The sequence below is a fragment of the Terrimonas alba genome, from assembly GCF_042434975.1.
Lineage (GTDB): Bacteria > Bacteroidota > Bacteroidia > Chitinophagales > Chitinophagaceae > Terrimonas_B > Terrimonas_B alba.
The window spans coordinates 1125366-1183036 of the sequence record NZ_JBHMQM010000001.1; the positions used below are offsets into that span (position 1 = coordinate 1125366).

44 protein-coding genes and 1 tRNA gene (1 of these 45 only partly in view) are annotated in these 57671 nt (G+C 41.2%); 9 read left to right on the plus strand and 36 right to left on the minus strand.

Going from position 1 to position 57671, the window contains the following annotated elements; genetic code table 11:
- The 16 genes from ACFEL9_RS04400 to ACFEL9_RS04475 all read right to left on the minus strand — a co-directional run.
- On the minus strand, positions 1-1204 hold the 5' portion of the coding sequence (locus ACFEL9_RS04400) for a cellulase family glycosylhydrolase (RefSeq protein WP_385886469.1). Its footprint begins 260 nt before the window's first position; 1204 of the gene's 1464 nt are visible here — the first part of the coding sequence; its start codon is at positions 1202-1204; the stop codon falls past the left edge of the window.
- 106 nt (positions 1205-1310) lie between these two features.
- Positions 1311-2819 (minus strand): glycan-binding surface protein, encoded by a 1509-nt coding sequence (locus tag ACFEL9_RS04405; RefSeq protein WP_385886471.1) that lies wholly within the window; start codon positions 2817-2819, stop codon positions 1311-1313.
- Positions 2820-2843: 24 nt separating this feature from the next.
- Positions 2844-4418, minus strand: a complete 1575-nt coding sequence (locus ACFEL9_RS04410; protein ID WP_385886472.1) for a RagB/SusD family nutrient uptake outer membrane protein — start codon at positions 4416-4418, stop codon at positions 2844-2846.
- Between the two features lie 86 nt (positions 4419-4504).
- Entirely contained in the window at positions 4505-7672 is a 3168-nt protein-coding gene (locus ACFEL9_RS04415; RefSeq protein ID WP_385886474.1) for a SusC/RagA family TonB-linked outer membrane protein, read from the minus strand.
- A gap of 683 nt (positions 7673-8355) precedes the next feature.
- The gene (locus tag ACFEL9_RS04420; RefSeq protein WP_385886475.1) at positions 8356-10134 is read right to left on the minus strand and encodes a glycoside hydrolase family 2 protein; all 1779 of its coding nucleotides are present in this window, start codon (positions 10132-10134) and stop codon (positions 8356-8358) included.
- 201 nt (positions 10135-10335) lie between these two features.
- Entirely contained in the window at positions 10336-12519 is a 2184-nt protein-coding gene (locus ACFEL9_RS04425; protein WP_385886476.1) for a glycoside hydrolase family 3 C-terminal domain-containing protein, read from the minus strand.
- A 107-nt stretch (positions 12520-12626) separates the two neighbouring features.
- On the minus strand, positions 12627-14684 hold the full coding sequence (locus ACFEL9_RS04430; RefSeq protein ID WP_385886478.1) for a beta-galactosidase: 2058 nt from the start codon (positions 14682-14684) through the stop codon (positions 12627-12629).
- 73 nt (positions 14685-14757) lie between these two features.
- On the minus strand, positions 14758-16398 hold the full coding sequence (locus ACFEL9_RS04435; RefSeq protein ID WP_385886480.1) for an alpha-L-fucosidase: 1641 nt from the start codon (positions 16396-16398) through the stop codon (positions 14758-14760).
- A 226-nt stretch (positions 16399-16624) separates the two neighbouring features.
- A complete protein-coding gene (locus ACFEL9_RS04440; RefSeq protein ID WP_385886481.1) occupies positions 16625-17857 on the minus strand; it encodes a glycoside hydrolase family 5 protein in 1233 nt (410 codons plus the stop codon).
- Positions 17858-17909: 52 nt separating this feature from the next.
- Complete coding sequence (locus ACFEL9_RS04445; RefSeq protein ID WP_385886483.1) at positions 17910-18191, minus strand: hypothetical protein; 282 nt, start codon at positions 18189-18191, stop codon at positions 17910-17912.
- A 117-nt stretch (positions 18192-18308) separates the two neighbouring features.
- Positions 18309-19133 carry a hypothetical protein gene (locus ACFEL9_RS04450; RefSeq protein WP_385886485.1) on the minus strand — a complete coding sequence of 275 codons (825 nt, stop codon included), beginning with the start codon at positions 19131-19133 and terminating at the stop codon, positions 18309-18311.
- Positions 19134-19161: 28 nt separating this feature from the next.
- On the minus strand, positions 19162-20757 hold the full coding sequence (locus ACFEL9_RS04455) for a RagB/SusD family nutrient uptake outer membrane protein (RefSeq protein WP_385886487.1): 1596 nt from the start codon (positions 20755-20757) through the stop codon (positions 19162-19164).
- Between the two features lie 17 nt (positions 20758-20774).
- A complete protein-coding gene (locus ACFEL9_RS04460) occupies positions 20775-23897 on the minus strand; it encodes a SusC/RagA family TonB-linked outer membrane protein (protein WP_385886489.1) in 3123 nt (1040 codons plus the stop codon).
- A gap of 20 nt (positions 23898-23917) precedes the next feature.
- Positions 23918-26773 (minus strand): TIM-barrel domain-containing protein, encoded by a 2856-nt coding sequence (locus ACFEL9_RS04465; RefSeq protein WP_385886490.1) that lies wholly within the window; start codon positions 26771-26773, stop codon positions 23918-23920.
- 360 nt (positions 26774-27133) lie between these two features.
- Positions 27134-31243 (minus strand): hybrid sensor histidine kinase/response regulator transcription factor, encoded by a 4110-nt coding sequence (locus ACFEL9_RS04470; RefSeq protein ID WP_385886491.1) that lies wholly within the window; start codon positions 31241-31243, stop codon positions 27134-27136.
- A gap of 298 nt (positions 31244-31541) precedes the next feature.
- Entirely contained in the window at positions 31542-31976 is a 435-nt protein-coding gene (locus ACFEL9_RS04475) for a cupin domain-containing protein (RefSeq protein ID WP_385886493.1), read from the minus strand.
- Between the two features lie 684 nt (positions 31977-32660).
- Between ACFEL9_RS04475 and ACFEL9_RS04480 the strand changes: the two genes are divergently transcribed.
- On the plus strand, positions 32661-33332 hold the full coding sequence (locus ACFEL9_RS04480; protein ID WP_385886495.1) for a helix-turn-helix domain-containing protein: 672 nt from the start codon (positions 32661-32663) through the stop codon (positions 33330-33332).
- 143 nt (positions 33333-33475) lie between these two features.
- Here the strand turns inward: ACFEL9_RS04480 and ACFEL9_RS04485 are convergent, their stop codons facing one another.
- From ACFEL9_RS04485 to ACFEL9_RS04530, 10 genes are all read right to left on the minus strand, one after another.
- Positions 33476-35131, minus strand: coding sequence for an alpha-L-fucosidase (locus tag ACFEL9_RS04485; protein ID WP_385886496.1), 1656 nt, complete (start codon positions 35129-35131; stop codon positions 33476-33478).
- A 52-nt stretch (positions 35132-35183) separates the two neighbouring features.
- Positions 35184-35519, minus strand: coding sequence for an L-rhamnose mutarotase (locus ACFEL9_RS04490; protein WP_385886498.1), 336 nt, complete (start codon positions 35517-35519; stop codon positions 35184-35186).
- Positions 35520-35560: 41 nt separating this feature from the next.
- Entirely contained in the window at positions 35561-36577 is a 1017-nt protein-coding gene (locus ACFEL9_RS04495) for a zinc-binding alcohol dehydrogenase family protein (protein ID WP_385886499.1), read from the minus strand.
- A 33-nt stretch (positions 36578-36610) separates the two neighbouring features.
- Positions 36611-37672, minus strand: coding sequence for an aldo/keto reductase (locus ACFEL9_RS04500; protein ID WP_385886501.1), 1062 nt, complete (start codon positions 37670-37672; stop codon positions 36611-36613).
- Positions 37673-38337: 665 nt separating this feature from the next.
- Positions 38338-38411: transfer RNA gene (locus ACFEL9_RS04505), tRNA-Ala, on the minus strand.
- Positions 38412-38536: 125 nt separating this feature from the next.
- Positions 38537-38971: a hypothetical protein gene (locus ACFEL9_RS04510; protein WP_385886502.1), complete on the minus strand. Its 435-nt coding sequence runs from the start codon at positions 38969-38971 to the stop codon at positions 38537-38539.
- Positions 38964-39305: a phage holin family protein gene (locus ACFEL9_RS04515; protein WP_385886504.1), complete on the minus strand. Its 342-nt coding sequence runs from the start codon at positions 39303-39305 to the stop codon at positions 38964-38966. The genes ACFEL9_RS04510 and ACFEL9_RS04515 overlap by 8 nt, the downstream gene beginning before the upstream one ends.
- Positions 39306-39369: 64 nt before the next feature.
- Positions 39370-39618: a YtxH domain-containing protein gene (locus ACFEL9_RS04520; protein WP_385886506.1), complete on the minus strand. Its 249-nt coding sequence runs from the start codon at positions 39616-39618 to the stop codon at positions 39370-39372.
- A 183-nt stretch (positions 39619-39801) separates the two neighbouring features.
- Positions 39802-41127, minus strand: coding sequence for a citrate (Si)-synthase, eukaryotic (locus tag ACFEL9_RS04525; RefSeq protein WP_385886508.1), 1326 nt, complete (start codon positions 41125-41127; stop codon positions 39802-39804).
- A gap of 161 nt (positions 41128-41288) precedes the next feature.
- Positions 41289-42386, minus strand: a complete 1098-nt coding sequence (locus ACFEL9_RS04530; RefSeq protein WP_385886510.1) for an LptF/LptG family permease — start codon at positions 42384-42386, stop codon at positions 41289-41291.
- Positions 42387-42716: 330 nt separating this feature from the next.
- Between ACFEL9_RS04530 and ACFEL9_RS04535 the strand changes: the two genes are divergently transcribed.
- Complete coding sequence (locus tag ACFEL9_RS04535; RefSeq protein WP_385886512.1) at positions 42717-43550, plus strand: CvfB family protein; 834 nt, start codon at positions 42717-42719, stop codon at positions 43548-43550.
- A gap of 11 nt (positions 43551-43561) precedes the next feature.
- Here ACFEL9_RS04535 and ACFEL9_RS04540 read toward each other — a convergent pair whose 3' ends face one another.
- The 3 genes from ACFEL9_RS04540 to ACFEL9_RS04550 are packed head-to-tail and all read right to left on the minus strand — an operon-like array spanning position 43562 to position 45215.
- Positions 43562-43882, minus strand: a complete 321-nt coding sequence (locus tag ACFEL9_RS04540) for a hypothetical protein (RefSeq protein ID WP_385886514.1) — start codon at positions 43880-43882, stop codon at positions 43562-43564.
- 36 nt (positions 43883-43918) lie between these two features.
- Complete coding sequence (locus ACFEL9_RS04545) at positions 43919-44362, minus strand: hypothetical protein (RefSeq protein ID WP_385886515.1); 444 nt, start codon at positions 44360-44362, stop codon at positions 43919-43921.
- 34 nt (positions 44363-44396) lie between these two features.
- Positions 44397-45215: a caspase family protein gene (locus ACFEL9_RS04550; RefSeq protein ID WP_385886517.1), complete on the minus strand. Its 819-nt coding sequence runs from the start codon at positions 45213-45215 to the stop codon at positions 44397-44399.
- A gap of 505 nt (positions 45216-45720) precedes the next feature.
- Between ACFEL9_RS04550 and ACFEL9_RS04555 the strand changes: the two genes are divergently transcribed.
- The 4 genes from ACFEL9_RS04555 to ACFEL9_RS04570 are packed head-to-tail and all read left to right on the plus strand — an operon-like array spanning position 45721 to position 48110.
- Entirely contained in the window at positions 45721-46056 is a 336-nt protein-coding gene (locus tag ACFEL9_RS04555; RefSeq protein WP_385886519.1) for a hypothetical protein, read from the plus strand.
- Between the two features lie 2 nt (positions 46057-46058).
- Complete coding sequence (locus ACFEL9_RS04560; protein ID WP_385886521.1) at positions 46059-46694, plus strand: hypothetical protein; 636 nt, start codon at positions 46059-46061, stop codon at positions 46692-46694.
- Positions 46676-47455 (plus strand): sensor histidine kinase, encoded by a 780-nt coding sequence (locus ACFEL9_RS04565; protein WP_385886523.1) that lies wholly within the window; start codon positions 46676-46678, stop codon positions 47453-47455. Before ACFEL9_RS04560 ends, ACFEL9_RS04565 begins: the two co-directional genes overlap by 19 nt.
- Entirely contained in the window at positions 47448-48110 is a 663-nt protein-coding gene (locus ACFEL9_RS04570; protein ID WP_385886524.1) for a response regulator, read from the plus strand. Before ACFEL9_RS04565 ends, ACFEL9_RS04570 begins: the two co-directional genes overlap by 8 nt.
- On the opposite strand, the gene tgt is transcribed toward ACFEL9_RS04570, so the two are convergent.
- The gene (gene tgt / locus ACFEL9_RS04575) at positions 48105-49244 is read right to left on the minus strand and encodes a tRNA guanosine(34) transglycosylase Tgt (RefSeq protein ID WP_385886526.1); all 1140 of its coding nucleotides are present in this window, start codon (positions 49242-49244) and stop codon (positions 48105-48107) included. The two genes, ACFEL9_RS04570 and tgt, sit on opposite strands and share 6 nt — an antisense overlap.
- A 74-nt stretch (positions 49245-49318) precedes the next feature.
- Here tgt and ACFEL9_RS04580 point away from each other — a divergent pair, with 74 nt between their 5' ends.
- From ACFEL9_RS04580 to ACFEL9_RS04590, 3 genes are read left to right on the plus strand one after another with little or no spacing between them, the layout of a single operon-like run.
- The gene (locus ACFEL9_RS04580; RefSeq protein WP_385886528.1) at positions 49319-50506 is read left to right on the plus strand and encodes a glycosyltransferase; all 1188 of its coding nucleotides are present in this window, start codon (positions 49319-49321) and stop codon (positions 50504-50506) included.
- Between the two features lie 25 nt (positions 50507-50531).
- Entirely contained in the window at positions 50532-51167 is a 636-nt protein-coding gene (gene rsmG / locus ACFEL9_RS04585; RefSeq protein WP_385886530.1) for a 16S rRNA (guanine(527)-N(7))-methyltransferase RsmG, read from the plus strand.
- A 60-nt stretch (positions 51168-51227) separates the two neighbouring features.
- Positions 51228-51869: a response regulator gene (locus tag ACFEL9_RS04590; RefSeq protein ID WP_385886531.1), complete on the plus strand. Its 642-nt coding sequence runs from the start codon at positions 51228-51230 to the stop codon at positions 51867-51869.
- A gap of 188 nt (positions 51870-52057) precedes the next feature.
- Here ACFEL9_RS04590 and ACFEL9_RS04595 read toward each other — a convergent pair whose 3' ends face one another.
- The 6 genes from ACFEL9_RS04595 to ACFEL9_RS04620 form a co-directional block, all read right to left on the minus strand.
- Positions 52058-53890 (minus strand): M1 family metallopeptidase, encoded by a 1833-nt coding sequence (locus tag ACFEL9_RS04595; protein ID WP_385886533.1) that lies wholly within the window; start codon positions 53888-53890, stop codon positions 52058-52060.
- Positions 53891-54020: 130 nt separating this feature from the next.
- Entirely contained in the window at positions 54021-54464 is a 444-nt protein-coding gene (locus ACFEL9_RS04600; RefSeq protein WP_385886535.1) for a PepSY-like domain-containing protein, read from the minus strand.
- An 83-nt stretch (positions 54465-54547) separates the two neighbouring features.
- Positions 54548-55216, minus strand: a complete 669-nt coding sequence (rsmI, locus tag ACFEL9_RS04605) for a 16S rRNA (cytidine(1402)-2'-O)-methyltransferase (protein WP_385886537.1) — start codon at positions 55214-55216, stop codon at positions 54548-54550.
- A gap of 67 nt (positions 55217-55283) precedes the next feature.
- The gene (gene purS / locus ACFEL9_RS04610) at positions 55284-55529 is read right to left on the minus strand and encodes a phosphoribosylformylglycinamidine synthase subunit PurS (RefSeq protein ID WP_385886538.1); all 246 of its coding nucleotides are present in this window, start codon (positions 55527-55529) and stop codon (positions 55284-55286) included.
- Positions 55526-56290, minus strand: coding sequence for a CDP-diacylglycerol--serine O-phosphatidyltransferase (gene pssA / locus ACFEL9_RS04615; RefSeq protein ID WP_385886540.1), 765 nt, complete (start codon positions 56288-56290; stop codon positions 55526-55528). Before pssA ends, purS begins: the two co-directional genes overlap by 4 nt.
- A gap of 16 nt (positions 56291-56306) precedes the next feature.
- Positions 56307-57596 carry an aminopeptidase P family protein gene (locus ACFEL9_RS04620; RefSeq protein WP_385886542.1) on the minus strand — a complete coding sequence of 430 codons (1290 nt, stop codon included), beginning with the start codon at positions 57594-57596 and terminating at the stop codon, positions 56307-56309.
- Positions 57597-57671: the final 75 nt, after the last annotated feature.

Sequence of the window (57671 nt, forward strand, 5' to 3'; positions counted from 1 at the left end):
TAATCTTATTGAAGTCAGCAATATGGGCGTCCTCTTCTCCGTAAGTTGGGTTACGATCTGGTTCAATGGTTGAATGATTCCCGCTGCCCCAGTAGTACACCATTTTACCCCAGCTCACATCTTCACTTAGGAAACAAAATTGTGACGGTGTATAGTTATGCACTTCAACCATCAGGCGGTTGGCCGCCGGGTCATTAGGAAGTGTGGTCATCAAATCAGTTGTCAATGTTGCCGATGTACTTGGTCCCTGGAGAATAAGAACCCGGTGGCTGTTTCTTCCACCTGTAGAACGAACAGCATTAATGAAGACCTGGTGATATTGTTTTAAAATTTCCGTCTCCTCAGCATTATCAGCAGCCGGTTCGTTAGCGCTGGCAAACATGAGATGCTCATCAAAATCACGCAGGGTTGTAGCGATTTGCTCCCACAATGCTTTTTGTTTAGCACTGACAGAATCTTGCTTGAGTTTCGTGATGTTATTTTCCAGCCAGCCACCGTCCCAGTGAATGTTGAGCATAACGTACATATCATTGTTTACACAGTATCCAACAATTTCTTTAACTCTATTGAGCCAGGCGGGATCTATCTTTGCTGTTTTTTCGTCGCTTAAATGTTGCCAGTTCCATGCGCATGGAAGGCGAATAGCAGTAAATCCCTGTTGTTTTACAAACTTTATGTAGTCCTCCGTAATGGCAGGATTACCCCACCCCGTTTCGCCACCCGAAGCTTCCAGGGTATTACCAATGTTCCATCCCAATTTAAATTTGGCTGCTAATTGCACAGCAGTGCTCATTCCTATTGAATCAGGGGCTTTGGGAGATGTGTTGTAAGATGGATAGATGGTAGCGGGTTGCGAAACCTTAACTCTTCTTGCCTGTCCGTTTTCAGCGTTTACTGACAAGAATACAGAACGGGTGCTACCGGTTTCATTAGACGTCGCAGTTAGTTGAATGGTGCTGCTCCCGCTATTGCCTGATGATTTGCTTAACTGCAGCCATGAAGCAAGGTTGCTGATGTTCCATTGTGCATTACTGTTGATCGCCAGGTCTGCTGTTCCTCCTTCTGCAGGAAGATCAATTGAGGTCGGAGAAGCAGAAAGTTGGGGAGTAACCGTATCCTTTTTTTTACAGTTCGTAAAAAAAAGTACAATCAGCAATCCCATCATTGTAAATTTTCCGGCCATTGTCATTTTTTTTGTGTTCATAGATGCAGATTAGTTTTTTTTAAATTGACCCGGAGGGATGGTGCAACTTTTCATTGCCCATCCCCAGGCATCTGTTTGCTTGTATGAGAAACTTTCAATTCGACTGCTATTTTATTTTTACTACTCTGAAATTATCAAAGCCACCATAAAAGCCGGTAGTAGTAGTTGATGTGCCGTAATTTTTAAACATTACATTGCAGCCAGTGTTACCGGTGCCTAATAAATTTGAGAGTGAAGTAACGGGAGTACCCCTTCCTTCACCAAGTGTAGCATCGGTTGACAGGAACCTGGATAGCGGGATGGTTACCGTTCTCCAACCATTGGTAGAATATGCCGTTGTAGTTGTTGGAGAAATTTGCCAAGGCTCGTACAGTGCTGTATAAGAACTCGTGAAACCAGTTTGAATACGAATTGAACCGCCGTTCCATGAACTGGGAATATTTACTTCAAATTTCAAAGCCCAATTGCCGACGGGGTCAGTTAAATTAGCAGCAGGCATCCATAATGCTCCCCCTATGGGTATTTGGCTTCCACTTGCACCAGCAGCCAAAGGGCCATCTTTTATGGAGATGAACATGCCTGTATTACCGGTCATTTCAGGGCAATCTGTTATCCATCCTCCATTACTCACTACAGAAAGTCTGGATCCACCCCACCATTGCCATCCAAAGGCATTTCCCCATTCCATATTTGCTAATATACCGGTAGTGGCATTACCAGCCCACTTGACGTTATATGCATTATAAACATCATAAACAGTGGTAACAGCACCAAAGGCTGTTGTGATGGATGCTGGTCCTGATTGAGATATAGAAGGTAATTTAAAGGCAACAAAACTTCCATCTGAAGAAGTTACAAAAGAAGTAATATTAGCACCTGAAAAAGTGAATGATTGAATACTTTTCAGATAAGTACCATACACATAAACAGAATCGTCGGTATTGGCATTTTCGTTGGAAATAGCAGTAATGGTAGGAATTGCCTCTATTTTAAAAATAGCTGTACCGCTCTTGGTAGTTACTACTACATTTCCGCTTGTAGGCGCAGGGTTTGGCATTTTAAAACGAAGAGAAGTTCCGTAAAGATCTGATTTAAATGATGTTATGTCATCTCCGCCATAAGAAAAACTTTGAACTAATACCAGATCTGTTCCATAAATAAAAACTGAATCTCCCGGGTCAGCAAATACATTGGAAATGGCGCTAATAGTTGGCGCACCAGGTCCTAATTTAAAGGCAAATGTGGTGGAGCCGCCCGTTGTTGTATACTCAATCGTATAAAGCTTAGTAGTATCTATGGTTGAAAACAGTATAGTAGGTATTTGCACTACTGCGCTGTTCCCGGCAAACAAAGTGCCGTTAAAGGAAGCTCTTACACCATTAAATTTTATTTCAATTGCGTTTTTCAAATTCTGGCCTGAAATAACTACCCACTGCCCGTTGGCTTCAAGGCTGTTAAGAATGGTATCATTCGGAGAAGCCTCATAACTCCTTACTTCGGTAATGACAGGAGGAGCATCATCACTAATATTTTTTTTACAGGCCGATAATAATGCCGCTATCATGATTATGAAAAGCGACAAAACATTCAAGCGGTGTTTTAATATTTTATTCATAAATGTATATTATAACGTTATGGATTAATAATAGGGAACAGGCGGCTCAGCCAGGTTAGGATCGGCAGCCAGTTCGGATGCAGGTAATTGAAGTGTAAACGATGAGACAGTCGCTGGTAATACCGCTGTACCAATAGGCGGATCAGGAGTAGCTACTCCATTTTCATACTTAAATGTTACCCGTTGTTGGTTGTTAAGAATATTCACCGCTTTGGTGGGGTTCCAGTAAGAAAGCCGCACTAAATCCAGCCAGTATTGTCCTTCAAAAGCGAATTCAATTCTTCTTTCTTTAATAATGTCGTCCATGTTTATTGATGAAACGGGGTCAACGCCAGCCCTTGTTCTTACTTTATTAAAATATTTCAGGGCCTCAGCATCGGATGTGCTTGCATTATTGCCCAGGATCGCTTCAGCATAAATCAAATAAACATCTGCAAGCCGAAGCAGCGCATCATGTTCAACAGACGCAGTAAAGGTCATAGAAGGTGAATTATTATCCTTTTCATTCCCGATGATATGTTTCTTCATCACCTGGCCGGTAGCTTTGTATCCACCTCCTGCAGCATTCAATTCAGGATAAAAATCTCCGTTGAGCATAATCGTAGCTTTTCTTCTTACGCTATCCTTTTCCTCATAGTTCAGGTACAAATCGTAAGTGACATCCAATGAAGTCCATGCGCCATTTTTTTGCGGGTTAATATCACTTGACGGAGAATACGTGAGCAACAGATTGCCTTCTTCCCAACCAATGCTTGGACCCGTGGCCCACTGAAGCGCAAACAATGATTCCTGGTTGTCGTTGAATTGAGATTGGAACAGGTTATAATAATTAGGCAACAAATTCAAACCACTCTCATTACAAACATTTCCAGCAAAATATTTTGCGCTGTCTAAATACGTCTGATTGCGTGTTCCACTGCCACCCAAACCGGCCATTGTCAGGTAAACCTTTGCCAGCATGCCTTGTGCCGACCAGGTGGTAACCCTGCCTTTTTCATTGGTAAGGGGCAAGTGTTGTGCTGCAAAATTTAAATCAAGCGTAACAAACTTATAAACATCGGAAACGATGTTACGTTTTAACAACGGGTCTTTAATAAGCTTGCTGTTATCTTCAATGATAGGAACCGCACCCCACAAACTGGCGAGATAATAATAAGCCATTCCGCGAATAAATTTTGCCTCGCCAAGAGCCGCATTTTTATCTGCATCACTAATTGATTTATCTGCCTTTTGTTCTATGGAGTTAATAACACCATTGCATTGGCCCACTAAATTGTACAGGCCTTTCCATCCACCTTGCATTACGCTGTTGCCGGCAGTGATGGTACGTGTATAAAGCTGCGTCCAATCGGCGATCCATTGACGGTTGCCGTTTCCACTTAATATATCTCCCAAAGGCAAAAACGCTTCGTGATGCCAAATTCCCCAGGGGGCGCCACCATACAGACTAGCAGTAGCTAACCTAAGATCTGAAGTGGTTTTATAAAAGTTATCCGAACTGATTTGCGATTGCGAAGGCCGGTCAAGAAAGCTTTTCTTACAAGAAAAACAGCATACCGCAACCACTGCTATCAGTATTATTTTATTTAGATGTTTCATGTGCCAATTTTTATTTTTTGAATGTTACTCCCGATCCTTCCACAAGCTCAGGACTATCGGGACTCATTTCGTGATCTCAAACTTTTTTACTTGGTTATATTCAGGTTTACTCCAACCGTAAATGTTCTGGATTGAGGATAATATCCGCCATCCCATCCTGCCTGTAATGGATTCCAGGATCCGATCTCAGGGTCCATGCCCGAATATTTTGTTATGGTAAAAGCGTTTGAAACGGTAGCATAAACTCTTAGTGCATGTATATGCGCTTTGGATAATATTCTTTCAGGAAGCCTGTACCCCAACGTAATGTTTTTGCACCTGATAAACGAACCGTCTTCGATATACAAATCAGAGGGGCGAAGATTTTGGGCAGTATTATCATTTCTCAGGCCCGGTATTTTTGTTGTTGGATTTGAAACAAACGCATTATTAATGTCGTCACGTGGCCCATTGGGATCTACATACTCAACCCTGGCATAGCCCAAAACAGACTTGAAATAGTTGGTATTATTTCCGGAATAGTTTTGAGAAATGGCTAGCTGATTTAACACTTTATTGCCTAAGTTGGCACTGAGAAAAATGTTAAGATCAAACTCTTTATAATTAATGGAGTTGTTTAAACCAAATTGGAACTTCGGTAAGGGTGATCCTAAATACGTTTGGTCTCTCGTATCAATAACGCCATCGCCATTCAAATCCTTGTATCTTCTGTCGCCATACCATATTCCGCCACCGGCAGGCGAAACGGAATAAGGATTTCCGTCCTGGTCAACAGGCAGCAACGCAAAATCCTCAGGCTTTGCATAAATGCCATCGAACTTCCATCCATAAAATGACCCGATTGCCTGACCAACAACTGTTTTTGCAAAAACATAACTATTGAGGGTTTGAGATAAATTGGCGCCCTCGCCACCTGTACCCAAACTGATTACTTTATTTACATTATGTGAAACAGTAAAATCGGTTCTCCATGTAAGATTTTTCGTCTTGACGTTGGTAGATCTGATTGTAAGATCAAATCCTTTGTTGCTCATAGCGCCAACATTCACCCAAGGCGCTTGCATGGCTCCGGGCGACCAGCCCGTTGTGGTTCCGGAAAACAAGGGCAATGGCAGGTTTAGTAGCAACCCATCTGTCCGGCGATCATAAATATCAAATGAAAAACTGAGTCTCCAGTTCAAAAAAGTGGCATCAATTCCCGCATTGTAATATTTTGTTTTTTCCCAGCTTACCTCAGGATTTGCAAGATTGGATTGAAATTGCGCTGAACCTGACAAGCCATTGTTTACAGAGGTAAGCAAAGTAACAAATCTATTGCCTGGTATTCCCTGGTTATTGGTAAGGCCATAGCCTAACCGCAGTTTTAATTCGTTAACAAATTTTACGTCTTTAAAAAACGCTTCATTGTTTACTTTCCAGGCAAAGGCGCTGGAGTAAGTAGTTACGTGGCGACGGCCGGGAGCAAAATTGGAGGAACCGTCATTACGAACATTGCCCGTTAACAAATACCTGTCGTTCCAGCCAAGATTAACACGGCCAAACCAGGATTCGAGTGCCGGTCCTGAACCCCAAGAGCCACTGTTTGCAGCGGTATTGGCATCGCCACTGCTAATAGATGTCACATTATCAGAAGGGAAATTTGTTCTTGATGCTGATACAAATTCAAAACTGCTAAGTTGCGACTCATGCGCCGCCAGGGCGTTTACATTTAAGTTCCCAAATGCATGGTTGTAGGTAAGAAAATTGCGCACTACAGTATATATATTCTGACCGGAAGAAGAAGAACCAGAATTAGTAGTGTTTTTAGCCCTGCCAAAATCGTATTTAGGGGTGAAAGTTTTCTGATTGGTAAAATCAAAATTTCCGGAGACCTCATTCCTTAATGATAAATCCTTATAGAACTGAATTTCGGCATACACATTTCCAAATACCTGGTTTCTCTTCCGGATATTCGTGTTTAAAAGCGCAAGTCCTACCGGATTGGGAATGGGTACAATCCAACCGGATTCATTGGTGACACCGCCCCAACTGCCATCCAGATTTTTTACAGGAATATCAGGCGTTAAACTAAGAGCATTAGAAATGACGCTCGAAGTAGTTGAATTGACATTCTCTTTAACGTGTGCTAACTGCAGGCTGGTTCCCATTTTCAGCCAATTGGTTGTTTTATTATCTAAATTCAACCGAACTGAATATCTTTTAAAATCAGAACCAAGCGCAATACCTTCCTGGTTGAAATAAGAAGTGGAAAGCAAATATTGAGTTCTGGAATCTCCACCATTGACAGTAACAGAATGATTTTGCATTGGCGCACGGCGGAATAATTCATCTTGCCAATCCGTACCCACTCCCAAATATTTTGGGTTTGAAAATTCAGGCCTTGCATCGAACTGCCATATAACAGACCGGTCATTCAACAGCGTAGCAAATTCCTGTAAATTGACGGTTGGAAGCCTCTTAGGTAGTTCCTGGAAACCATAATAACCATCGTACGAAATGGATGGGGTTCCGGCGCGGCCTCTTTTGGTTGTAATGATGATTACGCCATTGGTGGCCTGTGAGCCATAAATAGCGGTTGCAGATGCATCTTTTAATACGTCAATACTTTCAATTTCGGTAGGATTAATGGCGTTTAAGGGATTGGAACCACTCCCCGGATTGTCGGGAGATGGGATAATAACACCATCCAACACGTATAATGGAGAATTCCTTGCGTTGATTGATGATACTCCGCGAATTTGTACAGATACGCCACCGCCAGGCTGGCCGGAAACCTGCTGTACCACTACACCGGCAACCTTGCCTTGTAGCGCCTGGTCAAAAGTCGAAGGAACAGTTTTCCGAAGTTCTTCACCTGTAACCGAAGAAATAGAGCCGGTAAGGTCTTTTCTTTTTGCCTTACCATAACCAATTACGACAACGTCATCTAATTGCGAAACACTTTCACTAAGCTTCACCTGGATGTCATTGTTTTTGCCAACAGCAACTTCTTCTTTCTGGTAGCCAATCATGGTAATTACCAGCACGTCACCGGTAGCTGCTTCAATAGTGAACCTGCCGGCCTCATCAGCCACAGCAGAACGATTGGTCTTTTTAACGGTAATCGTTGCTCCGGCAGCGGGAGCTGATGTTTTTTCATTAATGATCCTGCCGGTGATCTTTGTTTGTGCATAAGCATCATTGCCTGCAAGAAGCAATAAAAAAATACCCCATAGCAGCAATAATCGCAAGCGAGTCGTTTTGGATGATTTCATATTTAAATGTTTAGCTTAACTACATTGTCAACACTGATGATAACAGCAGACTTTTGAGATCTGTATTGCCATGCGGGGGAAAAAGAAAAGATTGACCCGGCGTTTATCAACAAAGGCGTTTTTTTAAAAAAAACATGACTAACAAAACCGGTAAAAACATTCGTGAGGTGAGAAATAGAAGAATAGGCTGCCAGAACGACATTACGAATAGAAAAATACGGGACGGATGGCAGCAACAATTGTATTCTCATAAACAGCAATCTTTCTCTTGAAACAGTGCTATAAAACTACGGCTGTGTTGTTTGAAGCGGGGCGCCCAAATGTTGCAGATCAGGGTCTAAAATGTTGCAAAAAGCTGATTATTACGTCCTCTTGTGGGAGAAGGGACCGGTGACCCGATAATTTGTCCGGGTAATACGACTAAAAGCAATAGCCGGCACCTATTTAAAAAATTAATAAGTCTTGGCCATTGCTCAAATCGCATGTGTGCCCCTGAACAAGAAGGGACGAATATTTGGCAGGATTTCTTTTTACTGTAAAAAAGCGACGCAAATACTACCATGGACCAGAATAAACTTAGTATAGCAACTCTTCTTATACAATAATACAATCTTACAGGGAAATGACGGTGCAGCATTGGACATGTTAACTGTGCTTTCACCCGGTGAAACTTTCAGGATATCTTATTTCCTGTTATAATATTCTTTCATGATGTACCATGCTTTCTTCTTATTACCTTTTTCAGATAATAAACCCTTCCGGTTGTACCCTTGCTGATAAACGGGATGCATTCTTCCCAATGATCTGTAATCAAATAATAACCAGGGACACACTCCGGATAAGTTAGGAACCGTATTGAACATTTCGATCTGATCGGTAAAAATTTTGGCCTGGTACGCTTCTGTCCAATAAGCTGCTTCATCTGCCGGTCCCCTATTGTTGCCGTATAAAGCTTCACCGCCAAACTCGGAGATAAACACTGGTTTGCCAGGATACACTAAGTTCCACTTTGTTTCGGATGGTGAACCTTGCCATGGCGTGTACCATCCAATATACTCGTTAATGGAGATAATATCTGCATAGCGGTAAAGAGTATCCCACACGTTGAAAGTATTATTCTGATAACCCTGGGTGTTGATAACATGAGTTACCAACCTGGCAGAGTCTGAGGATCTGCAGGATTTTGTAAGTTCAATAAGAGCTTTATCCCGGTTTGGAGTGGATGAGTAGGTTTCATTTGAAAGACACCAGATGATGATGCCACAACGGTTTCGGTCTCTGCGGATCATTTCTTTCATCATCAGTTCCATTTTACGGGAAACAACGGGATCGGCAAAGTCTATATGCTGATACAACGGGAGTTCGCTCCACACCATCAATCCCATTCTTTCAGCTTCTTTAACCATATTCTCATTATGCGGATAGTGAGCTAAGCGAACAAGATTACATCCCAATTCTTTGGCTGCATTCAGTAAAATAAGTGCATCCTTCTTTGAATATGCCCGGGCTCCTTTATATGGGTTTTCTTCATGAATATTTACCGCTTTCAAAAAAATTTGTTTTCCGTTCAGCAACACTTTCGTTCCTTTCACTTCAATACTCCTGAAGCCGATAGTATCTACCACCGTATCAGTTTCGCTTTTGATAATTACTTTATATCGTTTAGGATTTTCAGGCGTCCAGTGTTTAAAGTCCGAAGAAAATTCAACCCTTGCTACACCGTCATTGCCCGTTTTTGTTTTATACGATAAATTGAGCTCCGGAATTTTTATCTCAATGTTTTGTGATGATTGTATTCCATTTAATTGTACCCAGCCAAGAACAGTATTCAAACTCCCCTTTTTTAGTTGAATACTATAATCTTCAATATAGGTATTGCCGGTTTCAATAAAACTAACATCACGGGTAATGCCTCCGAAGTTTAACCAGTCGAAACCAAAGCCGGGCAATCCGTTTTTAAGTCGTATGTTATTTGCTCTAACAACGATAGCGTTCAGTCCTTCTTTTACTTTACCGGTAATTTCAAACTGAAAGGGAGTAAAGCCTCCTTCATGACTTCCTGCTTTATGGCCATTCAGAAAAATATCCGCTGTATAATTTACTGCCCCGAAATGAAGGAACAGTCTTTTTTCTTTTTTATTTGTATAGTTGAATTGTTTTCTGTACCAAACTGTGCCTTCAAAATAAGTGAGCTCAGGCATTTGAGAATTAAAATCTCCCGGCACTTTTAATACAGGCCCTCCTTCAAATGAATACTCAAAAAAATCAGTTTTTTTTTGAGGCTTATGTTCCAGCCAAACCTGCCGCCATTCCCCGATTCCTGTCGGGTCAACAATTACATTCCATTCACCATTTAAACTGCGTAAGGTTCTGGCCCCGGCACTAATCATAGCTGTCTGAGCATTTAAAATACCGGTCAATAAAAAAATGAACAAAAAAGTCAATACCCGTTTCTTTGACATTGCTATCATGTATTTATTCATTTGGGTTTGTCTATTATTTCATTGTTATGCCGGTGTCACTTCCCTCCCATCTTTGCAGTACTATCTTTGGGTCTTGCCCTTCCATTCGTCAGTTCTGAAAGGAATGGCAGGCAAGCCTTCAGCATTTATAAGCTTACATTCAGGATTATCAGCCCGGGCATATCGATCCTGAAGATAGTTTTACTTAACTGAAATTTTTACCTTCTGGAAAATAGTACGGGATGAATTTCCTAATTGCAGAACATATTCACCAGCCTCTGTATTCCATCCTTTTTTTGATTCGTCATAAAATGCCAGATCAGCAACCTTCACCTGCATTTCAACTGTTTTTGTTTCGCCGGGTTTCAAAAATATTTTTTCAAAAGCCTTTAGTTCTTTTTCCGGACGTAATACAGAACAAACAGGATCGCTGACATATAATTGCGCAACTTCAGCTCCATAAGAGCTGCCTGTATTTTTGATGATAAACTTTGCATGGATGGTTTCATTTTTCCCATAGCTTGATTTATCCGTTGAAAAATTGCTTATGGAAAAACTAGTATAAGAAAGTCCATACCCAAATGGAAATTGCGGTTGAATTTTCTTTGTATCAAACCAGCGGTATCCTACCAGTATGTCTTCTTCGTAATTCACTTTTAAATCTCTGCCGGGAAAATTTCCAAGTGCATGCGCAGGCGATTGCTCCAAAGACACCGGCAGCGTAAATGGTAGTTTTCCGGAAGGATTTACTTGACCACTCAGCAGATCCGCCACTGCATTTCCTGCTTCCATTCCGCCAAACCACGACCATAAAATGGATGGCACCCGGTGAACAATGCCGGTCAATTTTACCGGGGAGCCGGCTATAATAACCACCACCGTATTGGGATTTGCTTTGGCCACTTCCTGCATCAAAATTTCCTGACCATATGGCAAATCCATATTTTGTTTGTCGGAAGATTCGGTGTCAAAATCATGATTCAATCCACCGAAAATGATCACCACATCTGATTGCCTTGCCACAGCAACTGCTTCATCAATCAGCTTCCAATCCACTTTGGTGGAACCGGACTGGCCGGAGTTGTTGCCCTCTTTGAATGAAGATTGCTTTTCGTATCCCTGTGCAAAATTTATTTTTACCGTGGCGCCAAACTTTTGCTGCATGGCTTGCAGAGGAGTTATTTCATACAAGGCCTTTATTTCAGAACTAAGCCCACCGTCGCAATGTTTGCGTGTGGCATTATCGCCAATAATGGCAATTGATTTTAGTTTACCAAAATTAAGTGGCAACAAGTTCCCCTTATTTTGTAACAACACTGCCGCTTCAGCAGCATCATTGTATGCAGCCTGCTGATGTTCTTTTGTATTCATCTTTCCTTTTTCACGAATTGCCTCATCAAACATTTTTGTCTTCATCATTACACGAAGCACATTCGCTACTTTTTCATCAACAACTGATACCGGCACTTTTCCTTCTTCCACTTCTTTAATTAATGGGTTGGCAAAATACCATTCATTGTAATCTTTTTTGTCTGTGCCCATTTCCAAATCAAGTCCTGTTAATGCTGCCTTCACCGTTGTATGAGCCGCAGCCCAATCGGTCATTAATACTCCTTTAAAACCAAACTCTTTGCGAAGTATCTGACGGTTGAGGTAATCATTTTCCGAGCACCAGTCGCCTCTGAATTTATTGTAAGCAGCCATCACCGTATAAGCGCCGCCTTCCATTACAGATGCTTTAAATCCCGGCAAATAAATTTCACGCAAAGCTCTTTCGCTCATCGTCACATCAACAGAATCGCGGTGTTCTTCCTGGTTATTAGCCAGCCAATGTTTTACGCTGGCGGCCACATCTTTTGTTTGCAATGCTTTGATATATGCCACCGACATTTTCGAAATCAAAAATGGATCTTCACTCATGTATTCGAAGTTTCTTCCGCAAAGTGGTGAGCGGATAATGTTGATGCCGGGACCTAATAAAATATCTTTTTTGCGAAAGCGGGCTTCTTCACCCAATACAAGTCCCCGCTCATAAGCAAGACGTGGATTCCAACTGGCAGCAAGTGCCGTGCCCGGAGGAAAACAGGTGGCGGAATCATTTGTCCAACCGGCATATGCCCAGTTATCCCGGTTGATTTCTGCACGAACGCCATGAGGCCCATCGCTCAAGGCCCATTCAGGAATGCCTAATCTTTTTATATCCGATACATAAAATTTGGAATTGGCGTGAAGCAGGCTCACTTTTTCCTGCAATGTCATCTGGCTGATAAGGCTGCGTATTTTTTGTTCTATAGCGTTGTCAGTTTTTGCAGACGGTTGCCCATAGGTTACACTTGACATTAAAAATAAAACCGCGGAAAAAAAAGTTTTCATTGTTCTGTTCATCTATTAATGTTTACTATTCTTTTGGTGAAAATTTGTTCAGTATAATTATTATCAGCTTCGGAAATCAATGTTCCGGATGCTATTCATTAAATAGTTCATGCATTACATTACTCCTCCACAATCAAGAGATCCCAGGGCTTCAGTACAAAGCTGTCGCCTTTTTCCAATGCTTTGTTGGTAAGTAAGTTTGAGCCCTTGTCAAAATTGTAAATCACGGATTGCTCCTTGTCTGAATAATTAAGATAATAACGAATGGTTTTTCCCTGGTCATTTGTTCCATACCTTATCACAACAGGATAAGGTATTTGGTTATCATTAATCAATCCTATTTCTTTTGCTTTATCAGAAACTAATTTTGATTGAATTTCGTCGGAAACCAACGAACCTTCATAAATAAAACTTCCTTTACCAAATTTATTTTCAGTGATAGCAGGATACTTTCCAAAGAAAGGATCGTCATAACTCGCTATTATTTTTGCAGTTTCAGGAATGATGAATTCAACCCAATCTGTCACTTTATTTTTTTCATTACCAACTTTGAATGGATCATCACGAAGAGACAGTGATTTTATTGTAGAAAATTCCTGGTAATAAAATCCCGCTGCTTTTCTTAATGGACCAGGTGCTTTTGTGTAGCGAACAACCGAGTTCTCGTCGCAAAATCCGCTTTTCACAGACATAATCACATGACCACCGTTTTCAACAAAGTCGGAAATCTTTTTGAGCAGAGCATCACTAGCTATATATAATGGCGGTACGAGTAAAATTTGATAACCACTGAAATCAGCATTTTCTGCCAATACAAAATCAACACCAAGGTTATTTCGAAAAGCCGCTCTGTGCATTTGCCTCATTACATCCAGGTGAGCATTTCCGTTTTTGAAAGGCATATAGCTTAATCCAAAATCTGATTCACGGCTGTAAAGCACGGCTACTTTGTTTTTGATCTTTAAGTTGACCAGTTTCGGTCCTATCTTCTGCAATTCACGTGCTGTCTGACTTACTTCATTATAAAAACGGTTTGGTTCCAAATCATGACCCAGCACTCCTTTCCAATAAGTTTCCTGTCCATAGTGATTGGAATGCCAGTGCCAATACGCCACCATGTTGGCACCACTTGCAATGTGCGAATAAACAAACAATCTTCCCTGCCCATCGAATGGAGGATATTGCCCTTTTGAATCCCATCCGATTGCTTGTGCATTAGTTTCTGTAATGATGTGATTTACCTTTTTTACACTGCGGTAAAAATCATCAGCCCACATCACGTCTTCACCGGTAACATCATTCTGGCTTCCGTGATAAACGTTTAATGCAGGCATGTCTAATTTTTTGCTGGCTGCGTATTGATCAAGACTGGTAAGCCAGGGCATGAAGCAATGAGTAATAAATTGATCCGGACGTTTGTATTCGCTAACAATATTGGCCTGCCAGGTAAGAAAATCTGCAGGCACTTTCTGGCCAAACCTATCCCATTCTAATTTATACGATGGATTGGTAGCGCTTTTTCTTATTGGAAATTCGTCCCATCCATTTAATCTCATGCCCCAATAATTCAATCCCCATAATTTGTTCAGTGAATCAGTGGTTTTGTATTTTTCCTTCATGTAGTCAACAAAGCTGCGGAAGTAATCCGGATTGGCAGCGCCGTAATTCGTGGTTTCATTATCCACCTGGTAACCTATGATGGCAGGATGTTTTGCATAATGTTCCAGCATTTTACGGATGATGCGTTCGCTGTAAAAAAGATAGGCGGCATTAGTGATATTGAAATTTTGCCTGATGCCATAGCTGCTTTTTGAACCATCAATCCTTTCTACAAAAACTTCAGGATGTTTTACGCCTAACCAGCCGGGAATGGAATAAGTAGGCGTACCCAATATCACTTTAATTCCTGCTTTATACATTTTGTCAATGATGCGGTCCATCCAGGCAAATTCAAAATGTCCTTCCTGCGGCTCAAACAAACCCCATGATGACTCACCAAGACGAACGACAGAGATACCCGCATCCTTCATCATCTGAATGTCTTTATCAAGTCGTTCATAAGGCATGTACTCATGGTAGTAGGCTACACCATAAAGTATGTTGTCGAATTTTCTTGGCTGGGCATTAATACATTTTATAACAAACAATAAAACGAAGACAGCAATTAGTTTTTTCATTATTGAAAATACAATGACTAAGAAATACAGGTTGTACAAATCATCAACTTAACAGTTTAGTGATCTTTTATTACTATGAAAGAATTTTTATCACATTCGCATACGTCAATTCATCAGAAGTTTTTTCAGGTAAAAAAACGATCAACCCGTTTTCATTTCTTTCAAATGTCAGCGTTTGCTTCGTTGGAACCCATTCTATTTTTTGGATTTCTTTCGTGAAGTGTTCGCTGTTCTTTGCCAGGCTTTTTATAATCAGCTTTCCATTCTCAGGCCAACCCATTGCAGTGGCATAAAGATGATCGCCTTTTGTTGCAAAGCGGATGTCTTCATGCGTAAATGCCTTTCCTTTCCCCTCATTAAATCCTGGTCCGTCCAACTTTGCAGTATTTTGTTGTGCGGGACCTTCGCCAAATATTTTCCATGGTCTTGTACCATAAATGCTTTCACTATTTATTTTCATCCATTGGCCAATTTGCTCCACTATCTTTCTTTCTTTTTCATCAATGCTGCCGTCGCCACGGACTGGGATGTTCAACATGAGGTTACCGTTCTTACTAACAATGTCAACTAAAGTTTGAATGACAGTTGCGGATGTTTTGTAGCTGTTGCGTTCATATAATCCACGATCGTAGTGCCAGCCACCAATGCAGGTATCTGTTTGCCAGGGCAGCGGTTGAATCTCGTTAGCTTGTCCTCTTTCTATGTCCCAAACCATCGCCTTACGTTGATTTTCATCCAAAATTTTTCCATTGATCACTGCACGAAGCTCTCCGTGTTCTTTAATGCTTTTATTGTACACGTGAGCAGCAATGCGCAGGCCTACATCACTCACAGGCCACAAGGGTAATTGCGAATCATCAAAATAAACCAGGTCAGGATCGTATTTGTTTATAAGATCGATTGTGCGGTTGTAAAATTTATTGCAATACTCTTTTGAAGGGGTAGTTATTATTCCTTCTTTCCACTCCCAGTTATATCCTTTACTTAATTCATGATTTTGTGCATACAGTTCCTGCGGATCAAGACCTTCCCACCATTTTCCTTTTCCATCTGCTTTGGTAAGTTTTCCATCGTAAGGCACACCTGCCAGTTCTCCCTTCTTGTCGGAAAGTTGAGCAGGTTCATACCACATCCAGGCATGAGATGCATGAACGCTTACACCAAATGGAAGCCCCTTATTTCTTGCTGCTTTTGCCCAACCTTTAATCAAATCTTTCTTCGGACCGATCTTAGTAGAGTTCCAGTGTTTTTGGTATTTACTATTGTATAAATCCAAATTGTCGTGGTGATTAGCCATTGCCATAAAATATTGTGCGCCTACTGATTTATACAGGCCCACTAATTCTTCCGGATTCCAGTTCTCCGCCTTCCATTCATGTATCACGTCTTTAAAACCAAATTTGGAAGGATGCCCATACTTCTTAAGATGATACAGGTAATGAGAAGAGCCTTCTTCATACATTCCTCTTGCATACCAGTCGCCGTGTTCGGGCTGGCATTGAGGTCCCCAATGTGCCCACATGCCAAACTTGGCATCGCGATACCATTCAGGCGTTTTATAGTTTTGTAAAGACTCCCATGTTGGTTTGAATGGGCCTTTCTGTATTGACTCGTTTAGATTATCATTCTCAATAAAATTATTGCCCAGCGCACGGGATAACCACAGTGAAGGCAAAGCGGCAGTCATTCCTTTGATTAATGTTCTTCTTTTCATTTGAATGGTGTTTCAATTATTTAAAATTACAGTTGGATTTTTTAAAATCCCTGCAGAATTTAATCGTCTGCATGATATTAAAAAGTAAAAAAGACGGGCACTATAGAAATAGGCCCGTGAAACGATTGCTAATAATACTGTGTGTATTAGTTAGACTGCTTGCTAAACTCACATTGAGACTCTTTTATTCATCGTATAAAATGAATTTTCAATTTTTTTCCAATAACTATTGGGCCCCCTGTATTAATGCATTTAATGTTCGTTGGTCCGTTACCGTATAATTGCTTCTGCTAATCATGCCGCCGGTATCCCACCAAAATGGTTTGAGCCCGTTAGCGATTTGCTGCTGTGTTACAAATGTTATCCAATGATCTACCGATGCCTGGTGTTTATCCATATCCAAAGGCGTTGTACGTCTGTAAGCACCATATTCACCTACAATAACCGGAATGCCATTATCCACAAATTTTGTTTTCATTTTTGGAAACTGCCCAAGAACAAAATCTTCCTCACCCCAGGTGGCATTACGGGAAGGCTCTATAGTAGAATGATTATTTTGTCCCCAATAGTAGAACATATTACCCCAGGGTGCATCTTCTGATAGTGCCGTAAACTGGAATGGCTCATAATAATGAACTTCCATCATCATACGATTAGGCGTAGGATCGGTGGGAAGTGTATTCATTAGATTGTTTGTGTGATCTATATTTGTCGAAGGCCCTTGCACAACAAGTGTTCTGTACGTATTACGGCCACCTGTCGACCTTACTGCATTCACAAAGGTTTGATGATAAGAAAGCAGCACACTCATTGAAGTGGCATCGCTTGCATTAGGCTCATTAGCACTGGCAAACATTAAATGTTCATCAAAGTCACGCATCTTGGTAGCAATTTGTTCCCAGAATGCTTTCTGTTTCGCATTTACTGAAGACTGTGAGCGGGTGGTAATATTGTTTTCCAGCCATCCACCATCCCAATGAATATTGAGAACAACGTACAGATCAGCATTAATACAATATTGCACCACCTGTTTTACCCTGTCAAGCCATGTGTCCTGAATCTTGGCGGTTGTTTGATTTGCATATTGGTTCCAGGAACAGGGAATGCGCACCGCAGTAAATCCGCTTTGCTTATACTTATCAATTAGTGCCTGGGTAACCTGGGGATTGCCCCACGCAGTTTCGCCTCCGATAGCTTCAAGGGTATTTCCAATATTGATTCCTAATTTGAATTTGGCAGCTAGTTGTACTGCAGTACTCGTCATACCAGAAGCATCAGGTGGTAGTGGATTCGTATTATAACTGGGATAGTTGGTTTTTCCTCCCCTGCCAGCCGTTCCGCTAATTGCCTGTTCTGATTCTGATTGTGCCTTCGATAAATTTTGCTGGTCTTTTTTACAAGAAAGAACTGTGCATGTTACTATGGCAAGTAACAACATCGTTAGATTTGTGTGTTTCATTGGCTTAATTTTAGAGTGATTATTGTTTTCAAATACAAAAGACTTTTTAGACTCAGCATTTTAATTCAATACATCTTTCCCTATTGCGCACCTGTATCAATGCATCCAATACCTGTTGATCAAGCACCGTATTGTTTTGCCTGTAAAAGATGCTGAAACCATGATTGATGATGGATACTTCATCCCAATAGAATGGAAGTAAGCCATGTGCTTTTGGAGGAACTACAGCATCCTTTCTATGGCAGGATGCAAAAGCCAAAACAGCAATAGGCAACCCTAAAAAATTATATCGCCTTTGTGTATTCATCTCATCTGCCTGCCTGTGTTTTTTCATTGGGTTAAAAAAACCTGCCGGGTGTATCAACTTTCGTTGAACACCCGCAGGTTGATTGCTGCTTTATGTGAGACTTGTATTCATTTTTCAAACACTTCTGGTATTAGCCACAGAATGTTAGTGCGTTTCGTAATACTCCTTTGTTATATAGTTATAGATAAGCCAATTATTAGGATCTTTTTTAGCAATAAGTTGCATTGTACTGTCAGTAAGAGTTTTGATTAGCATTTTTGCATTCCAGTTAGCAACCTGGCCGCCTTGTGCTTTGTCATGTAATACTTGAGCACCGATAGTTTGCAACTCCTTTGTAGCTGAGTACAACATAAATTTGCCTGTTCCCGAGAGGTCAGAAAACATTTTGTTATCGGAGCTAAAATTTGCATCACCTTTCAAATCAAAAGTCATAGTACCATAATTGCCTGCTGAAACGCCGGCCCAGGGTATATCTTTAAATGCGGGGGCCCATTCCCATCCTGTACCACCAAAGTAAAATGGCCCGGCAAAATATTTACTTACTCCGGCAGCATCCAGGTCAAGCACCCATGTTTTTGAGTTTCCCAATCCCCCTGTTAGTTGAATCCACATAGGATGACTTACTGTATTCTGGTCAATCGAATTGATCGTTACTGTTGCAGGGTCGGCATACACCAGACCACCACGGCTTTGAACAGCATATTCTATAGTATAAGTACCCGGAAAAGGAATGTTTACAGTATCCGTTAACTTAATCGAATACCCTGATGGCGATACCCAATAAGGCGTGGCATTAGGAGTAAGACTTTTAAGGACGATGTCATTGGGATTATTAGCGCTTGGAGCTACGGTAAATTTCAACGCAGATTTATCTAATGCGGGGCCAAGCTCTATCTTTTCGGGTCTGCAACCTGAAAACAAGGTGACTAACCCGCAAACTACTATTATGGAGTGAATTATCTTTTTCATGTTTACTATTTTTAATTAGTTAAAACAATTACCATCCTGCATTTTGTTTTAATACACCATTCGACAAAGTGATTTGCGAATTAGGTATTTGACACAAACCTTTTGTTTCAGTGATCTTCGATGCAGAAATAGTCTTTACCGTAGCCACGCCACCATTTTCAAGAGTGACTGTTTCAGCAATAGTTGATGCAGCTACGCTTATTCCCTGGCGAAGCAGATCCCAGTAACGCATTCCTTCACCTGCAAACTCCAATCTTCTTTCATTCATAATATTTGCCTGGTTTACGGGCATTTGAACGAAATTGGTTCCATAAGCTCTCTTGCGTACATCATCGAAATATTGCTGAGCATTTGGTGAACCTAATTCGGCTGCCATCAATAAAACATCGGCATAGCGGATGGAAACATAATCCTGGAATTGGCTAATCATAAAGCTGACGCCGCCCATCTTCTCAGCAAGACTTACACCTGCTGCATCGGCCATTGGAGTGTACTTCTTTGTGTAATATCCCGTGTACTCTCGTTGATCTTTTTTGTTTTTGAAATCGAGATTTTCTCCATCAATTGAAATAATAGAAGCATTCCTTCTTGTGTCATTTGCACTGTATGCATTCCAAAGTTTTGGATTCACAGTAGCGCCTCCCCAACCTAATCCGTAAGGGTAAATGGCCTGCACACGAATGCCCATCATTACCATCCAGTGATTGCCATCAACATTACCATTCCAATCGCTGGTATAGGTATACCTTATGCTAAAGACAGTTTCCTTGTTGTTCTCACCAACATAATTATTAAGCGAAGCGGCAGGCCACAGTTTGGCAAAATCGTCAACAAGGCCAAAACCTCCGTTAGTTATTACATCTTCGAGAGCCGCCAATGCTTCTGCTTTGGAAACAACACCAACTAAGTCAGGCTTACCATAATAACCGGTATAATACAGAAATACACGGCCTATCAATGCTTCGGCTGCCCACTTGGTAATCCTTCCAAAATTTGCAGGAGCCTGGGCAGTATAGCTGGTGGCAGGAAGATTAGCAGCAGCAAATTTCAAATCTTCAGCGATTAACTTATATACTTCATCCGGATTTGCCTGCGGTACATTTTCAGTTGTTGGAGCTGTTACCAATGGAATATTGCCCCAAACTCTAACCATATCAAAATACAGGTATGCACGTATAAACCTTGCTTCTGATTCATAAACTTTACGCAGGTCATCATTGCCTTTCCAATCCACCTGGTCAAGATTTTTCAGCAGCATATTAGCACGATAAATGGCCTTGTAATAAACATTCCAATTATCACCAAACATATCCTGGTCGGAAGGTGAACGAAGCTTATCAAACTCGTCCATCATTTGAAAACCAAACCCGTCTGCATTTCCTGTAGCGCCAAATGCATTATCTGACATAACCTCCGTGGCAACAACAGCTAATCCGAAGCCGGATGAACCGGCACGTTGCAATCCATCATACACACCTACTAATGCTTTGAATGCATCCGATTGTGTTTTATAAAAATTTTGCTCTGTCGCACTCGTTACATCTTCTGTATCGAGAAAACTTTTTTTGCAAGACACCAGCGATAACAGAGCGATCACTGGAATATATAATTTTAAATTTTTCATCTTACTGTCATTTTTGATTAAAAGCGAATGTTTGCACCTACCAGTATTGTTCTTGGTCTTGGATAATAACCCACATCTACTCCTGTAGAGAAACCTTCATTGTGCCCTATTTCAGGATCCATTCCGCTGTACTTAGTAAATGTGAAAGCATTTAATACAGAAGCGTATAGTCTGACTTTGCTCAAATAATTTTTCTTTACAATGCGGGCAAAATCATACCCCAGTGTAATTGTGTTGATACGAAGGAAGCTCCCATCATACACGTACAGATCAGAGAACTGCGCAAAGTTGGTTCCTTCCTCGGTTACTCTCGGAATCCGGTTGGATGATCCGGGACCAGTCCAGCGTTCCAGGATCTCAGCAGAATAATTGCCTCGTCCACCCGGGCCTTTCCATGATTGAACCAATTCATTGCCTGCTACACCTGATCCCTGCACCATGAAGTCAAAGCCTTTATAATCAAGTGATACATTAAAGCCAAAAATGAAATCAGGATTTGGGTTACCAATCATTGTTCTGTCCTCATTACCAATTACACCATCTCCGTTCATATCAACATAACGAACATCTCCGGGTTTTGCTTCAGGTTGAATAAGAGTGCCGGTTTTGCTTTTGTAAGAATTAATCTCTTCTTCAGTTTGGAAAATACCGGCTGTTTTCAATCCCCAGAAATACCCAACTGGGAAACCATTTTGTGCCCTGTAGAATTCACCGGCATTGGCAAAAATAACATTGGTATTACCGTGAATGATGTGATCATTGGTAGGAATGTTGCCAATTTTGTTTTTGTTATATGAACCATTGACGCCAACCGAATAATTAAAGTTTCTGCCGATGGTATTGCGATAGTTCAGAGACAATTCAACACCCGTATTCTTTACATCACCGCCGTTGATCAATGGGGCATCAGCACCTGCAGTTGCAAGAATTGGCGCTGTAATTAACCAGTCTTTTGTCTTCTTAATATAATAGTCGAAAGTAACATTCAATCTCTTTATCACTGTAGCATCAAAGCCAATATTGGTTTGCTCCGAAGTTTCCCATTTCACTCTGGGATTGGCCAAACGATTGGGATAAGCACCCGGCGTATTGGCGCCTTCGGTATTTCCAAAAACATACCCTGCCTGGCTAAAACTGATAGGAGCCAAAAATTGGTAAGCAGGAACGCTTTGATTACCTACACGACCCCAGCTTCCGCGAAGCTTAAAGAAACTTAACCATGAAATGTTCTGCATGAAGTTTTCCCTTGAAGCGATCCATCCTGCAGAAACGGAAGGAAAATAACCCCAGCGATGATCAGGTGCAAATTTTGAAGAACCATCAGCACGGAAGGTAGCATTGAATAAATATTTTTCCTGGAAATTATATTGCAGCCTTCCAAAATAAGAAAGCAATGCGTCTTCAAAAGGTCCGCCGCTGGCAGAAAGATGATCGGATTCCGGCGCCCTGTTTTGGGCAATATCGAGATAAGCATGGTCTATATCCGCAACACGTAAATCCCAGTTGCTTCCAGAAAGGCCGGAGCCTTTTGTATTGATGGCAGTAGTACCAGCCATCACACTGAAGCTGTGATCCTTTGCTACTCTGAAATCATAGCTTAATGTATTGTCAAACTGAAGGGTTCTGCCGCTGCCCATTGACTGAAAAACTGTCGATGTATCACGCATGGAGAAGATGGAAAGATGATACACAGGGCTAAAACCGTGGCTCTTATTACTCCAGTAATTCAGTCCAAGGCTTGAACGGAACTTCAAACCTTTAATAGGCTCAATTTGCATAAATACATCGCCAAACAAACCATGACTGTTGTTTCTATTGTTGGAGTTGTAATACATGTTTGCATAAGGATTGGCGGTAGCATTATCCCATGCAGCACCAGGATCTCCAGGAAACCATCCTACCCTGTCTGCGGGGAAGAACTCTCCTGCAGAATCGTACATAGGCAGGAAAGGACTTGCACTAAAGGCGCCACGCAAAGTATTGTTGTACTGGCCTCCTGTCTGAATACCACGACTGTTTACATTGTTGAATGTAAGATGCTGGCCAACCTTAACGATATTATTGTATAAATTATGTTCAGAGTTTAATTTGAAAGTATATCGCTCATAATCGGAAATATCGGAGCCGCCAACAATTCCTCCCTGGCTGGTGTAACCTAAAGTTGTTGAATAAATAGAGCCTGCGCTTCCACCCTGAATACCCAGAACATAGTTTTGCGTAGGTACATCCTTCTTAAACATTTGATCCATCCAGTTGGTGTTAACCGGCAAATTATTAATGACATCGTTGGTGAAATATGGAGCCTTACCTGAATTAACAGCCTGCTCATTCATGATGATCGCATACTCCTTTGCATTGAGCAACTGGGCTTTCCTTGCAACGTTTTGAATGCCGTAAAAACCATCCAAAGTAATTTGTGCTTTTTGATTTTGCCTTCCGGTTCTTGTAGTAACAAGAATAACTCCGTTAGCAGCCTGCGAACCATAGATGGCCGCAGAAGCAGCATCTTTTAAAACATCGATGGATTCAATATCGGCAGGGTTAATCGAATTTATATCAACTCCCTGCACTCCGTCAACAACAACCAATGGCCCAAAATTGCCAATGGTTCCTTTACCCCGGATGACAATATTAAATCCTGAACCAGGCTGTCCCGAAGAGGATGTGATTTGCACACCGGGCGCCTGACCCTGTAAGGCATGCAGAGCAGTGGTAGTGTTTTGCTTTTGAAGATCCTCCCCTTTTACCTGCAAATTGGCGCCGGTTACTAATTTTTTCTTTTGAGTACCGTAACCTATTACCACTACATTTTCCATAGTGTTGTCGGCTTCCTGCAACTGAACCCTTATCTCGCCGGAACCAACTTTTACTTCCTGCGAAGTGAATCCAACAGATGTGATGACGAGTGTCTCGCCGGTTGAGGCATCAATAGTAAACTTGCCGGCAATGTCTGCACTGGCAGAACGACTGGTGTTTTTTACATTAACCGTTGCTCCTGCCACAGGGTCGGCAGTGCGTTGATTGATGATTGTACCACTGACCTTTGCTGTTTGCCCATAAGCATTTTTGCTTACGAGAAAGACCGCAAAGATACCCCACAGCAGCACTAACGTTAAGCGAATCGTTTTGGTAGATTTCATATTTGTGTTGTTTAACTTGACTAAAACTTGATCGTTAAATTCTTTCCTTCATAGGTTATTTCTTTGTCGCAGCTTGCAGTAAAATCCAAACTCTTAGTTTTAGCGGGTGAGATGATGTTGATACGAAAAATCCTTTTCTGCAACATGCCATTGAATGATCCTTTTCGGTTATCAATGGTCAATGTTTTTACTGCTTCACTATATTTTATTGGAATGATGGAGAAAGCTCCTTTTTCATAATTGTAATTGGTTCCTTCATCTTCATACAGGTTGAAAGAAGCATCGGCACCGGTGTAAAGGTTGAGTGTAATTGTATCAGCCGGTTTTTCGGACGTGTATTGTAACTCGGGACCGAAAGGAATGATTGAACCGGCTTTTACAAATACGGGTAGTTTTTCATAAGGAGCATTAGCTACTATTTTTCGACCGCCTGCATACCATTTGCCAGAATAGAGATCATACCAGCCTGCACTCTTTGGTAAATACACTTCACGGCTTGTTTGCTTGTATTCATAAACGGGATTGATGAGCAACGACGAGCCGAACATGTATTGATCACCGATATTCAATACCGCTGTGTCTTTGGCAAAGTCCATTGCCAGTCCCCGCATGATGGTATAATTATCATGATAGGCTGCACCGGCCAGTGAATAGATATAAGGAAGTAAGCGGTACCTCAGTTTATTATAGTAAAGAAAACTTTTGTAGGCGGCATGATCATCGGGAGCTATGTTGAATATCTCCCGGTAGGGAAACTGTCCATGCGAACGGAACAACGGAACAAATGCACCAAACTGGTACCAGCGGGTATTTAGTTCTCTCCATTCTTCCAAACTCTCGGCATCCGGTTTTTCAAATTTTTGTGGCACCACGAATCCGCCAATATCCATTGTCCAGTAAGGAAGCCCTGACATAGAGAAATTAACTCCTGCAGAAATCTGGTTCTTCATGTCAATCCATGTAGAACCAATGTCTCCACTCCATATTGCGGCAGCATAACGTTGAGAACCGGCATAACCAGACCGTGTCAAAAGAAAAACTCTTTTATCCGGATCGGTTGATCGTTGCCCTTCATAAATTCCTTTTGCGTTTTGTAAAGGATAAGCATTGAGATATTCTGCCGCACTGCCTAATGCCGTTGGCGACATCTGTAGTTTTCTTTTTTCAGGATCAACATTGGAAAGAATGTCTGGCTCGCTGGCATCCATCCACCAGGCATCAATCCCCTTGCTATATATTTTTTTGCTGATCAGGTCCCAGAAACCTTTTCTCGCATTTTCATTGAAGGCATCGTAAAACGTGGAGACATAACCTTTGGCGATCCAGTCTCGCTGACGGTCAGCGATATTCTTTTTATAGAGCCATCCTTTTTTATCAAATTCATTATATGCTGAAATTCCTTCATAAAATTTTGGCCACACAGAGATCATGATCTGTGTATTGTATTTTTTGTGCAATACATCAATCATGCTATCCGGCGAAGGAAAGCGTGTTTCATCAAAATCCTGGCTGCCCCATTCTGCTTCTTTCCAATAGCTCCAGTCCAGGACAATATTGTCTATTGGAATTTTTCTTTTCCTGAACTCGTCCACAGTGGCAAGAATTTCATGCTGTGTTTTATATCTTTCCCTGCTTTGCCAAAAACCCAATGCCCATTTTGGAACAATCGGCGCTTTGCCTGTCAGCGTTCTGTAACCCGAGATCACTTCATCCATGTTATTACCATAGATAAAATAGTAATCAACCTGCTGGCCGGCTTCTGATGAAAAACTAAAACTGTTCAGTTCCTCATCACTCAACGGTTCCTGCCATTTCAAAGAAATATAGGATTCGCCGCCTTCAGGTATCCATTCAATTTTGATCGTTGTTTTTCCTTCTTTTTTTAAATGGAGAGGGATCAATGCAGGGGCAGGGTTCCATGCTTTTCGCCAGTGATTCAATACCAATTTTCCATCCAGCCAAACTTTTAGCGAACCGCCAAATACAAAACGCAACTGATGAAGTCCTGAAAGATGGCTGGCAAGACTGCCTTCCCATGTTACCATTCCGTTTTCAGGCCTAAACTCCTGGGGTAGTTTAATTTTTGATTCACCCAGGAATTCCATGTCAATGGCTGTTTCCGCTCTTTCGGTAATGATGTCCCGGTTTTTTTGTTTGTCGTTGGCATAAGAAGCCGTAAGCCATCCGGCTTCCCCATTTTTTGAAAAAAGCTGAAGTGAAGAAAGTGGATGAAGCGGTCTTACATCCCCTGCTTTTGTAAGCGAATAATTGTCCCAAAGGATTCCATAATTTTTGCTGGAGACAAGGAATGGAATGGCCACTTCTGTGTTGTTCTGGAAGAAGGTGACTTGTTGACCACGGTAATTCAAAACCCCATCCTGGTGCTGGCCGAGCCCATACCATGCATCATCGGAAGTTGTTTGAAAGGTTTGCGTAAGATTAAAATAACGTTTACCATCAAATACGGCGGGCTGAAAACTGCGTCCTGCAATTGGTTTTTCATCTACTATTTTTTTGCCATTTGTATCCCAAAAAGAAACCACTCCTGTTTTGAGATTGATAACGGCAGAAAGGGTCTTTGTTTTTAAAGTCAGCCTATCTTTTGAAGGAATAACATTCCAAATGATATCAGACCTTTTATTGTAGACGACGACTAAACTTTCCGTAGAATCAATTTTTTTTCCGGGTGCCGCGATTACTCTTATAATATTATCTGACACCACCTCAAGTTTAACGGCATTGGCAGTGCCGGTAAAAACGGGGTCAGTAAACACAATAACGCCGTCTTTTGTCTGAATGTACGCTGGGGGTTCTGCCAATAAGACATTAAAAACACAGGCAAGCAGGAGACAAAGCAGCAGCAGTCGTTTTTCCATATAAAGCAATCTTTCACTTGAAACAATGGGGTAAAACTACCGCTACACCTCCCTAAACGGGGGGGTCAAATGTTGCAGATAAGGGCTTATAATGTTGCAAAAAGGTGATTTTCATCTTACTTTGTTCAAACACGGGGACTGTCAGGTGTTATTGTCTTGCCTATTGGTATTATATTGAGAAGGTAGCACTCTGAATTTATCATTAAAAATCAGGTCAGGCTTTTTTGTTATTGAATACCAATCCATATGCTATTTTGTCAATAGACATTCGGCGTACCGGAGCGGTATTAGCGAACCCGAACTACCTCTAATAATGTAATAATAATTGATGTTGATGAGCCTTGCCAACTGAGGCAACCTTTAAGCGTCCTTTGGTTTTTGAACGGTAATATATTGCGAAGGCAAAACCTTGAATTCTTCTTTAAACGCTTTGGTGAAGTTCTTCGGGTTGTTGAATCCTACTTCGTAGGCAATTTCAGCAACCGACATCCCGCTTTTCTCCAACAATTGGGCAGCCCTTTTTAAACGGATAGAACGGATAAACTCAATTGGCGTCCTGGCGGTTATTGAAAGGATCTTTCTATACAGGGTTACTCGGTTCATATACATATCACGGCTAAAATCCTCCACGGAAAAATCAGGGTTATCCATGTTTTTTTCAACCACCTCCAACGCCTGCTTCAGGAACTTCTCATCAACAGGCGTTATAGTTACTTCGCCGGGGTTGACCTCAATTTGCTTTTGGAACCTCTTCTGCAATAATTTTTGCTGAGCCAGCAAATTCCTGATGCGTGACGCAAGGATTTCAAAAGTAAAGGGTTTGGTGATATAATCATTCACACCGGCCTTTAGGCCTTCCAGTTGTTTTTCTTCGCTTCCCATGGCTGTAAGCAGGATGACGGGGATATGGGCCGTCAGCGTTTCGGTTTTAATTTTCCTCGCTAACTCAACTCCGTCCATTAAGGGCATCATAATATCGCTTACCACAAGATCAGGATTCAACAATTTTATCTTTTCCCAACCTTCTTTTCCGTTCGTGGCTTCTTCAACATGGTACTGTCCCTTCAGATTGTCTTTCAGATAAAAGCGAATATCTTCATTGTCCTCCACCACTATTATCGTTTTTTTCTTGCCACCCCTTTGGCTTTCTTCAAATTTTATTTGTTCCGTTTCCTCTGCCAGTACGGGGATGGTTGCAGGTTGGGTTGAAGCCTCATATATCTTTTTCGCAGGAAGTAACACTGTAAAACAGGTACCCTGCTCCGGTTCGCTTTTTACGGTTATAATACCGTTATGCAGTTTTACAAACTCTTTGGTGATGGCCAGGCCAATACCGGTTCCCTGGTTCACCATGCTTTCAGGGACATCTGTTTGAAAGAACCGTTCGAAGATCTTTTCATGTTTATCGGCCGGAATTCCAATCCCCGTATCCCTTACTTCTATAGCAAGCGTTCCATCACCCTCATTATTGGCCGGCGGGTTATACACGAGGCTGATGCTCACTGCTCCATTATCATGTGTGTATTTGAAAGCGTTTGAAAGCAGGTTGAATAAAATCTTTTCAATTTTATCCTTGTCAAAATAAATTTCGAGACTGTCAATGTTAGATGAGAAGGAAAACCGGATATTCTTCTTGTCTGCAATGTCCATAAAGGAGTGGCTGATATCTTTACTAAACCAGATAATATCACCAATTGCGGGATGCAATTTCATTTCCTGTACCTCCATCTTCCTGAAGTCGAGCAGTTGGTTTACCAGGTTCAGTAAGCGTTTGGCATTACGCTGCACCAGGTTCAATTGCTTTTTCTGCTCTTCATCTGTTGTTTGCTTAATGATCTTGTCCAATGGAGAAATGATGAGGCTTAAAGGCGTGCGGAATTCATGACTTACATTGGTAAAAAATTTTGTTTTTAACTGCTCCAGCGCATGAGCTCTTTCTGCCTCCCTGCGTTGTTGTTTTACCTCAAAGCGCATGTGTATTCTGTCTAATGTAATGCGCCGGGCCAGTAAAAACAATCCTATGGCGATCAATGCATAAATAATATAAGCAATGGGGGTTCGCCAAAACGGAGGGGCAATATTTATGCGCAGCTCTTTTTCTTCACTCCACTCCCCGTTATAACTTAAAACTTTTACTTTCAAAGTATAATGGCCAGGGTCAAGGTTTGTATAGGTGGCTCTTCTCAGGTTGCCATCGGCATACAGCCATTCTGAATTAAATCCCTCGAGCATGTACGCATATTTATCGCGGTTGCTATGGTCAAAATCAAGCGAAGCAAACTCAATGGAAAAAACATTTTCTTTATATTTCAGATCAATACTCTGAAGCCGGGATAATGATTGTTGCAGCAGCACACGGTTATTGATCAACTCTCCCGGTTCAACACTTTTATTTAATATCTGCAAACCGGTAAAAACAATTTTCGGACGATAAACAGGTTTTAGAATTTTATCCGGATTAATAATATTAAAACCCGAAGGGCCGCCAAAAATCAGTTCGCCTGCCCGTGTTTTGAGCGCTGCATTGTCATTGAATTCGCGGTTCTGCAGATTGTTCGTCTCATCATAACTAATGATCGAAAAAACAAGACCGTTTTTGTTTTGCTTCGGAATAGCATTACATAATCCGTTAGGTGTAGAAAGCCAAAGTGTCTGATGATTGTCTTCAATAATATTCAAAATCATATTATCGGGCAGCCCATCTGCTGTAGTAAATGTTTGAAATCCTTTTGTTTGCTCATTAAACAAATTCAAACCTTCCCGGGTACCTACCCAGACTCTTCCTTTGCTGTCTTCTGCAATACAGATTACATTATTGTTGCTTAAACTGTTTTTATCATTGTTGTCCTTGTAAAAGACGCGGGTGGCTTTATTGTTTTCAAAAATGGTAACTCCCCCGGATGTACCAACCCATAAATTGCCTTTCTTATCCTGCAGAATGGAAGAAATATAATTGGAGGGCAAAGGATCTTGCGGTATTCCCTTGGATTGGTAATGTTTAAAGCGGTTTGTCTTTCTGTCGAAAATATCCAATCCGCCGCCCAAGGTACCGATCCATAAATTCTGCTCCCGGTCTTCCAATATTTCCCATACATTATCATTCGACAGGCTCAAAGAGTCATTATCATTATGCCTGTAATGTGTGAACTTGTTTCCATCGAAGCTGTTGAGGCCACCGAAATAGGTTCCTATCCAAAGAATACCCTCATGATCTAGCCAGAGGCTTACGATTACATTATTGCTAAGGCTGTTTTTGTTGTTTGGATCGTGCAGGTATTGTTTAAATGTATTTTGTTTACGGTCAAAAAAAATCAATCCCCCACCATTGGTCCCAATCCAGATATTACCGGATTTATCTTCAACAAACCGGTTGACATCGTCATAGGGAAGGCTCTTTGCATTAGACTCCTGGTGACGATAAAGCGAAAACAGCACTATGTTACTGTTTAAATAATTAACCCCTTGCTTATAAGTTCCCAGCCAGATAATTCCATTATCATCTTTGTACATTGCTCTTATGCTATTTTGACTCAGGCTCCTTGGATCTTTGGGATCATTGAGAAGATAACTAATGCTGAAGTTGTGTCGTTTGTCAATAAGGTTTATACCTCCATGATCCGTTGCCACCCAAATCAAGCCGTTGTTATCGTGAACCACCTGAGTTACGAGGTTCGTGGTTAATCTTGAGGGAAATGAATTTTCATTAAACTGCCTGATCAAATTAAACTGTGGCTGAAAAAGAAAAACGCCGTTATTGACGCCCCAGAGCCAGATGTCTCCGTCATTGTCTACAAAAAAATAAATATAATTATTTGCTTTGCTCAAATTTTGCAACGTAGCGCTGGAGAAAATGAGCTTGTTTAAATTTATATCGTACTGCTGCAAAAATCCATTCTCATACAGCAGCCATAATTTCCCATCCCTTGTTTCTTTAATGGAAACAATTTTCCCGGAACTATTCAAGCCGGAGTTCTGCCTGAAAGATTTTGCTTTCTTATCTGTAGCGGAATACAAGTACAGATCAGCGTTGTCGTAAAGAAACCAATATCTCCCGTTGCTTCCTCTTGCAATATTGGTTATCGGCCCCGACGGCAAACCGAGAGATTGAAGATAGCTATAATAATCAGCATCAAAGTTTTCTGTATGTGAATTATAAATACAGACCCCTCCCATTGTCACTACCCACATCCTTCCATCGGGAAGTTCATAAAGAGACTGGACGCTATTATCCAATAGCGATGAACTGTCATTGTAATTTTTACGAAATATCCGGTAGGAATATCCATCATAGCGGTTGAGGCCAGACATGGTACCAAACCATACAAAGCCGTCCGAATCTTTCAGTATGGCGATGACCTGGTTATGTGAAAGACCGGTATAGGTGTCTAACTTTGAAAAATTATAGTGGGTACTTTGAGCAAAAGCAGAAAGCGAAAGCAATATCAGCACAATCCAAATTGGGAAACGCATCAAATCGATTTTAGCTTTGGAAAAATTTTGCAGTCTTTAACATAGTTGCCCGGATTTATATTCATGCAAAAATCGGAACAAGTTAACAAAATGAGAGGGATTATCGAATTTTCCTAATGGGATTCAACTCAAGTACATCATTTTAAACGGAGAAGTTTTAAATGGCTTTGAATCGCCGTAAAATCAAAAATACTACCTCGTATTCGAGGCAGCCTCTTTTTTCCCTTATCCGGCGGAAACTTTTGCAGCAAGAATCAATTCATTGAGATGAAAATTTCATGGAAAAGCTCAATAAAATTTATTCCTTAATGTACGAACTCGCTCCCTTTTTGATTATAAATATCAGTAACACTTCTGCCGTAGCCTTTGAATTTAAGTTTTCCAAACGCGTATGCAATATGTTTTTTGTTTCATGAAACATCTGCCCTTCCCCATAGGTCTTCGCCCCTTCTCCCTCCAATGCAACAACTATTTTACCTTTTATAACATAGCCAAACAAATCAGCATCATGCCGGTGTGCTACTGAGTCAACAAAACCCGCCGGAACGGTCATCAGCGTGCTTTGCATGGAATAATCTTTAAGCATATCATCACTTAACTGAGCCTCTAATACAGCTTTAAAAGATAATTCTTTTACCTTATTTTTTGGTGAAACTGAATGGTGTTCTGTATGTTGAGCGTAGATATTTCCAACGTAAATGAAGAAAACGAGGAATATGAATATTCTGGTCATTTTTTTTGATTGAAAATTATTGTATTTGATGTTCGATAGTCGGGTATCAAAGTCCATTCCTGTGAATAGGGTCACAAGAGTAATTTTCTATGGTTGGTCCAATTTCGGGCATTTGAACTTCATAATGTTTAATATTTGAGTTTGGCAACAGAAAAAATAATAGTATAAAGTTCAGAAGGAGCTCTCTCCAGGGCATGCGTTGCCTGCGCAGCAAAAGTGTCGAATATATTTTTAAATGAGGAATTAAAATTGGGTCGCTATCACGACTCCGTAAGTAAAATAAAGAAGTATTATGCCCAAACGCAAACATGGTGTGTTGCTTTTCAATCATATGCACGACAATTCTCCGGGGAAAATGCGTTAGCCGATCCCTTTAAACAAAATTATCTTTTATCGTCTCTCAGCCAATCCATGAAAAAGACTTTATTTTACACAAATCCGACCTGGTACCGGAGTTTCAGTCAGTGATTGTTTATGAACAGGCGACTATTAAAACACAGCTTTTCTCTTCTGCATATAAATTATGCAAAGCTTGATACACACTGGAATTACTGTAATGTGTTAAGTCCATATTACCGCATTTATCTGATTGATGAAGGAGAAGGATATATCTCCGGTCAAGGAAAAAAACTAATCCTTAGACCAGGGCATCTTTATATTATTCCGAGTTTCACCGTTTGTAATATGAAATGTCCGGCATACCTGGGCCAATATTTTATTCATTTTTTCGAAGATTCACCCACCGGCATATCCCTTTTTCATAACAACCGGACATTAATCCAGGTCAAAGCCACCGACACTGACGTTGCCAATGTAAAAAGACTATTGCAAATCAATCCCGGAAGGGGTATTAATCGTTCAGATAATCCAAAAGTATACGAGAAGAATATTTATTATAAGGAATATGAAGAACTAAACAACCGCCAAAATATGGCCAATTATCTCGAAACACAGGGTATACTATTGCAACTGATCGCCCGCTTTGTCGATAGTAACCAGTTTGAAAATAAGACGCCTGTGGTCATCCCATCAAAAATTTTGGAGGCGATATCTTTTATTCAGCTCAATCTCCGGGATCCATTAACAGTAGCTCAACTGGCTCAGCGGGCCAACCAACATCCGGATTATTTTTCCCGGCAATTTGCGGAGTACACGGGCGAGCGACCCCTGACATATATTCACCAGAAAAGGATCGAACGAGCGCAATACCTGATAACGACTACTCTTATGCCATATACGGAAATTGCCGATGCTACCGGATTTGAAAGTCTCCCCTATTTTTCAAAAGTATTTAAGAAACTGACGGGAACCACGCCCAATCAGTATCGCAAGGCGCAACGATCAACGAACGCCTGACGATTTCATTGGAACGATGCCGGATAACTTTTTCGTTTACTTGCTATATTTCGGCAAAACGAATAACGGATATAACCGTCTAAATGATCAGGAGACAACTTTAAGGTGATACTATTCTGGTCAATTAAAGCAACATCGACTTCCTATGAAAGAATCCTAATCACATTTGCATAGGTCAATTCATCAGAAGTTTTTTCAGGCAGAGCAACCACCAACCCCTTCCCGGCTCGTTCGAAGGTTAATGATTGACTTGTCGGTAACCACTCCACTTTTTGAATTTCTTTCGGAAAATGCTGGCTGTTCTTTGCCAGACTTTTTATGACAAGCTTTCCATCTTGCGGCCAACCCATTGCCGTTGCATACAGCACATCGCCTTTTATAACAAAGCGAATGTCTTCATAAGTAAATGGCTTTCCTTTCCCTTCGTTAAACCCTTGATTGCTAAGTTTTGCTGATGCTTCCTGTGCAGGTCCTTCACCAAATATTTTCCATGGCCTTGTACCATAAATGCTCTCACTATTTACCCTCATCCACGCACCTATTCCTTCAACGATCTTTCTTTCCTTTTCATCGATGGTACCATCACCACGAACAGGTATGTTCAACATTAAATTGCCATTCTTGCTAACAATATCTACTAAAGTTTGAATGACCGTCTTTGCTGTTTTGTAACCGTCGCGATCATAAATTCCACGGGCATAATGCCAACCTCCAATACAAGTATCGGTTTGCCATGGCAGTGGTTGAATTTCGTTTGCCTGTCCTCTTTCAATATCCCATACCATAGCTTTACGCTGATTCTCATTTAACATTTTTCCATTGAGCACTGCACGAAGTTCTCCATGTTCTTTAATGCTCTTGTTGTACAAATGTGCGGCTATGCGCAAGCCTGCATCACTCACAGGCCAGAACGGAAGTTGGTCATCGTCGAAATAAACGACATCAGGGTTGTATTTATTGATAAGGTCTATAGTGCGGTTATAAAACTTTTCGATGTATGCTTTGGTGGGCGGATACGTACCATTGCCCCAATCCCATTGCTCGGTGAAATTACCCTTTAAACCACCGGGGCTCAACGGATGATTTTGTGCATATAATTCTTGCGGGTCCAATCCTTCCCACCATTTTCCTTTGCCATCTGCTTTTGTAAGTTTTCCATCATAAGGAATGCCTGCATACTGACCGGTTTTATCTGCACCTTGCGCCAACTCATACCAGATCCATGCGTGTGATGCATGAATACTTACGCCAAAGGGAAGTCCATTGTTCCTTGCTGCCTTTGCCCAACCGCCAATCAAATCTTTCTTAGGGCCAATTTTGGTAGCGTTCCAATGCTTTTGATACTTGCTATCGTACAAATCAAAATTGTCGTGGTGATTGGCCATGGCCATAAAATACTGGGCACCCGCATTTTTATACAAACTCACTAATTCGTCAGGATTCCAATTCTGTGCTTTCCATTCGTTGACCACATCTTTAAATCCAAATTTTGAAGGATGCCCGTATTTTTCAAGATGGAATTTATATTGCCCTGATCCTTCCTCGTACATGTTTCTTGCATACCAGTCGCCTGCTTCCGGCTGGCATTGAGGGCCCCAATGTGCCCACATTCCAAACTTGGCATCACGAAACCACTCAGGCGTTTTATAATTTTCTAACGATTCCCATGTAGGTTTAAAAGGGCCTTTGGCTATTGATTCCAAATTGTATTCGCTCAAAAAATTATTACCCAATGCCCGTGATAACCATAAGGATGGCAAAGTAGCGGCCATTCCTTTGATTAATGTTCTTCGTTTCATATTTGCAAGTTGTAAGTTTTATAAAAGTTTGTTGTAATTACCAGTGTTGTAATTACAATTGAAAGATCTTATCCATCAATATCCACTTCTCTCCTTTTTTTGCCCAGGGCAATGGTTGTTGAAACTTCCACATTAATTGTTCCCACTCCTGCACTTTAGGATTGGCTTCATCCATGGCTGCTTTTCGTTCGAAGCTGAAACTATCATCTGTTTCCATTATCATGAACAACCGGTTACCTGTTCTATAAATTTCCATGTTGGTGATACCTGAATCGGTAATACTTTCTGTAATCACGGGCCATGCATTTTCTTTCTTGTGCCAGTTTTCGTATTCAGCAATTATTTCCGGATCGTTAATTAAGTCAACAGCCAAACAGTACCTTTTCATTATATGCAGTTTTATTATGAATGAATAATTATTGGAATTGGTTAAGGCATTTCAACCATTGCTTTGATCACGCCATTCACCGGATTGAGCCATCCCTCAAATTCGTCCTTCACCCGATCAAAAGAAACACGATGCGTAATATAAGTGGTTGGATCAACTTCCTTCCTTTTCATGCAGGCGATCACATGTTCAAAATCTCCTCTCGTTGCATTCCTGCTGCTCATGAGCGTTGCCTCCCGTTTATGAAATTCCGGATGGCTGAAACAGATCTCTCCTTTCTGCAGTCCAATCAAAACATACCTGGCTCCATGAGCCATGTATTGAAAAGCATTATTGATAGCTTTTAAATTTCCGGTAGCATCGATCACAACTGTTGGCATATCACCGTTTGTGATTGTTTTTAATTGTTGTACAACATCAGCGTCCATTGCATTAATGGCATGCTCAACTTTTAGCCGTTCTTTACAAAACTTCAACCGTTCATTATTAACATCGAGCGCAATCACTTTGCCTCCTGCAATTCGTGCAAATTCCATCGTTCCCAATCCAATAGGGCCTGCACCAATCACCAGAGCAAATTCATCTTTTGCCACGCCTGCTCTTCTCACACCATGTGCACCAATAGCTAAAGGTTCTACAAGAGCTAATGCATCAAAGTTTAGTCCTTCACCATGTATTAAAGAATAAGAAGGAACAGAAAGGTATTCCACCATGCCGCCATGCTGATGAACACCGCAGACTTTTATATTGACGCAAGCATTTTCTTTTCCTGACCGGCAGGCAATGCACTTTCCGCAATAGAAATATGGAATGAAGGTAACGGCCTCTCCAATCTTAAAACCGGGAGCATCATCAACTGCAACGAGTTCGCCTGAAAGTTCATGACCTAAAATGCGTGGATATTCAAAATATGGCTGTGTTCCTTCGAACGCATGCAGGTCAGTTCCACAAATACCAATTCTTTTGATCTTTATAATGGCCTGTCCGGATCCTGGTTCTGGTTGCTCCCCGGTAACATATTCAAAGCTGCCGGGTTTTACACACACTAAAGTCTTCATTTTTCTTCCTTAAAAATTTAAAACGAATTATGTTCAAAGTTGCTGAAGCAACTGGTGGCAATTAACCTCAATTAATTTTCCAGCTTTCATTTCGTTCCAAAACTGAACCGGAATAATGGCATTGCCCATGTCTATATTTTCTTTTACTCGGCTGGCATGTGTAGTATTCAATGCAATACTTTTTACCCCGAGGACATTTAATGCAAACTGCACACAGGCTTCTGCGGGTTTCACATTAAACTGATTGCATGTTTCAAAAAATTGTTCTCTCCACTTGAACAATGCATCATTTTGCGAATCATCTTTTTTAATCAGCCGATAATCGAAATAATCACTGCCTACAAGAAAGCCGGAATGAAACACAGCAGAATTAATTACATAAACTCCTTTTCCCTCCATCTCTGTAATAAAATCCAACAACTCTTGTGGATGGCTTTTAATCGTCATGCTGTTGGCAATCATGATCCAATCTAATTTTACATCTGTCGCTATTCGCTTTATAATTTTCCAGTTTTTTGCACCAACGCCAATGAACTGCACTTTTCCTTGTCTCTTCAGATCATACAAAGCTTCGTATGCATCGAGAATATCTTCGTACAATTTTTCTGAATCAGCATAGCCCTTTGCTGTAGCCATATATTCATCGGGGTCGTGAACAGAAACCATTTGAGGAACATATCCATTGAGCAGTTCATTACCTTGCTCGAAACATTCCATGATGCCATCGTAACTTATTTTTTGAACAGCATCATGTTTTAAATTTTTCCAAACACCGGGTTCAAAAGTTGGCTCTTTTGTTTTTAGCTTCGTACGAACCCAACCCAACTTATTACTGATAACAACGTTTTCCGGTTCAACATTTAATTGTTTAAGACATTTTCCAAGTGTTTCCAATGCCAGACCGGCGCCATACTTTCCTGCCGAATCAAATACCACTTTTCCTTTCGACAAACGGACACATTCACTTACTATATTCAGCTTCTCTTCTTCTTCAAGAGCAACAAATAAATTTCCTAAACCACTGGTTCCAAAAATAACGGGCGGAAGATGTAAGGCAGCAATCTTCTTTGCTTCCTGCTTAAAATGCGCTTTCATTTTTTATTCTTGATTTTTCAATTGAGATATCCAGGGTTGTTAAAAAGAATAACGAAATCACTAAAATAAATGCGAATCCTGTTTTAGAAGCCCTGGTTGTTGCTACGTTTTTAGGAAGTGGTGTATTCATATGGCAATGCGTGATGATGAAATGGAACTACTTAATAACAAATTTATTCTCCGGCCTTCCATTTTTAATTGCGCTAAAAAGACTTTGTTTTGTCCAAATCCGACTTTTTTGGAACTTTAATTTTTAGAAAGGAGCAAAAAAATTCCTGGAGATAATTCTCGTCATTGCATAGACTATGTTAAGCTGAATGAAAAGTGGAACTATCTAAATGTAATCAGTCCTGCTTCCGGATTTATTATATTGATGGAGGCGAAAGATTTGTCTTCAACCAGGCAGGAAAAAATTAAAACTTGAACAAGGCTAATGTAAATAATGCTATTGACTTGCTTTCCAACATAAGCCTCTTTTATAAAAAGCAGATGCTACCATCAAGCGAAAACTATCCAGTTCGATTTTGCCAGAAAACTTATTTTTTTCGAAAGAGAAAAGTCGAACTACCTGGATTAACGAGGCAGTTCGGCTGATACTGCCGGCAAGGGTTTCAGCCAACAAAAAACCGGACAACTCTTCAAAAATTTGACGTTGTCCGGTGAAGTGGAGATTACCGGAGTCGAACCGGTGACCTTTTGCATGCCATGCAAACGCTCTAGCCAGCTGAGCTAAACCCCCAAAATACATAAGAGCAATTTACTACCTGTTAATTCAGTGACCGTCCCGATGTCATCGGGACGCCCTGGTTAAACTCCAAAGCGGGCAGCAAAAATAAGGGATTTGAACGATTTGTGTAAAGGGAATTAATCTTCTTCCTCGGTGTCGGGAGGTTCTTTCATCTTTTCAAATTCAACGTCACTTTTTCCATTGGTTTTTTTCTTACCAACCCACGTTGAGAGTTTGTCGAGGATTTTGTCTTTATTGTCAGCAATAACGTGAGAAGAGAAGTTTTTCATGAAGAATGGGACGACCAGCTTGGTAAACCAGCCTGCCTTTGCAAGCACCATTCTCCGGACAACAAGCTCAATTACTGTATCAGCCGCTGTTGTCAATAGAAAGTTCCGGTTATCCTTTGTAGCGAATTTACCTACCATGGATATGGCCGATCTGACCGGAGCTAATTCTTCTTTGATTTCAATAAAATCCTGCCGCACCAATTCCTTTTGCGCCGCCAGGAGTTGATTGAGTCTTTCCTTTTCCTCCATCAGGTCCTCATATGTGCGAATAGGCTTAGTCATACATTTTACGGATAATCATGTTCCTGATCATGGGTAATATGGTTTTCTTACGAATCAAAGCTACTATCAGCATGACTAATAAGAAGAAGGCGGCAGCCAATAAAAACCCTCCCACCCTGCTATGAACAAGATTGCCAAGCCACCAGGCAAGGGCACAACCGGCAAACAGAAGAACGAACAGACCCAGTGCACACATTACGATCATCACTACAGCACCTGATACGATATCCGAGGTTCGCTGTGTAACCTTTACAACCGTCAGCCGATAAAAAGTATCAGCAAGGCCTTCTATGTGATCGGCAAGATCAGCCGTTTTTTCTTTGAGATCTTCCATTTGCGTGCAGGAGTTGAAAAGACTGAAGCAGGATCATAAACCCTGCTTCAGTAATTTAGGCAATTCAGCTAAAGCTTTCTTTCATTTTGTTTACTTTTTCTTCTGCAGCGGATTTGGCATATTTAGCGCTGTCTTCTGCTGCATGTTTTCCTCTTTCCCAAAGATGACTTAAGCTGTCAGCCCAATCGCCTGCGGTTTTGCGTAGGCGTTTACGGGTTTCTTCTCCTTTTTCCGGGGCCACTAACATGCCGATAACTACACCTGCTGCTGCTGCACCCAGGATACCCAATAGAACTTTTGTTTTTGCGTCCATGGTTATAAATTTTAAGAGTTAAGGAATCCATGTTGATTCATAAAAACATAAAAAACCGTACCAGAATAAGAGCTTTTAGATTTTGCGGCAACCCACCAATACCGCTGTCAATTGTCTTGGGGCAAAAAATAAGGCCCCTGTAGTTTTACAAGGGCCGCAGATAATTTATCGAAAAAATGGGGCTTATTCTCCCCAAATATTGTCTTCTCCTTTCAGCCATTTTTTAACAAGATCAGTAGTAACGGACTTTGGTCTTTCCAATGCAAATCCCAATGCCCTGTCCCAGCAAAGACTCGCTAATACGCCTAATGCCCGGCTGACGCCAAATAACACCGTGTAATATTCATATTCCTTCATACCAAAATGTACGAGCAGGGAGCCACTATGTGCATCAACATTGGGCCAGGGATTTTTTATTTTCCCCAGCGACTGAAGAATGGGCGGTACTACTTCATAAATATTCCAAACTGTATTAACTAGCTTATCATCCGGCATATGCTTTTTACCGAACTCCATTTGGGCGGTAAACCGTGGATCTGTTTTGCGCAATACAGCATGTCCATAACCAGGCACTACCTTTCCTTCACTCAATGTTTTCTTTACATATTCAGCGATTTGTTCTTTGGTGGGCTCTTCAGTTTTTAACTCTTCCTGCATCTCAAATATCCACTTGATTACTTCCTGGTTGGCCAGGCCATGTAAGGGGCCCGCAAGTCCGTTCATGCCGGCGGCAAAGCTTAAGTAGGGATCGCTGAGTGCCGAACCCACCAGGTGTGTAGCATGAGCAGATACATTACCACCTTCATGATCGGCATGAATCGTCATATACAGCCGCATCAGGGCCATAAAGGTTTTATCCTCATAACCCAGCATATGCGCAAAATTACCAGCCCAATCTAATAAACCATTCGGCTGTATATGATCTCCTTTTTTATATTTACGACGATAGATATAGGCGGCGACACGGGGCAACCGGGCAATAAGATCCATCGAGTCATCAAAAATCGCCTCCCAATAATCTTTCTTATTCAAACCCGCCGCATACTTTTTGGCAAATTGGCTTTCTGTCTGCAGGGCCATCACTCCTACTACAAACTGCGTCATAGGATGTGCAGATACCGGTAATGCTTCAATTGTATCAAACACATGATTGGGTACATGGCTGCGACGCTGGAGCACCGAGGTAACATGTTGCACATCTTCTTCGGTAGGCAGTTCGCCAATCAGCATCAGGTAAAATAAACCTTCCGGCAAGGGTTCGGAACCACCAGGCACCCTTGGTAGCTTTTCTCTAAGCTCAGGAATGGTGTATCCCCTGAAGCGGATACCTTCCTTTGCATCCAGTAAAGAAGTTTCAGATACCAAACCAGTCATGCCTCGCATGCCCTGGTATATTTGTGAAAGCTGCACTTCCCCTATCACCTTATTTCCATGTTCCTTCAGCAACTCTTTGATCTCGGCACCTAATTGATCGGCTTTTGCCTTAAACCTTTCTTTTAATATTCCCATGAAAACGCTTTTAAAAATTCGTAATATGTAAGAGAGGGCTAAAGGTAATTAATGCCCATTGCCAGAACAAAAAATAAAGTCAATATTGTTCGGTAATAATGAGATAGTTGCTTGAAAGACCAGGGTGTCAAATTTATTTTTTTACTATTAAATTTTCACCTTTATTTCGGAGCTTTTTTATACATCCAAAATGCGACGATAGCGAAGATAATATTCGGAACCCAGGCTGCTAATAGAGGGGGAAAATTGCTTTTAGTGGCAAACACTGTTGAAAAGCGGTCAGACATAATGAAAAGCGCCGCCGTTATAATGCCAAGGGCGAGATGTTTACCACTGCCTCCACGGGTTTTACGGCTGGCTAAAACCACACCAATGATCGTTAATAATAAAACGGCAAAAGGAGTGGCCGTGCGGCGATATTGTTCCACCTCCAAAGCACTTAAGCCTTCCGTGCCCCTTGCTTTTTCTTGTCGAATAAATGCGGCTAACTGGGGAGTAGTAAGCCTGTCCTTCAGGTACTCGTCCTTTCGCAGTTCTTCCGGCTTCAGGCTGATGTTAAGTTCCAGGGTTGGGTACTGCTTAGTGGTTTCCCGCATACTATCTACCCGTCTTTCTATTACATTTTGTAAGATCCATTTCTTTTTCGCTACATCCCATTGTATCGAAACAGCTCTTAAATTATACACCACTTTATCATTTTTCACCCTGTCGAGAAAAAAGGGTGAACCTGACTTTGAAATGGTATCAAAGTTTTTTATTCCAATATAGGTAATGGCGTCAATGCGGCGATAAAAACAGTTGCGGCAGTTGGTAAACTGCTGGTTCTTGGTAGGATCATTTTTGTCGAAATACTGTGTTTTAAAAATGCCCTGAATTTCATTGGCCTTCGGAATTAAATAGCGGTTACCCAACCAAAGTACCAGTCCAAGAAAAACGCCCCCAACTATATATGGTCGTAACATCCTGTTATAGCTGGTGCCACTGGCCAGTATGGCAATGATTTCCGAACGGGATGCCATGCGACTGGTAAAAAAAATGACAGAAATAAAAACGAACAAAGGGAACAGCAGACCCCAGATAAAAGGAACAAATCCAAAATAATATTGTACGATAATCTGGTAAGTGCTCAAACCGGTTTTTACAAAATCATCTGCTTTTTCACTGGTATCAACGGCTACCGCTACCACCATAAAAAGCAGCATACAGAACACGAATGTTACCAGGAAATTTTTTAATATGTACCAATCAATTTTTCCCAAGGGAATAACAACTTAGCTGGTTTGAGATAAAACACATTTGTCATTTTTCAAGTCATGCAAAGAAAAAGGATTTCCGGCGGAATGAAATGTGAAAGATTGACCGCGTGCATTCCAAATTGTCGCCACACTAACAGGTAAAAATATAGCCACAGAGAATACATTTTCGTGACCTCTGCGTAAATCTCAGTGGACTTCGTGGTTAATAAAAGAAGTTCGGGAATTTGGAATCCACCCAATTGACCGGCAGCCTGGTACATCTGCCAAATTAAAAACAGCAATAATTCAGGACAGGGCATCAATAAGTTAACTTTGCCGCCAGTCAATCAATATATGATTAAAATAGGTGAGTATAACCTGCTGAAGGTAATCAAGCAAAAACCGATGGGTGCGTTCCTGGATGACGGTGCCGAAGGAATCCTTTTGCCAAAACGATTTGTGCCGCCCGGCACTAAAACAGGTGACCAGTTAAACGTTTTCCTATACCATGATAGTGAAGACAGGATTATTGCAACGACGCTAAAGCCAAAAGGCGTGTTAGGAGATATTGTAAAATTGAAAGTGGTTAGCACTACCCCTCAGGGTGCTTTTTTAGACTGGGGATTAATGAAAGATTTATTTGTACCCAAGTCGCAACAGGTAAGTTTTATGCGACCGATGGGCGAATACATTGTAAAAATATATCTCGATCAACAAACGGGGCGGTTGGCAGCCACTGAAAGGGTCGATCAATTTCTCTCAAATGATGAGCTCACGGTCAAAGAAAAAGATATTGTTGACCTGTTGGTTTATCGGCGTAGCGATTTAGGCTATGTGGTCATCATAAATAATAAGCATACAGGAGTCTTACACTTTAATGAAGTATACAGGGACGTTGAAATCGGCGACCGCTTCGAAGGTTTTATTAAAACTATCTTACCCGGCAACAAGATCGACGTAGTAGCCGGCAAGCCAGGCTATAGCCGTGTAGAAAACGAAAGTGAGAAGGTATTAAGATTATTAAAAGAAAATGATGGCTACCTGCCTTATCATGATAAATCTTCACCGGAAGATATTTATTCCTTTTTTGCGATGAGCAAAAAAACATTCAAGATGACGACCGGGCTTTTGTATAAACAACGGAAAATAGAGTTTACGCCATCCGGTATCAAGCTGATTGAAGACTGAAACAATACTCATCACAACGGCACTAGTTTCATCACGGCTTTGCTCAACACATCAATGGCTGCGTTGGCAGCTCTTTGAGCCATCGCTTTGGTAACAATAGCCACGGAATGCAGTTCCGATTCCAGTATCTTTTTTTCGTCTTCCAATCTTTTGAGAAAGAATTTTTGATTTATCTCATTGTTCAGCCGCAAACTCGCCAGCAACTCCAACCTATCCTTACGGGTTTGTAAAAAAGTACCTGCGGTTTCTTTTACTAATTTCCAGTCATCTTTTACAGAAGCTTTTACAGCTCCTAACATTTGTGCAACAACTTCATTTATTTCAAATGCCATATAAATCTTTTTTTAGTTGAAAAAATAGAATAATCACTATTTCCGTGGTTTTAATGCCAATTCAGCGACATAAAGTGGCTTCCAAAAACCCGCTAACGTTGCCTGGTAAGCCTTTGCTTCACCATCCGCCAGCGTCGAATTTTCTTTATGATATTTTTTAGCCTCCGCAAAAGCATCTTTCAGGTTTTTGTTTATTACCAGGAAGTCAGCATTCTTGGGTCTCGCTTCATTTTTAAGTTTAATCGAATTGATCTCCGACTCAATTTCATTGTACCTGTCCTTGAAGTTTTCGTAGGTCCTGTTGTTCACCGGTACATCCAGCATATCAATATAGAGCTTATCAGTGGCCTTAGCCGTTTTGGCTATCTGGTCTTCGAGTTGCGCACTGTATTCCGGAACCAGTGTAACCCTGCAGGAAACAAAAAGAAGAACCACGAGCAGGAAAACCGGTATTCTTTTTAAATAACTTACCATTGTCATAATCGGATAATTTGAATAAAAAATGTTTTTTGTCTCAGGAAAAAATCTTCCACCGTTTCATGGTGGCCGAACCATAAAGATTAGGGGATTGGGGATACTGCTGGGATGGCAAGGCTTTGCGAATAGCCTTATACCACTCCAGGTAAGTAGCTGAGGCTTTTAAATTCTTCAATGTTTGTAACGCAACAAAGGTGAAAGCGCCATTAGGCCGATTTTGAAAGAATGCATCATAACTGTATTCTGTATCCTGGCAACCCGACATCAATAAACTGCCATATCTGCCGGGGGGTGAAGAGCGGCGAAATGTCCTGATCATACCTAATTTGTTCAGGTCGCGTTGTGATAAAAAATTAGCAGGTGGTAAAAACTTTACTTTTCGAACGGGTGCATTTTTTCCTGTTGTCGTCGGCGGAGTAGTAATGGGGGCAAATCTTGTAACAGTACCCGAGTGGCAGGAGTCGGAGAAGAATACCATTTTGACACCCGGTTTTTTGGATGTAAACAGATCATTTAACTCATCATCTGAAATAGGTCCTTTCGTATACAAATCATACGGGCATAAACATTCATCCGTCCCATCCGATTCGTCGCCATCTTTATCGGGTATATAAGTACCGTGCCCCGAATATTGAATAAAAATTGAATCCCCTTTTACTGCCTGCACAATCATTGCTTTCAGGCTTTCACGGATATTTTTTCCTGTGGCTTCCTTGTCTATTAGTTTCGCCACATTAAATCCTTTTTGAGAAAGCAGTTTTGACCAATCATTGGCGTCATTGACGCAACCAGAAAGGTCACTACCTGTGCCCGGATAATCATTGATCCCGATGCACAGCGCAAGCTTTTTTTCCATGATTGTTGAGTTTGATATAAAAGAAAGTTGTTATTGAACAAGTGGTGGTACGGCGATGGCTACACACATGCACTAACCTTCTTAAACCTAAAACTTAGGGAAATAATGCTACTAAAGAGAGAAAGAAAACTACCCAGCCATCTAAACGTTGGCGGAGTAAAACTACAATTGTATGCTAATTTATATCTTTTCTTACAAAAAAAATCCTGCCGCTGCTAAGGCTAACAGACGGCAGGTGTATATGTCCGGATTAAGGCCTAAACGGAATAAGGTTTAATGGTCAATGGTTGTTTAGTTGTTTAAAGGCCCGACGATGCCACAAAGTTGAGACAGATGCAGAGAGCAGTCAAGCGATCTTTGACCCAATTATCAGGTGTTTTTTAACGCATGCTGACACCGTGTTTTTCACGGTAGTTACTGTTTTATCACCTAATTCTCATTGACTGCGTTTTAAATAGGAAGCAGTTATTTAACTTAACACCGCAAATCACCAAATCTTTAATTTATGCAAGGACCTATCCCCGTTAGCGAAGCTAACCTGATGATTGAGGAGTATGAACGCTCCACAGAACCTACAACAGAACTTGCCAAAAAAACCCTTACCGTATCATTTACCGGGAGGGAATTAATGGACTGGCTAAACGAAAAAATGGCGCTGGCAGATGAACTAAAAATATTTTTTGGAAAATACCCGAAAGAAGATCCGCAGGCTGGCAGGGTAACTGTTATCTTATGGCCATATAAAGACGGACATCCTCTTACAGATGGTTATGCAGAAGGAAAAGATGGAGATCCCACGCCGCCCACTCCACCTTATAACCAGGGCTCCTTAACTCCGTAAACATGTGGCTACATATCTGTTATCTGGCAGTCCTGCTGCTTAGTGCAGTAGCAGGACTGCTTTACCGAAAACACCTCAAAAGCAGGAATCTGTACCTGTTACCCTTTTACCTGCTACTTGTTTTTTTGCAGGAATTGGTGGCTGCCATAGTAGTAGTTTCCACCGGGATTATATATAACATATATAACCCGATCACCACTGTATTTTTTTCTTTCCTCTTTACCAACATTCCTTTTAATCGACAATCAAGAAAGTGGATATTCGGCCTGCTGATCACTTATTTGACAGCGGTGGTTGTCACTTTTATTTTTTTTCAGCCCATACGGGTTTACAATAATTACGTTTTTTTGACGGGATCAATGATCACTGTCTTAAATGCTATTCTGTTTCTGTTTAATTATTTTAAACTCGACAACCGGGCAGAAGAAAAGAAATGGCAACCGGTTCTTTGGATTGTTATTGGCATTGTCGCCTTTTACCCAGTTGTCAATATTGCTTTTAGTTTTTATAAATATTTGGTGACTTATGATGCTACGCTTTGGGGCATGCGGCTATACCGTATGATACCCCAAATTATGAGTATATTCATGTATAGCTGTTTTATCCGCGCATTTTACTTATGCCAAAAGAAAAATTAGAGCTTGTTTTAACGGTCGTTTCAGTTAGTGTTTTTGTTCTGCTATTGGTGATATCAGGCTTTTTTCTTTTCCGGATTTACCTGAAGCGAAAAAATAAATTATTACTGGAACAGGAGCGAATGAACATCGCTTTTGAGCAGACCTTGCTCAAATCGAAGCTGGAAATACAGGAACATACATTCAACGACATCAGCCGGGAGATACATGACAATATCGGCCAGGTGTTAAGTCTTGTCCGTATCAACCTGAATACCCTGGATACATCCGCCGATGCCGAAAAGATAAACCTGATGGACGACCTGATGGGGAAAGCCATTGCTGACTTACGTAACCTTAGTCATTCTCTGAATGCAGATCATATCAGAAATAACGGCTGGCTTCCACCTGTCACCAAACTATTGGGCGATCTGCAAAAAACCGGGAAGTACACAACGCATATTTATTACGACGAAAATTTGCCTTTGCCTGGCAGCGATAAACCCATCATCCTTTTCCGCATGATACAGGAAATTATTAATAACATTATCAGGCATGCAGCCGCCGATACCATACATTTGGATGCCAGAAAAGAGGATGGCATACTGGTAATAAAGATCGTGGACAATGGAAAAGGTTTTGATGTAGGCAGAAACCCCGGTGGTGTTGGTTTACAAAACCTGAAAAACCGGGCGAAAATGATCCATGCCGACCTGCTTATCAAAAGTGAACAAGGGAAAGGGACTACTGTCACCATTTCGATAAAGAAAGATAACGATGAATAAAAATAATACCAGCATTGCATTGGTGGATGATCATTCGCTGCTCCGCAACGGACTTGCGGCATTGATCAATTCCTTTGAAGGGTATACTGTTTTGTTTGAAGCCGATAATGGAAAGGATTTTATTAATCAATTACAAATTCATGCTGTTCCCGACATTATATTGCTGGATATCACCATGCCGGAAATGAACGGATTCGAAACTGCTGCCTGGATCAAACAAAATACACCCTCGATAAAAATTCTTGTCCTGAGCATGATGGATAATGATGAAGTGGTAATCAGCATGCTGAAGGCGGGGGCAAGAGGATATATTTTAAAAGACAGCAAACCCGCCTTATTCAAACAGGCGCTGGACAGCATACGGGATTCAGGATTTTTCATGAACGAACTGGTAAGCAATAAAATGCTGAACTACCTGACACACGAAGAAAAAAAGGGAAGTGAGGTGAGCCTTGTTTCTGAATTATCTGAAAAAGAAATTGCCTTCCTGAAATACGCCTGCACGGAAATGACCTATAAGGACATTGCCAGCAACATGCAGGTAAGTCCCCGCACGGTAGATGGATACAGGGATGATCTTTTTAAAAAATTGAATGTACAGTCAAGAGTCGGCCTGGTGATCTTCGCCATAAAAAATGGGTTGTATAAATTATAATTTTGTCTTCAGCACCTCAATCATCCCGTTTTTCCAACTGGCAAAATCACCCAATTCAATATGCTTACGGGCCTCTCCTACCAACCATAAATAGAAAGCCAAATTGTGAATGCTGGCAATAGTTAGTCCCAGAAACTCTTTTGACTTCATCAGGTGACGCAAGTAGGCCTTGCTATAATAGTTACTTACTTCACATACCAGCCCTTCATCTATCGGAGAAAAATCAAATTCCCATTTTTTGTTATCGATGTTTAAAACTCCCCTGGTGGTGAACAACATAGCGTTGCGGCCGTTGCGGGTCGGCATTACACAATCAAACATGTCTACCCCCATTCCTATGCATTCTAAAATATTCCAGGGTGTTCCTACACCCATCAGGTAACGGGGTTTGTCCTGCGGCAAATGATCACAACACCAATTGCATATCTCGTACATCATCGGTTCAGGTTCTCCGACGCTTAATCCACCGATGGCATTGCCGGTAGCATCCTTTGAAGAAATATATTCGCAGGATTGTTTGCGGAGTTCTTTAAAAGTTCCGCCCTGTACAATGGGAAATAAATTTTGTGTATAGCCATATCTATCAGCCGTACCATGAAAGCGGTTCCAGCAGCGGTCGAGCCAGCGATGCGTAAGTTCCATGGAAGTCCTGGCATAGGTAAAATCACTTCCCCCGGGCGGACATTCGTCAAAAGCCATGATGATATCCCCGCCAATAATCCGCTGAATATCCATGACATATTCGGGGCTGAAAAGATGCCTGGAACCGTCGATATGAGATTGAAAGGTAACACCCTCCTCCTTGATGATACGGGTACCAGCCAACGAAAAAACCTGGTATCCCCCGCTATCGGTCAGAATCGGTCTTTGCCAGCCATTAAAGCGGTGCAAGCCCCCTGCCTTTTCCAAAACCTCCAGGCCCGGTCTCAAATACAGGTGGTAGGTATTGCCCAAAATGATCTGGGCCTTTACATCGTTGATCAGTTGTTGCTGGGTTACCGCTTTTACACTCCCAACAGTTCCAACCGGCATGAATATAGGTGTGAGTACTTCTCCATGATCCGTCTTTATTTTTCCTGTCCTCGCCTTAGAACCGGTATCTGTTTTCTCCAATTGAAATTGCAGTGCTGCCATAAAGGACGCAAAGTTAGCTGCCAACAGGCAATGGACAATTGGCAATTGGCAACCGGCAATAAATCCGCCGGCAAATGACCGATTTCAATATTTGCTTATTGTTTATTGCCTATTGCCTATTGCTTTCTACCTTCGCCGCTATGCCAACCATTAACTGGGGAGAAATCGTTTTTTATTTCTTTCTGACTGCCACCATTATACAGGTATTTTATTATACCTGGTTTTTTAGCCGCATTGCTTTTTACAAATCCAGGCAAAAGCAACAATCGCAGCAGCATCCTGTGTCCGTCATCATCTGCAGCCGCGACGAAGATGAGAACCTCGCAAGAAACCTGCCCGGCATCCTCGTTCAGCAATATCCCAGCACTTACGAAGTGGTGGCCGTAAATGACAATTCGGTGGATGACTCCAAATATATTTTGCAGGAATTGCAAAAAACATTCAAGTCACTGAATGTGGTTGAGTTGACTCATGAAGCCAAGCTGATCAAAGGGAAAAAATATCCGCTGTCCATCGGCATTCGTGAAGCAAAACATGAAGTGCTATTGCTTACCGATGCCGACTGCGTGCCCGCCAGCGAGCATTGGATTCAGAAAATGCAGGATGGCTATGATGATAACATTGAGATTGTACTTGGGTATGGAGCTTATCACAAAAAATCGGGTATTTTAAATAAGCTCATCCGCTTTGAAACATTCCATACAGCATTACAATATCTTTCCTATGCGCTTGCCGGTGCTCCTTACATGGGGGTGGGCAGAAATCTATCATACAAAAAAGACATTTTCCTTCGCAATAAGGGGTTTTCTGCTATCAACCATATACCCAGTGGCGACGATGACCTGTTCATAAACAAAGTGGCGACGAAAAACAATACAGCCGTGGTTATCGATCCCGAAGCGACTACCCGCTCCATTCCCAAAACAACCTGGAGCAGTTGGCTGAAACAAAAATCCAGGCACTACACTACTGCCAAATATTATAAACCCAAACACAAAATTTTGCTGGGATTGTATTTTGTTACCCAATTTTTGTTTTACCCGCTGTTCATAGCCAGCATCATTTTTTTCGACTGGAGGTTCGCCTTGGGATTGTTTGTCATTCGGCTAATTGTTCAAGGTTATATTTTCTATCATGCCATGAAAAGAATGGATGAAAAAGATCTATGGCCCTGGTTCTTTTTTCTCGATCTGTGGATGTTCCTTTATTATATCATCTTTGCACCTGCACTCTGGAAAAAACCAGCGCAAAACTGGAGTTAGGAACCAGGATTTCGAAAGTCTATACATGGAAATAATTCTCAAATATTTTTCTGAGTTTACCCCGGCACAGCTCAAACAATTGGAAGGCCTTAAAGAGGTGTACAAAGAATGGAATGATAAGATCAATGTCATCTCCAGAAAAGATATTGATAGTTTATATGAGCGGCACGTTTTGCATTCTCTTTCTATTGCTGCGATTTTTGATTTTGAACCCGGCACTGAAATTATTGACCTGGGAACGGGTGGTGGTTTTCCCGGTATACCCTTAGCCATTTTTTTTCCTGAAGTAAAATTTCATTTGGTTGATAGCATTGCAAAAAAATTAAAAGTAGTAGCTGCCGTTGCTGAAAACACAGGCCTCGAAAATATAACAACCCAACACAGCCGGATTGAAGACATCAAAAACCGGAAATTTGATTTTGTCGTTTCAAGGGCCGTAGCCCCTTTGAAGGATCTTTGGAAGTGGAGTAAACCATTGCTCAAAAACAAGCAACAGGAAAATCCAAAACAGCAACATGTTCCGGGACTTATTTGTTTAAAGGGTGGCGATTTAGCCGCTGAGATCCAGGAGAGCCATACAAGGCCGAGATTGATGGAGATCAAGGATATTTTCGAAGAAGAGTTTTTTAAGGATAAATATATCCTGTATGTACCCCGATAGCTTTTAAAACTACCACTTAGTGGTATTGATTAATCATTACCTAAAACTCAATTTTGCCTCATGAATAAAATTTCGGTTTGTGTTGTGGATGACAACAGGGATTTACGAAATGCCCTCGAGGAAATTATTGATATGTCTGAGGGATTTGAATGTGTTGGTACCATCGGTACAGCGCAGGAAGCGATTGCTCAAATACCGCCGCTAAAACCTGATGTAGTGTTAATGGATATCAATCTCGGAACAGAGGAAACAGGGATTGATTGCGTGAGAATTTTAAAAGAAAAAGTTCCCGCCACCAACTTTATGATGTGCACGGTATATGAGGAAAACGAGAAAATATTCCAGGCGCTTACTGCCGGAGCCAGCGGTTATATTTTAAAAAAGACCGCTCCGCCTAAAATGCTCGAAGCCATCAGGGAGCTGTACCTTGGTGGCGCACCCATGAGCAGCCAGATTGCCCGTAAAGTAGTGGCGGCCTTTCAAACCAAAGCAGAAAATCCCAGCGAAACTGATAATCTCAACATTCTGTCGACCAGGGAAAAAGAAATCCTGGAACAATTATCAAAAGGGTTAATGTATAAAGAAATCGCAGCGGAGCTATTTATTAGTCCTGAAACGGTTCGCAAGCATGTATATCATATATATGAAAAGCTACATGTAAGCAACCGGATTGAGGCAGTCAATAAGTACTTTGGCAGGTAATACGGCAAAAAATACCACAAAAAGGGTATAGGCAGGGTACATGAATCCATGTAGTTTCGTGTTGAAGATTATACCTCGATCCTACCATTGACCGTAAACCTACCTATTTAGCATAAACACGGGCTCTAATCGAAATTAAAAAGCCATTCACTGCTGCGAATGGCTTTTTTGTATTCTTTACAATCCGTTTACAATTTTATCCTGTTGTTCTGTCTTTCTGTATCAGCCATCCGTTGCGAGGCATCTATTTCGGCTACCGAGATGTCTGCCAGTTTCCTGTTGCTTTCAATGACATATTGTTCGCTGGTCCATTTCCATGCGGGGTATACTTTGAAAGAACTGCTGTCTTCAGCAGCTTTTTCACCATACATTAAATCAAGAGGCACATAATGTGTCTCAACGCTACCATCTTTAAACGTAAGCTGCAGATCAACCGGCATGGGCATCAGGCCCACTCTTTTCAGGCGTATTTTCGTTTTACCAGCTTCTTCCCATAAACTGTCAAATGCATAATCGATAGTCTTGGTAGAATTCACCCAATATTCTTTATACCAATCCAATTTCATATCGCTTACTTTTTCTGCAATGCGGATAAAGTCATTAACATTGGGATGTTTAAATCTCCATTGCCTGTAATATTCCAATAAGATTTTATCACGTTTGGCTGCACCTGTTATATAACCCAATTGCTCCATAAAAACAGCACCTTTGGAATAAGCAGCAGCAGAATAAGCACCATTGGTATTGAAATGATCGGCATGCGTTGTTAAGGGTTCCTCTTTGTTACTTTTTACTAATGAGAAATAACTACGATAGCTTCCGGCCTGTGCAAATCCCTGTTCGTTCTTCAGAAATGCAGAAACCCTGCTATCGGCATAGCTCGTAAAACCTTCATCCATCCAGGCATACAATGATTCATTTGTAGCCATGATCCCCTGGTACCAGTTATGCATCCACTCATGCAACCATGCACCAGGACTTGCTAATAAGGTAGCCATCGGGTATTCCATTCCACCATCCCCGCCATGAATAAATGAATATTGCCTGTACGTATAGGGACCAAAGGTTTTTTCAATAAAGGGTAAAGCCTTTTCAGCATCATCCAATATTTTTTCCCAGGTAGCAACATTATCTGCTGATGTTTTATACAACAAATGAAGGGTTAGATCCGGTCTTGCCTTCCTGGTAAGATGCTTGAATTCAGGATCAGCGGCCCACATAAAATCATGCACATTCGGAGCAGTGAATTTCCATGTCAGCTTATTGCCGGAAGGTCTTACCACTTTTGCTCCGGGTGTTTCATATCCATAGCCAATCTGATTCGCATTTTGCAAATAACCTGTGCCACCCAAAATGTAGTTTTTATCTATAGAAATATTGACGTCAAAATCTCCCCATACGCCGTAAAACTCACGTGCTACATACGGAGTAGGATGCCAGCCCTCATAATCATATTCGCAAAGCTTGGGATACCACTGACTCATAGAATACCGAACTTTTGTTGTAGGATTGTCTCGACCGCTTCTGCGTATTTGCAAGGGTACCTGAGCTTCGAAAGTCATATCAAAAACCACTTTGGTTTTTGGTAAAATCGGCCTGTCCAATTTTACTTCCAGTATCGTTTCCAGTACTTCAAATTTTTGCGGACGTCCATTCATTTTTAATGAAATGATCTTTTGATACCCGATTTCATCAGGCTTCAAATTGTGGATGCGGTCCTTTACTCTCGGGTCCCAATCAGCACCTCTTCCCGCCTGTATAGTTCCCTGTCTCCTGCTCCGGGTGTCCATCATACTCCCCGGCTGAAAGGCATTGAAATATAAATGGTAGAAAACTTTCGTCAATGTATCCGGTGAATTATTCCAATACTCCAATTTTTGTTTTCCTGCAAATTGGTTGGTTTCAACATTCATGTCGATGTCCATCAGGTACTTTACCCGCTGCTGCCACCTGCCGGGCTGAGCAACTGCGAAAGTGATCATAGCGGTGCTAACTAACAAAAGCCCCAAACGTTTCATCATGCTACAGTTTTATTTTCAAAAAACATTAAATATCGGCAAATCATTACAACCCGCAGGTCAAAAATGATCAGCGGTTTAAAAAAATAAAGAACCTCCTTGCAGGAAGTTCTTCATCATTATTTTAAAAATATTAAAGCGTTACCGTTTCCCTTAGCAACCGTCCTTTGGGATTAAAAAACAAATACTTTTTTTCGATATCATTTTTCTTTGCCTTTAACCGGTATTGTATAATGTCGCCGGGAAGATAGACCACGATTGTTTCCTCAACTTCTCTGTCGGCATACTTGCTCTTTTCAAAACCTACTTTCACTTCCTCGGGTAGTTTATCAAAACTCCACTCCTTTTGTGTTTCTTTCCATAGCCCTTTGTTGGTGTAAGAAGCGATCATATTCTCCCCATCCAACACAAAATGAACATCAACCCGCACCAGCTGATCTTTGAAATCAATATCCGATGCGCCTTTATATTGGTTGGCAAAAGTCTCTTCAACAACCTTTGGAATTTCACGTATTTGCGAGAAAGCAATTCCGGTGAAGAATAATCCCGCCAGCAGTAATACAAATCCTTTTTTCATATATCTGTCATTTGTTTGAAATGCAAATTTGATACACTCTGCTGATTTAGTATCTGAACAGGATTATTTTTAGGTTTATATTATCATTTTTCTTTACCCGCCACTACAATTACTATCTCTCCTTTAACTGATTTTTCACTGAAATAAGCAGCCACTTCCTGTAGTGCTCCCCGCTTGTTTTCTTCAAAAAGTTTAGTTAATTCACGGCTCACTGAACATTGTCTTTCTGCGCCAAACCAGGAGGCAAACTCTTCCAATGTTTTTACTAATCGCATGGGAGATTCATAAAAAATCATGGTTCTTTCTTCTTCTGCCAATTGCTTCAATAACGTTTGTCTTCCTTTTTTTAATGGCAGAAATCCTTCAAAAACGAAACGATTGGCTGGTATACCGCTATTGACCAAAGCAGGAACAAACGCAGTAGCACCCGGAAGACATTCAACTTTTACGCCGGCCTTTATACATTCCCTCACCAACAAAAAAGCGGGATCAGATATACCAGGTGTACCGGCATCTGTCACAACCGCCATTTTCTTTCCTTCCAATAGCTGGCTGACCAAATGCTGTACTATTTTATGTTCATTGTGCTGGTGATAAGGCGACAGCGGTTTACTAATTTGGTAATGGTTTAGTAAATGAGAAGTGGTGCGGGTATCTTCAGCCAAAATAACATCGACTTCCTTCAGCACTTCCAATGCACGAAGAGTAATGTCCTTCAAATTACCTATAGGAGTAGGAACAAGATATAACATAGCCTGGAGTTTCGGGCTATGAGCTTCGAGCTACCGGCTCGCAGCTCATAGCTAATAGCTCACAGCTTTAATTCACTGATACCTCAAAATATTCCATCACGGGATTTGATAATAGCTTTTTGCTGGCTTCCTCGGCAATTTGCTTTGCCTTTTCCGGCGTATCGGCGTTTACGCGAAGCGTAATGTTCTTTCCGACTCTTACATCTTCAACACCGCTCAGACCAAGATTTTCAAGACCTCCTAAAACGGCTTTTCCTTGTGGATCTAACAACTCTCTTAATGGCATTACTTTTATCTGAACTTCGAACGTCATGCGGTTTTATTTTTGAAGGCCAAAGATACAATAACATAAGCGATGAAAACAACGGGAATAGCTACCCATTTTAAAGTAATGGCAGCAATAACGGCGATACCGGCCAAAATATATTTCGGCAAATTATTTTTCAGCGTCTTGTCCTTGAATTTGAGACTTAGTAATGGAAGATTGCTCACCATTAAATAGCTCAACAATGCAATTATTCCATATATCAGCCATTGATTAAATAATGTTTCCTGCAAATTCAATTGCTGGTAGTGAACGATCAATGGTAAGGATGCAATAACAATACCCGCTGCGGGTGTAGGCACTCCCTTAAATGAAAATTGCTGTGAGTTATCTATATTAAACTTCGCCAGGCGCCAGGCAGCTGCGCAGGGAATAAAAACGGCGGGTAATAATGCCAAACTGGAAACATCGAGCCCATCTGTCTCTTTTGCAAAACTGATGCGCAACATTTGATAAAGGATCAGGCCGGGTGCTACACCAAAACTCACCACATCCGCTAATGAATCGAGTTGCTTACCCATTTCTGAAGTAGCCTTAAAAAACCTTGCCACGAAGCCGTCTAAAAAATCTACAATGGCAGCTGCAAAAATGAAGAATGATGCGATAGCTATTTTTTCAGGCAGATCCCAGGAAGTAAATCCATCCCGGTCAACATATACTATCGACTGACCGGTTTGAAGAATACATACGATAGCAATACAGCCAAAAACAAGATTGAATAAGGTGAAAAGATTTGGTATTTGCTTCATGCCGGAAAGATAAATTTTATTTTTTCATTAAGGATTCTATCTCATCCACTGTAATCGGAATATTCTTCATTAAGTCTTTATTTCCATTCTTAGTTATCCAGACATTGTTTTCAATGCGTATTCCCATTTGTTCTTCCTCAATGTAAATACCCGGCTCTACCGTGAATACCATCCCGGGCTTTATAGGTTCAGTCCTGGTACCAAGGTCGTGCACATCTATACCAAGATGATGTGATATACCATGATACAAATATTTCCGGTAAGCACGGTTATCAGGATCTTCATTCTTAATATCCGACTTTTTTAATAAGCCAATTTTTAAAAATTGCTGCGTTGCTTCCTCCCCGACTTTTTCTGTATAATCAGTGATGGTAATACCTGGTTTCAATAGACTTTTTGCATAATCATGCAAATGAAGACAGGCATTATAAACAGTTTTTTGCCGCTTGCTAAACTTTCCATTAACTGGAACGGTTCGGGTAAGATCGGCACAATAGCCCCCGTATTCTGCGCCAAAATCCATTAAGATCAATTCACCATCCTTACACTCCTGGTTATTTGATATATAATGCAAAGTCCTGGCCCTGTCGCCACTGGCAATGATGCTGCCATAGGCTTCACCCGTAGCCCGCTGGCTTAAAAATGAATGAACAATTTCAGCTTCTATTTCATATTCCATTACACCGGGTTTAATAAATTTTAAAAGCCGGCGGAACGTATTATCAGTAATGTCAATGGCCTGTTGCATTACTTCTACTTCAAAATTTGTCTTAATTCCACGCAGGTCTTTGAAAAGTTTGGCGGCTCTTTCAAACTGGTGTAGCGGATATCGGTTTCTCATTTCCTGTATAAACCGGTAATCCCTTGTCTGTAATAAACTTCCTTTGCGATCATTTTCATTGCTATCGAGATAAATTGAGTCGGCTAAATGTATCCATGGTTGTAATAAACCATCCAGGCTTTCCAACCATACTATTGTTTGAATACCGCTCATTTCCCTCGCCTCGTTCGCTCTCAACCTTTTTCCATCCCATTTTTCCTTTAGCTCGTTTGGCTTTACGAGTACCAGCACTTCCCTATATTTTGGATCAGGATTACCAGGAAAAAATATCACCATACTATCCTCCTGCGTGATTCCGGTTAACCAATACAGGTCGCTATTTTGACGAAAGCGGTATAAGGCATCGCCATTGCTGGGACATTCATCATTACTGACAATTATAGCAATGGAATTCTTTTTCATCATGGCCAGAAAGCGTTCCCGGTTCTTTCTGAATAGCTCGGGATTAAGCGGGAGATTTTTCATGATTACAATAGTTATAGCTGGTGAAATCCTGGACGCGGGCCAGTTAATTGCAGATTTTTAATTTTTAAAGGCTAA

Bases quoted from the DNA above. Each gene is read 5' to 3' on its own strand.
- ACFEL9_RS04405 (WP_385886471.1), bottom strand. From the start codon at position 2,819: ATGAATAAAATATTAAAACACCGCTTGAATGTTTTGTCGCTTTTCATA.
- ACFEL9_RS04410 (WP_385886472.1), bottom strand. From the start codon at position 4,418: ATGAAACATCTAAATAAAATAATACTGATAGCAGTGGTTGCGGTATGC.
- ACFEL9_RS04415 (WP_385886474.1), bottom strand. From the start codon at position 7,672: ATGAAATCATCCAAAACGACTCGCTTGCGATTATTGCTGCTATGGGGT.
- ACFEL9_RS04420 (WP_385886475.1), bottom strand. From the start codon at position 10,134: ATGTCAAAGAAACGGGTATTGACTTTTTTGTTCATTTTTTTATTGACC.
- ACFEL9_RS04425 (WP_385886476.1), bottom strand. From the start codon at position 12,519: ATGAACAGAACAATGAAAACTTTTTTTTCCGCGGTTTTATTTTTAATG.
- ACFEL9_RS04430 (WP_385886478.1), bottom strand. From the start codon at position 14,684: ATGAAAAAACTAATTGCTGTCTTCGTTTTATTGTTTGTTATAAAATGT.
- ACFEL9_RS04435 (WP_385886480.1), bottom strand. From the start codon at position 16,398: ATGAAAAGAAGAACATTAATCAAAGGAATGACTGCCGCTTTGCCTTCA.
- ACFEL9_RS04440 (WP_385886481.1), bottom strand. From the start codon at position 17,857: ATGAAACACACAAATCTAACGATGTTGTTACTTGCCATAGTAACATGC.
- ACFEL9_RS04445 (WP_385886483.1), bottom strand. From the start codon at position 18,191: ATGAAAAAACACAGGCAGGCAGATGAGATGAATACACAAAGGCGATAT.
- ACFEL9_RS04450 (WP_385886485.1), bottom strand. From the start codon at position 19,133: ATGAAAAAGATAATTCACTCCATAATAGTAGTTTGCGGGTTAGTCACC.
- ACFEL9_RS04455 (WP_385886487.1), bottom strand. From the start codon at position 20,757: ATGAAAAATTTAAAATTATATATTCCAGTGATCGCTCTGTTATCGCTG.
- ACFEL9_RS04460 (WP_385886489.1), bottom strand. From the start codon at position 23,897: ATGAAATCTACCAAAACGATTCGCTTAACGTTAGTGCTGCTGTGGGGT.
- ACFEL9_RS04465 (WP_385886490.1), bottom strand. From the start codon at position 26,773: ATGGAAAAACGACTGCTGCTGCTTTGTCTCCTGCTTGCCTGTGTTTTT.
- ACFEL9_RS04470 (WP_385886491.1), bottom strand. From the start codon at position 31,243: ATGCGTTTCCCAATTTGGATTGTGCTGATATTGCTTTCGCTTTCTGCT.
- ACFEL9_RS04475 (WP_385886493.1), bottom strand. From the start codon at position 31,976: ATGACCAGAATATTCATATTCCTCGTTTTCTTCATTTACGTTGGAAAT.
- ACFEL9_RS04480 (WP_385886495.1), top strand. From the start codon at position 32,661: ATGAAATGTCCGGCATACCTGGGCCAATATTTTATTCATTTTTTCGAA.
- ACFEL9_RS04485 (WP_385886496.1), bottom strand. From the start codon at position 35,131: ATGAAACGAAGAACATTAATCAAAGGAATGGCCGCTACTTTGCCATCC.
- ACFEL9_RS04490 (WP_385886498.1), bottom strand. From the start codon at position 35,519: ATGAAAAGGTACTGTTTGGCTGTTGACTTAATTAACGATCCGGAAATA.
- ACFEL9_RS04495 (WP_385886499.1), bottom strand. From the start codon at position 36,577: ATGAAGACTTTAGTGTGTGTAAAACCCGGCAGCTTTGAATATGTTACC.
- ACFEL9_RS04500 (WP_385886501.1), bottom strand. From the start codon at position 37,672: ATGAAAGCGCATTTTAAGCAGGAAGCAAAGAAGATTGCTGCCTTACAT.
- ACFEL9_RS04510 (WP_385886502.1), bottom strand. From the start codon at position 38,971: ATGACTAAGCCTATTCGCACATATGAGGACCTGATGGAGGAAAAGGAA.
- ACFEL9_RS04515 (WP_385886504.1), bottom strand. From the start codon at position 39,305: ATGGAAGATCTCAAAGAAAAAACGGCTGATCTTGCCGATCACATAGAA.
- ACFEL9_RS04520 (WP_385886506.1), bottom strand. From the start codon at position 39,618: ATGGACGCAAAAACAAAAGTTCTATTGGGTATCCTGGGTGCAGCAGCA.
- ACFEL9_RS04525 (WP_385886508.1), bottom strand. From the start codon at position 41,127: ATGGGAATATTAAAAGAAAGGTTTAAGGCAAAAGCCGATCAATTAGGT.
- ACFEL9_RS04535 (WP_385886512.1), top strand. From the start codon at position 42,717: ATGATTAAAATAGGTGAGTATAACCTGCTGAAGGTAATCAAGCAAAAA.
- ACFEL9_RS04540 (WP_385886514.1), bottom strand. From the start codon at position 43,882: ATGGCATTTGAAATAAATGAAGTTGTTGCACAAATGTTAGGAGCTGTA.
- ACFEL9_RS04545 (WP_385886515.1), bottom strand. From the start codon at position 44,362: ATGACAATGGTAAGTTATTTAAAAAGAATACCGGTTTTCCTGCTCGTG.
- ACFEL9_RS04550 (WP_385886517.1), bottom strand. From the start codon at position 45,215: ATGGAAAAAAAGCTTGCGCTGTGCATCGGGATCAATGATTATCCGGGC.
- ACFEL9_RS04555 (WP_385886519.1), top strand. From the start codon at position 45,721: ATGCAAGGACCTATCCCCGTTAGCGAAGCTAACCTGATGATTGAGGAG.
- ACFEL9_RS04560 (WP_385886521.1), top strand. From the start codon at position 46,059: ATGTGGCTACATATCTGTTATCTGGCAGTCCTGCTGCTTAGTGCAGTA.
- ACFEL9_RS04565 (WP_385886523.1), top strand. From the start codon at position 46,676: ATGCCAAAAGAAAAATTAGAGCTTGTTTTAACGGTCGTTTCAGTTAGT.
- ACFEL9_RS04570 (WP_385886524.1), top strand. From the start codon at position 47,448: ATGAATAAAAATAATACCAGCATTGCATTGGTGGATGATCATTCGCTG.
- tgt (WP_385886526.1), bottom strand. From the start codon at position 49,244: ATGGCAGCACTGCAATTTCAATTGGAGAAAACAGATACCGGTTCTAAG.
- ACFEL9_RS04580 (WP_385886528.1), top strand. From the start codon at position 49,319: ATGACCGATTTCAATATTTGCTTATTGTTTATTGCCTATTGCCTATTG.
- rsmG (WP_385886530.1), top strand. From the start codon at position 50,532: ATGGAAATAATTCTCAAATATTTTTCTGAGTTTACCCCGGCACAGCTC.
- ACFEL9_RS04590 (WP_385886531.1), top strand. From the start codon at position 51,228: ATGAATAAAATTTCGGTTTGTGTTGTGGATGACAACAGGGATTTACGA.
- ACFEL9_RS04595 (WP_385886533.1), bottom strand. From the start codon at position 53,890: ATGATGAAACGTTTGGGGCTTTTGTTAGTTAGCACCGCTATGATCACT.
- ACFEL9_RS04600 (WP_385886535.1), bottom strand. From the start codon at position 54,464: ATGAAAAAAGGATTTGTATTACTGCTGGCGGGATTATTCTTCACCGGA.
- rsmI (WP_385886537.1), bottom strand. From the start codon at position 55,216: ATGTTATATCTTGTTCCTACTCCTATAGGTAATTTGAAGGACATTACT.
- purS (WP_385886538.1), bottom strand. From the start codon at position 55,529: ATGACGTTCGAAGTTCAGATAAAAGTAATGCCATTAAGAGAGTTGTTA.
- pssA (WP_385886540.1), bottom strand. From the start codon at position 56,290: ATGAAGCAAATACCAAATCTTTTCACCTTATTCAATCTTGTTTTTGGC.
- ACFEL9_RS04620 (WP_385886542.1), bottom strand. From the start codon at position 57,596: ATGAAAAATCTCCCGCTTAATCCCGAGCTATTCAGAAAGAACCGGGAA.